Consider the following 57,071-nt stretch of genomic DNA (forward strand, 5'->3'; position numbering starts at 1 on the left):
CGGCGGGAGCAGCTTCTTGAGGATGGCTTCCCGGCGCTCGTCGGAGTACTTCATCGGAACCTCGTCACGCCCCACATCGTTCAGAGTCTAACAGCCGCTGACACTCCAACTAGCTTGACAGTGGGGGAAGGACTTCTGGGAGAAAGTCTGTTTAGTGACCAGCAAGGATCAAAACCTTACCAAAGCCCACGTCAAATATCTGGAAAGCCTGCTGATCCAGTCAGCAGGCGAGCTAGGGCGCTGCAAGCTAGCCAACGGCACCGCGCACGAATACATCAACTTGCCCGAATCCGACCGTGCTGATATGGCTTTTTTTATGGAGCAGATCCGTACGGTACTGCCGGTACTTGGGCTGGATTTTTTGCGTGGTCGGCCTATGCCATCTCACCCACCGTCGATATTAAAACCGTCGCCAGCTGCCTCTCCAAAGTTTGTAGCAGAAGTACCTCGTTACGGTATTAAAGCCTACGGGCAAGAACTGGACGGTGAGTTTTACGTGCTGGAAGGTTCTATCGCCAGAGGTACATGGACAGGTGTTGATGGTGGTTACCAAAGCCTCTATCAGCAGCTATGTGATGAAGGAGTGCTGGTTGAGGATGAGAACAAGGTGAGACGTTTCGCCAGCGATTACGCTTTTACTAGCCCGAGTGCCGCTGCTGCAGTGGTGTCAGGTCGAAGTGCCAATGGGCGAATACATTGGAAATTGGAAGGCACTGGCCAAACATATGGGGCTTGGCAAGACCAGCAGGTGAGTGCTGCGGCCACTCTAGGGAAATCAAGGGGTGAATTAGCGTGATTGATGGCATGGTGAAAACCAGCACTAATGGCTCTGATCAAACGTTGAAGCGAAAACGGCTGGGGCAGTTAGGGCTTCTTGAATCACATTTAGAGGATGTGATTTGCAGGAACCATGAGCTGCTGTGTCTTGAGAGGATAGGCCTGTTTGTAGACAGCATTCACTTAGTTAGGCAGGGCCGCGTTCAAGACTTAATGGGGCATCAAAAATACCCTGATCTAATGTTCCTGACTGATCGTGGTGATGTCGGAATTGTGGAAGTGAAGCGCTTTGGCAACAGGGAGCTTAGAGGTAGGTCTGTCATTTCACAGATTCTCGATTACGGTGCTGCACTTGGCAGCCTTGATGAACGCAGTCAAGTTGAACTGTTTTCTCAAGGTCTACCTGGCTGTACTCGTCTTGAACACGTCGCTTTGAAGCTAGTGGGAGATCCCGATCGGGCGCGTTGGGTAGCGCAAAGTTACAGAAATCGGCTGTCTCAAGGGCAGTTGCATTACATCATTGCTTGTGATGAAGCACCTGAAGGTTTATCAGAATGGATTCGTTCAGCCAGTAGGAACGATGCAACCGATTATCAGATTAGTGTTTTGGAAGTCTCCCCGTTTCAAAACGATGAGTATCCTGAAGACATTATATGGCTATCTCAGCCCATAGCTCGTACTGAGACCATACACCGAACCACTGTGGAAGTTATCCGGAATGATGACAGCGGACAGCTTTCGGTCAATATTTCTAGCGAATCACCCGATACCATTGAAGAGCGGGCTGAGTCTGATCAGCCGTTAGGCGCCTCTGGCCAGCGTAAGTTTAAAAATGGGATTGAGACCGTTGCCGAAGAAATTGGTCTGCCCAGCGAGATGATTCACACAGCTTTGAAGTCGGCCAATCAGCAAGGAGTTAGCGCTGACTGGGAGTGGGCTTACGATGCATTTGCCAACTCAGAGAGTGAAAGGATTGCTTTTCTAAGAGGAAAAAGAATTCTGGGGATGGTGGAAGGGCGCTATGGAGTTAACCTAGCCCAGCCGTGGAGACCCAGCGTTTTTGTTGGATATTACTTCTCTTCTCATGATCATAGTATCCAGCCTGTCGGCAAGGAGAGGGGCGGGGATTTCTCTATTATTCTAGATGTTACAAAGAGTTGGGGGGAGCGGAATAGTTTCTGGGAAACGCCTGAGTACCGCTCGCTATGCCATCGACTAACCCAGCAGTCTGGCGAGTGGGCGGTTTCGCAGGGAAATAACCTATGGCATCCGTTGATGATTCATCGCCCGATGGCCGACGTTATGAAAGGGGCAGTGGACGAATCTGACATGGTCAATCGCTGGTTCAGTGCTGCGAAAGAGGGACTTGATATGCTTTTGTCTGGTAGAGAGCTACAAGCACTTAGAGATAGGCTGGAGGACGAAGGCAAAGTATAACGAAAGCTGGCCATGGTGGGTTATCAAGAATGCTGGTTATCCACTGGCTTATGTATGATTAAAATAAAGTAAAGCAGCTATGTAGTTAACTACTAAGGATTTTCAATGGCGGACAGCAGGGAAGCCCAGTTCCAACAAGACATCATCGACGCCATGGCTGCTAGTGGTTGGGCAGTGGGTACTGCCAGCGGCTATGACCGCACCACAGCACTTTATACAGAGGATCTGCTGGGGTATGTGCAGGAGGCTTGGCCCGAGCGCTGGGAGAAGTTCTGCAAGGCTAACCCGCAATCCTCTGAAACGGTGTTTGTGCAGAAAGTGGTACGCGAACTGGAGCGGGCGGGCACGCTAGAAGTGCTGCGCCATGGCTTTAAAGTGCCGGGCGTGACATTTGATCTGTGCAGCTTTAAGCCCGACCATGCCATGAACCCTGAAGCACGTTCACGCTATCAAGCCAACCGTTTGCGCGTAGTGCCGGAAGTTGCCTACTCGCCCCATGCCCGAGACAAAGCCAATGGCGGCCAGAGCTATAACCCGCGTCTGGATCTGGTGCTTTTTGTTAATGGTATCCCTACCGCCACCTTAGAGCTAAAAAGTGAGTTTAAGCAGTCGGTAGAAAACGCCAAGCGACAGTACCGCCATGATCGCCCGCTAAAAGATCCTGTTACCCGCAAGGTTGAGCCGCTACTCGCCTTCAAGCGTGGCGCATTGGTGCATTTTGCGGTCAGCCAAGCAGAAGTGGCGATGACCACGAAACTGGCGGGCAAAGAAACGTTCTTTCTGCCGTTTAACCTGGGCACTGAAGGCGGCGGTGCTGGCAACCCGCCACCAGAAGATGGCAATAGCTACGCCACAAGCTACTTATGGGAGCGTGTGCTGTTGCCGGATGCATGGCTGAAGATTCTAGGACGCTTTTTGCACTTGGAGCAGAAAACCACCGAAGACTTTCACGGTCGACGCAAAACGAAAGAAACGCTGATTTTCCCGCGTTACCACCAATGGGAAGTGGTTAATCAGCTGATTGAGACCACCCAAGCTGAAGATGGCGGGCAGCGTTACCTAGTTCAACATAGCGCGGGGTCAGGTAAATCTAACTCCATTGCCTGGCTCGCCCATCAGTTGGCCAACCTGTATGACGAAAGCGGCCAGCAGAAGCGCTTTAACTCTGTGATTGTGGTGACTGACCGCACCGTGCTGGATAGCCAGCTGCAAAACACCATTTACCAGTTTGAACATGCCCATGGGGTGGTCTGCCCGATCACCCGCGATGTCGGCAACCAGAGCAAATCTGAACAGCTGGCGGAGGCGCTGGCGAGCAATACCCGCATCATCATCGTCACTATCCAGACCTTTCCTGCGCTGTTCGATGCGCTGGATAAACGTCCCACGCTTGCCGAGGGCCGCTATGCGGTCATTGCCGATGAAGCACACTCGTCACAGGCGGGCGATTCTGCGCGCAAGCTCAAGGCGCTGTTAGCCGCCGCTGAAGAGAGCGCGGAAGATGATGAGGAAATCAGTGCAGAAGCAATGCTGGATGCAGCCGTGTCCACTCGTCGCCCGAATGAGCGCATCAGCTACTACGCCTTTACCGCCACACCCAAGGCCAAGACACTAGAACTGTTTGGCCGTGTACCAGACTCCAGCTTGCCGCCAAGCGCGGACAACAAGCCTGAGTCATTTCATCTCTACTCAATGCGCCAAGCTATCGAGGAAGGCTTCATTCTGGATGTGCTGAGTAATTACGTCACCTACAGCACCGCCTGGAAACTGGCCCACTTGGAAGATGAAGAGAAAGAGGTAGACGCCAAGAAGGCCTCCCGTGTATTAGCTAAGTGGGTGCGCTTACATCCTTACAACATTGCCCAGCGCGTAGAGGTCATTGTTGAGCACTTCCGCGCCAATGTGCGTCATTTGCTAGATGGCCAGGCCAAGGCCATGGTGGTCACCGCTAGCCGCCAAGAGGCGGTGCGTTATCAGCTGGCGATGCGCCAGTATGTGGAAGCTCAAGGCTATAGTGACGTGCATCCCTTAGTGGCGTTTTCCGGCAGCGTACCGGCCGATGAGGTTATTCCTGAAGAAGTCAGCGAAACCAGCAAACTGTTGAACCCCGGCGTTCGTGGGCGTGATTTAGCGGGGGCGTTAGATACCGACGACTTCAACGTGATGATCGCCGCCAATAAATACCAGACAGGCTTTGACCAGCCCAAGCTATGCGCCATGTACGTGGATAAAAAACTGCAGGGCGTAGACTGCGTGCAGACGCTTTCGCGGCTGAACCGACTGTTTCCTGGCAAACAGACGTTTATCCTCGATTTCTTCAATGAACCACAAGAAATTTTAGAAGCGTTTGCGCCGTATTATCGGAAAGCGACGTTGGCAGATGTGTCCGATCCGCAGGTGGTGTATGACCTCAAACGCACATTGGATGCGGGCGGCATTTATCACTGGCCTGAGGTGGAAGCGTTTGCTATTGCTTTCTTTGACCCTAAAGCACCCGCTTCACGATTAAGTTACTACTGCCAGCCTGCTCAAGATCGTTTCAAAAAGCGTTATGAAGTCACCGTACAGCAGCAACAAACGTGGAAAGACGCCCGATATCAAGCTGAGCAGCAAGGCGATGATAAAGGCATAAAGCGTGCCGAGCAGGAGCTGGAAGACGCAGGCAAGACCCGCGATGAGCTGGACCTGTTCCGTAAAAACTTACAAAGCTTTGTACGCACCTATGAATTTCTCAGTCAGATCATCCACTTCGATGATGCTGAATTAGAGCAGCTGTGCGTGTATGCCAAGCACCTGCATCCCTTGCTACGTATTGACCGGTTATTAATTGGCGACCCTATTGATGTCAGCGAGCTTGAGCTGGACAGCTACCGGCTGACCAAGCGCGCTGAGCAGCGCCTCTCGCTTGAAGAGGAGAGTGGCGATTACGGCTTGAAACCAATCTCAGATGTTGGCTCCGGCAAACCCCATGACCCCGAAACTCAACGCCTTAATGAGATTATCGAGCGCCTGAATGACCTCTACGGCGCAGATATTAGCGATGGCGATAAGCTGCATTTCGCCAACGGTATTGCCGACCGCATTGAACGTGATGATGCTGTCATGGCCCAGATCAACCACCATGACGAAAACCAAGTGATGCATGGGCTATTTCCCAAGCGCGTGACCGACGCCGTGTTAGACGCGATGAACGACCATGAAAAACTGAGTATGCCGCTGCTAGAAAACGAAGAAACCGGTAGGCAGTTTGCGCTGCTGATCTTGAAGCTGCTTACAGGTCGGCAGCTTGATGGGCGAATCTAGCGTATGATGATGAATTCAAACGTGATGGATTCATCACGATACTGCATAGATTTTACTGCCTGCGTAAGGTGGGTGATTTACATCTCATGGGCTGGAGGACACGGTGAATGGCTAAAGTTGGCTACCTCACGCACCTAGAAATTAATGGTTTTCGCTCTATCGAGTCTACCTCACTAGAGCTCAAGCCACTGAACGTGCTAATTGGCCCCAATGGTGCGGGGAAGTCGAACTTCATCAATTTTTTTCGCTTCATGAATAAGCTGCTTCAAAAAGATTTGCAGCTATATGTAGCGGAACAGGGCGGGGCGGATGCGCTGCTTCATTTTGGCCGAAAACAGACTCCCACACTTTCAACGTACTTGCGCTTTGATCCAAACAGCTATGGGGCAACCTTGATTCCATCGCAAGATGGGCGGCTAGTCTTTAAAGAGGAGTTTTGCGAGTTTTTTGCTGACACCATAGGCTTTTCAGGTGGCGACAAAAAAAAAGGGCTAGCTAAGCCTGGTGCTGACGAATCAGCATTGCCTGCCCCACAGGGAGCGACTATTGCAGGTAATGTGGCTAAGCACATTTCTGACTGGAAGGTGTATCACTTCCACGATACGAGCAGCAGTGCGCCTATGAAGCAGGCGGGAGAGCTGTTGGACAGTGACCGATTACGCGAGCAGGGTGAAAACTTAGCGGCTTTCCTTTATGACATTCAGACGCACAACCCAGATGTCTATAAGCGAATTGTATCTACGATCCAGCGGGTTGCGCCGTTTTTTCACGATTTCATACTGGCACCTGAACGGCATAACGACAGCAAGATCCGGCTACGTTGGAAACATAAAGGCAGCGATGCTTACTTTGATGCCCATGCGCTTTCCGATGGAACCCTGCGTTTTATCTGCATGGCCACATTACTGCTACAACCTAATTTACCTTCTCTGATATTGCTGGACGAACCTGAATTGGGCCTGCACCCCTATGCCATACAGCTACTAGGCTCAATGCTCCGGCTGGTTAGCCAATCCACTCAGATCATTATTTCTACTCAATCCGTCTCGTTGGCCAATGAGTTCAGCGCTGACGATGTCGTCGTTGTCGAGCACCGGGAAAATCGCTCTACTTTTAAGCGGCTAGATACGGTCTCCTTAGAAGCATGGCTGGAGGACTATCGTTTGGGAGACTTATGGGAGAAAAATTTGCTGGGAGGTACCCCCGCGTGATTCGACTAGGCATTAGCGTTGAGGGAGCGACTGAGCGAGAGTTTGTAACACGTGTTTTGGCACCGGTATTAGCCCAAAATCAAGTGTTTGCTAGCCCCATTGATATGCGCGGACGTGTGTCACTTGAGCGCATCGATAAAGAGCTTAGTAAGTTGATGGCTATGTTTGATCATGTAACAACGTTTTATGACTTTTATGGTTTTCATAAACGCCCGCCGGGTGACGTTTACGCTCTAGAGGATGCTATCAATGGTCTTGTGCCCGAGGATAAACGTCACCGATTTACCCCCTATGTTCAGCAGTACGAATTTGAAGCCCTCGTGCTTGCAGTACCTGATCATGCGGAGGAAGTCATTGGCGTCGATGGGCTCAGCGCTAAGCTCCGTAGCATCGTTGGCCAAAGCGGAGGTGCCGAGCTAGTCAACGATGGATACGAAACCTGCCCATCTCGGCGTATAAAAGCTATTGCCCCTCATTACGATAAAAAATTCCATGGACCAGTGGCTTTAGAAGGTGCCTTAGATGAAGCAAGGGCAGGCTGCCCTAGATTTGATGCTTGGTTGACGTGTATTGCTCAGATCAGAAAGTAAAATTTAACTAAATTAAATTTTATTCAGGCCGATAGTAGTCATTGCAGCATTCAAAAGCTAAAAAAGGGATTGTAATGAAGTTAGCAACTGCTTTGGCGATATCATGCTCGATGGGCATATTAGCTCTACCTATCACAGTCTCGGCCTATTTTGACGAGCCTGGCACTTGGACCCCGTGCAGGCTGATGATCGACCGGCGGATCAGTTTGGCGTTGCGCCGCATACTGATTATGGCTGCGTGACGCTGCTCTACCAAGATGCCGTCGGTGGTTTACAAGTGCGCGAGCTGGGTAGCGAGCGCTGGGTTGATGCCCCCTTTATTGAGGGCTCGCTGGTAGTTAATGTCGGTGATCTGTTGGCGCGATGGTCAAATGACCGCTTTCGCTCTACGTTGCATCGTGTCATCAATACCAGTGGCCGGGAACGCTACTCCATAGCGACCTTTTATGACCCCGACTATACGGCTCGCGTTGACCCTGCCGACCTTGGTGTCTCAGCAGCAGAAGCTCAATATCCGCCGGTAGCCGCGGGTGACTACATCTTGGGTCGCATTGATGCCTCAATGAGCTACCGCAAGGCCGCCGCATCCTGATGAGGAGCAATCAATGAAGCTGCCTGAAACGTTACGCTATGCCGAGCTTGTGCCGGTCGCTTGGCAAAATGGCGGTGGAGTGACACGTGAAGTGGCGCGCCAGGAGGGTGATGGGGAATCGCCGGACTGGCGGGTTTCGGTGGCTGAACTTGACAGGGAAGGGCCATTCTCGATTATTACTGGGGTCAGGCGTCACTTTACGGTGATAGGCGAGCATCCGGTCACGCTTGTTTTGCCTGATCAGCGTGCTGTTTTGGCATCTCGGGAAAGCTTTATCTTCAAAGGTGAGGCAGTGGTGAATTGCTTGTTGCCCGAGGGGCCGAGCCAGGCGCTGAATATAATGTACAATCCAGCAAACTGGCAGGCTTCTGTTCGTTGGCTAACGCCTGGGGAGCCGCTAAAGCAAGCCCCAAACGCTGAGACACTTATCTTAGCCGTTGGTGGGCAGGCGTGGCGGGTCGGTGAGCCGTCGCTGCCACTTGGTAGTGGTGATGTTTGGCACTGGCCCAGGCTAAACGCTGATGACGAGCTAGCGACCGATAGCAGTAACACAATGACATTTGAGACGCTGCCTGCAACGCGCCTGATTAGGGTCGACCTGTCTCCGCGGGGTTGATGCTCCTTTTCAGAGTGCTAAGCGGGGTGGTGAAAGGGATTTGAGGAGAGCACGTGGGACGCCAACCGCCCCGGTATCAACAGATTAAGCAGTACTTGCTGGATAATATCCAAACGGGGCATTTTCCCGTCGATCACAAGATCCCGCCTGAGGAGCAGCTTGCGGTTACCTTTGGTGTCAGCAGGATGACTGCCAATAAGGCAATTCGCGACCTAGTGCAGGAAGGTTATCTGGTGCGTCAATCGGGGATCGGTACTTTTGTAACGGATCGCCGCTCTGAGTCGTCATTGGCCGAAATTAATAATATCGCTGATGAGGTACGCAGCCGTGGCCACGAATACGCTAATCGTGTGGTGAGTTGCGAAGCGTTGAATGCTGACGATGAGGTTGCCCTGCGGATGGGTGTGCGTATTGGGACTAGGTTATTTCATTCGATTCTCATTCACCTGGAAAATGGCCAGCCGATCCAGCTCGAAGAGCGCTTCGTCAATCCACGTTGGGTGCCTGGCTATCTGGAGGCAGACTTCAATCGCCAAACCCCCAACGAGGTGTTGGTTGCCGCTTGCCCGATTACCGATATGGAGCACGTGGTAGAGGCGGTGCTGCCTGAAGCGGGCGCGGCAGAGTGGCTGGAAATTGATGCTGCGCTACCCTGCCTTAGTGTTCGTCGGCGCACTTGGTCAGGCGACCGCCTAATTAGTTATGCTCACCTGCTGCATCCCGGTGACCGCTATAAATTGCGTACTATGGCGCGTTCAAATACCTAGCCCGCTACCCAAGCTGCAAAATAACCAGCGGGAATGGCCAGTGTCAGACTGAGCATCGTTCGGATCAACCAAATGATGACGATACGGCCAACGCTGAGTGGAATGGTCGTCGATAAAATGCACGGAATTGATGCCGAGAAGAACAGAATCGACGATACGGAGATCACACCGGCGGCGAAGCGTGCAGGCAAGGTCGCATCAGCCATCAGTAGTGCTGGCAGAAACATTTCGGCGAGTCCTGAGGCTGTTGCCTGGGCTAGTTGGCTGGCTTCTTCTATGCCGAACAGGGCGATTAACGGATAGAAAATTAGTCCCAGCCAGTCGAATACCGGGGTGTATTTGGCCAATAACAGGCCGAGCAATCCAACTGAAAGGATAAAGGGCAGGATGCTCATGGTCATTAGCATCCCTTCCTTAAAGTTGATTGCCACGCTGCGCAGGAGTCCAGGCGCGCTTTCAGCCGCGGTTAGACTCTCCTGCCAAGCCCTTGTCAGCCGCTGGCCGTTCGCTACTGGCGCCTCTTGGTGAGTTGTCTCATCGTCCATTCGCGAGAGTGGCGGCAGGCGTACGGTGATCGCGGTAACCGTGAAGGTGATCAGTAGCGTCAGCCAGAAGTACAGGTTCCACATTGACATCAGGTTGAGGGTTTTGGCGACGATAATCATGAAAGTGGCTGATACAGTAGAGAAGCCGGTGGCAATAATCGCCGCTTCGCGGGCCGAATATTGGCCCGATTGGTAAACGCGATTAGTAATAAGCAGGCCGATTGAGTAGCTGCCGACGAATGACGCGACAGCGTCAATGGCCGAACGGCCTGGGGTGCGCCACAAGGGACGCATAAGGGGCTGGCAGAGGACGCCGACGCCCTCAAGCAGGCCGTAATTGATGAGCAGTGCCAGAAAAACTGCGCCGATCGGTACGATCAAGCCCACCGAGATGACCATTTGTCGAACAGAAAGGGCAGCATATCTGGCGTATGCAGTGCCGACGGCCCTGCTCCGCTTAGCGCCATGATAGCGCACAAGACCCCCACCCACTTGAACACGGTGAATACACGCTCGGTGCGATTAGCCCGCCAATGACCGGTAATCACCGGATAGAGGGCGCCTGCGACAATCACCGCCATGGCGTAGTAGGCCACGGCGCCCCCTAATATGCTGCGCACGGCGCTTACCATATGATCGAGAAGAATCGTGGTCTTGCCGTCAAAAGGTAGTGGTACAAAGAACACCAGGATGCCTAGCAGGCTTGGCACCAGCAGCTTAAACAGAAGGGTTGGTGTGGCTTTGAGGGTGTAGTTATTGTCAGGCATAGGGGCTCCAGGGGCAGGTGGAGAGAGTTGACCAGTGGGGCGCTATTGGCTAGGCGATCTCACCAAACAGCTTGGTCAGTGCGGCATTGTTCGCTTCGTCAAGGGCGTGACGCCGCTGCTGGATAACCCAGCGGCCTGCGACCATGACATCGCGTATCTGTTGCTTGGAACCGCCAAACAGCCAACGCCCTAGCCGCGTTTCGTCTGAACTGGTGGCGAGGTAGGGGTCACTGCCATCAAGAACGACAATATCGGCCCGCTTGCCCGCTTCGAGCGCGCCGATGGGTTGGCCAGAGGCCTGGGCGCCTCCCGCTAATGCATGGCGGTAAAGCCAGTCGCCCACCGGGCGTATGTCGCTATTGTGCAGGCAGTTGCGCTGTTGGGTGGCAAGGCGCTGGCCGTACTCAAGCAGCCGTAGCTCTTCAACCACATCGAGTGATACATGGCTATCAGAGCCAATGCCCAGACGCCCACCCTGGGCGGCATACTCCACTGCGCGGAAGATGCCGTCGCCCAGATTGGCCTCGGTGGTCGGGCAGAGCCCCGCTACGGCGCCGCTAGTGGCGAGGTCATGTACTTCTGAGTCGTCTAGGTGAGTGGCATGGATCAAACACCAGCGCTCATCCACCTCAACGTTATCCAGTAGCCAGCGCACAGGGCGTTTGCCTGAATAGGCGAGGCTGTCTTCCACTTCGCGTTGCTGCTCGGCGACATGAATGTGGCGTGGCCCGACAGGGTTCGTCGCCAGCACCGCCTGGATCTCTTCCAATGTCACCGCGCGCAGGGAATGAAACGCCATGCCTAGTGCCTGTGTGGAGTGGTCGGCAAAGCTTGGCTTCAACGTCTCAAGCAATTTCAAAAAATCTGGTACGGCGTGGATAAAACGTCTTTGCCCATGATTGGGTGGCTGGCCGCCAAAGCCGCTGTGGGCGTAAAGCACCGGTAGCAAGGTAAGCGCAATGCCACTGCGATCGGCTGCTTGGCTAATCGCCCAGGCCATTTCAGCCGGATCGCTATGGGCTTGGCCCGATACATCGTGGTGCAAATAATGAAATTCGCTGACCTGCGTATAGCCGCCCTTGAGCATTTCGATGTAGAGCGCCTGGGCAATGGTGCCCACTTGATCCGGTGTCAGGCGGTCAACCAAGCCGTACATGCGGTCTCGCCAGCTCCAGAAGCTGTCTGGCTGGGGGCTACCGACTTCTGCTAGGCCCGCCATGACGCGCTGAAAAGCGTGTGAATGTAGGTTAGGCATACCGGGTAGCGCTGGCCCGGCTAAGCGCTGGGCGTTGCCGGGCGAGCTGTTGGGCAGTACCGATGTAAGCATGCCCGTGGCATCGACTTCGAACAGCACCTGAGAGGCCCATCCAGTCGGTAGTAGGGCATGATCAGCAAAATAGCAATGGGTCATTGGGGCTCCTTTTTGTTAACGAATAACGGATAATGTATATACATATAGCGAAGTCCGCTTCTTAGGTAAAGAAGAGAGTTGGAATTCCCTCGTAAAGTCCATTTTGGTGCGTAATTTCGCCCTATTTTTGGCGTTTGCACTATGTTGGCGAATATTTGGGACTGAGTTGTTTTTTTGCTAAAAAGGGCGATTTAGGTGATTGCGCAGAAGCGTTTGTTGCCATAATGTATATACAAGCTTTGACAACAAACAGGAGTTACCATGTCTCTTTCACGCTTTCGCGATACCGAAATTCGGGCACCTCATGGAGTCGAGCTCTCCTGCAAGAGCTGGCTGACTGAAGCACCGCTGCGCATGCTGATGAACAACCTAGATCCAGATGTCGCCGAGAATCCCAAAGAGCTGGTGGTCTATGGCGGGATTGGCCGCGCCGCCCGCAATTGGGAGTGTTTCGATACCATCGTTGAAACGCTCAGACGTTTAGAAGATAACCAGTCACTGCTGATTCAGTCTGGTAAGCCGGTGGGGGTATTTGAAACCCATAAAGACGCCCCGAGGGTGCTGATTGCCAATTCCAACCTAGTGCCAGCCTGGGCTAACTGGGAGCATTTCAATGAACTGGATAAGAAAGGCCTGATGATGTACGGCCAGATGACGGCTGGTTCATGGATCTACATCGGTTCTCAGGGCATTGTCCAGGGCACCTACGAGACCTTTGTTGAGGCTGGTCGGCAGCACTACGACGGCAAGCTGGCCGGGCGCTGGATTCTGACGGCCGGTCTTGGTGGTATGGGCGGGGCGCAGCCATTGGCGGCAACGCTAGCGGGTGCCTGCAGCCTGAATATTGAGTGTCAGCAGAGTCGTATTGATATGCGTCTGCGTACCCGCTATGTGGATGAGCAGGCGAGTGACCTCGACGATGCCCTGGCGCGCCTGGAGCGCTATACCTCAGAAGGTAAAGCCGTCTCGATTGCGCTGCATGGCAATGCCGCTGAAATATTGCCGGAACTGATTAAGCGTGGCATCAAGCCGGATATGGTAACCGACCAGACCAGCGCTCACGACCCACTGCATGGTTATCTGCCCGCAGGCTGGTCATGGGATGAGTATCTGACACGCGGGAAGACCGAGCCCGAGATGGTGGTTAAGGCGGCTAAGCGCTCCATGGCGGTGCATGTGCAGGCCATGCTCGACTTCCAGGCAATGGGTATACCTACCTTCGATTATGGCAATAACATTCGCCAGATGGCTCAGGAGGAGGGCGTTTCTAACGCTTTCGACTTCCCCGGCTTTGTGCCTGCCTACATTCGCCCACTGTTCTGCCAGGGAATTGGCCCATTCCGCTGGGTGGCGCTCTCCGGTGATCCAGAAGATATCTATAAAACCGATCAGAAAGTCAAAGAACTCATCCCAGATGATCCGCATCTGCATAACTGGCTGGATATGGCCAAGGAGCGTATCAGCTTCCAGGGCTTACCGGCGCGCATCTGCTGGGTTGGCTTAAAGGATCGTGCTCGCTTGGGGCAGGCGTTTAACGCCATGGTCGCCAGTGGCGAGCTCAAAGCACCTATTGTGATTGGTCGCGACCACCTGGACTCCGGCTCGGTGGCCAGCCCCAATCGCGAGACTGAATCAATGCAGGATGGCTCGGATGCCGTCTCCGACTGGCCGCTGCTCAATGCGCTGCTCAACACCGCCGGAGGCGCCACCTGGGTCTCCCTTCACCACGGCGGCGGGGTGGGCATGGGTTACTCCCAGCATTCGGGCGTGGTGATCGTCGCCGACGGTACCGATGATGCCCACGCACGACTTGGCCGCGTGCTGCGGAATGATCCGGCTACTGGCGTTATGCGCCACGCTGATGCCAGCTATGAGATCGCCAAGAACTGTGCCCGTGAAAACGACCTTGATCTGCCGATGGTCAAGTGAACGGCCTGACTCCAACAAACAAGAGGACATGACATGAAATATATGCCGAACAGTGAGAAGTGCCCGCTGCCTTACTCACCCTTCAAAAGCTGTACCGTTCCGCGCCCGATCGGCTGGCTCTCTTCTATCAGCCCGGATGGGGTCGAGAACCTGGCACCTTACAGTCAATGGCAGAACCTGACGTTTGATCCGCCGATGGTGATGTTTGCTGCCAACCAGTATCCCGATGGCCGGCGCAAAGATACGGTCATCAACGCAGAGAAGACCGGCTGGTTCGTCTGGAACATGGTGACCTTTGATCTCAAGGACGCCATGAACACGTCCGCCATGGCGGTGCCGTATGGTGAAAGTGAAATCAGTCTCGCTGGATTGAAGACGGTCAAGGCTGACCTGTCCAATGTGCCGATGGTGGCAGATAGCCCCTGTCATTTCGAGTGCAAGTACATCTCGACGCACCGTCTCAAAGGCAACTCGAACGTGGGTACGATCGATATTGTCTTTGCAGAAGTCGTGAAGATTCACGTCAAGGATGAGTTCATTACCGAAGAAGGTAAGATCGACATCATGAAAGCGCGTCCTATCGCGCGCATGGGCTATCACGATTATACGGTGGTAGATAACCGTTTCGAGATGAAGATCCCGAAAGCTTCTGAAGATGAAGCAGATGGCCTCGAAGGTCGCCCTTGATAACTGGCCGATGGGGGAGACCTTCTCCCCTGTCGTCATCCTAAGCTAAGAGGATGCGGGAAATGGACAATAGCGCTGTTGACAACAATGCCAAGAGAAAACATTCACTTGCCGAAATCTTGAGGGTGGCGATTCCGAGCTTCCTTGGAATCATGGTCTTCTTCGTTCCGATAACAATAGCCGAGAAGAACACCATTCTTCTCGACCATTTGGTGATCTGGTGTGAGAACCTGCTGGGTGAAAACAGCCAATGGTACGCGCTGCTGCTTATCATTGGTGGCTCGGTATTACCCATCATGCAGAAGTTCTGGCGACAGGGCTTTGGCAGTATCGTGTTCACCCTCTTCAAGTTCATCGGCCTGGTCCTGGCAGGCATGGTCATCTTCAAGGCCGGCCCGGCAGCGCTTTACGAGCCCTTCATGCTGGAGTTTCTCTGGAAGGCGCTGGTCATTCCGGTTGGTATCCTGGTGCCGATTGGCGCCATCTTTATGCCGCTTCTGGTCAACTATGGCCTGGTGGAGCTGGTCGGGACTTTGACCCAGCCCTTCATGCGCCTGGCGTTCAAGGTGCCCGGACGGTCTGCTATTGACGCGGTGGCGTCATTCATCACCAGTTTTGCCGTTGGGCTCTTGATTACCAACAAGGCTTACCTCAGTGGGGAGTACTCCGCGAAGGAGGCTGCCATTATTGCTACGGGGTTCTCCACGGTATCCGTCGCTTTCATGGTAATCGTGGCCAGAACACTGGGGCTGATGGATATCTGGGTAGTGTTCTTCCTGGCAACGTTGTTCACTACGGTTGTGGTAACGGCTATCAGTGCACGCATTCCTCCCATCTCCAGCATGGACGATCACGCCTCGAATCGAGAAGCGACACCGGACAAGGGAGATCGCGTGGCAACGGCAGTGGCGGAAGCCATTGGGGTCGCCAACAGCCCGAAGAGTTTCCTCAACCTGGTCAAGGATAACCTCAAGGATGGCATCGTGATGACGATGACCATCCTTCCAACCATTCTCTCGGTCGGCACGATCAGCCTGTTGATTGAGAAGTACACGCCAGCCTTTGACTACATCGGGTATATCTTCTACCCCATCACGCTACTCTTTGGCATGGAGAATGGGCTGGAACTCTCTTCAGCAGTGTCTACGAGCTACTCAGAGATGTTCCTTCCCGCGTTGATCATGGCAGAGGCTGATGTTGTCTCGAAGCTGGTGGCGGGGATTACGGCCATCTCTTCTATTCTCTTCGTATCTGCCTCAATTCCTTGCATCATGGCGACCAATATCCCGATTTCATTCTATGGACTGACGGTCGTCTGGGTGGTCAGAACAGCCCTGACGATGGTGGTAGCCATTCCGCTGTCTATGGGTATTGCTTCATTCATAATGTAGTGTTTATTTCAGATGGAAGAGAAGAAACTCCGCTCTGCTACTGATAACCCGTTAGTGGTTCCAGTTGAAGATGACAACCAGACTGTGACCCAGGCTAATCCTCACGGCGCCTCGGTGGCGATGGCCTGCGATCTGTTGGCCATCGCGGCCTGTGAGTGGAGTTCGATCTCAGAGCGGCGCGCCTACCGTTTAGTGACCCCCCAGGCGAATCAGCTGCCACCTTTCTTGACCACTGAAAGCGGCGTCAAGTCCGGCATGATGATCGCCCACTACTCGGCAGCTTCCCTGGTGGCGGATAACAAACGTCTGGCGCAGCCCGCAGTAACCGACAATTTTATCACCTCGGGCCTCCAGGAAGACCATCTAAACTTTGGCGAAAGTGCTGCCCTGAAACTGGACAAGACCCTCGAAAATGCTTTCTACGTTCTTGCTATCGAATATCTACTCGCCTCTCAGGCCCTTGATTTAATTGGCAGCGATGAGTTTGCCAAGGGCACGTCGCTGGCTTGGAAATCACTGCGAGACGTCTTGCCTGCTTACCAGGAAGAGCATGCGCTGCACCTGGATATTGAGGCGACTTACCAGCGCCTAAAGGAGACTCAAGTGATCGATAAGCTCCTGTCTATTGCCCCGAACTTACTGCCGAGTCGGCAGCCTAGCGATTAGGAGGAAGCATGAAACAGCTATGGCACCACTGCCATGCGGTGACCCTGGCGGGTGGCCGCTACGGAATTGTGCGCGATGCGGCGCTGATTATAGACGCGGGACGCATCGCCTGGATTGGCACTGAGGCGCAACTTGACCGCGATGCTGCATTCGATGAAGTGCGTGACCTGGGTGGGCGCTGGCTAACGCCAGGGTTGATCGACTGCCACACGCATCTGGTGTTTGGCGGTGACCGCAGTAATGAGTTTGAGCAGCGCCTGGAGGGCGTGAGCTATAGCGAGATAGCTAAACAGGGCGGTGGGATCGTTAGCAGCGTGCGGGCCACTCGCGAGGCCAGCTTTGACGAATTACTGGCCAGCGCTGAGAAGCGCGCCAAAGTACTGCTGCGCGAAGGCGTCACCACGCTAGAGGTCAAGTCGGGGTATGGGCTTGATCTGGAGAGCGAGCGCAAAATGCTCAAGGTGGCCCGGGCGCTGGGGGAACGGCTACCTGTCGAAGTGCTTACGACGTGCCTTGCGGCCCACGCGCTGCCGCCCGAATACCGCGAACGTAGCGATGAGTATATAGATCTAGTCTGCGAGGAAATTCTGCCGACACTGGCGAAGGAAGGCCTTGTCGACGCCGTCGATGGCTTCTGTGAAGGTATCGCCTTCTCTGTGGAACAGATGCGGCGCGTATTTGAAACCGCCAAGCAACTGGGCCTGCCGCTCAAGCTACATGCTGAGCAACTGTCGCACCTTGGCGGTTGCCAACTGGCTGCAGAGTTTGGTGCGTTTTCCGCTGACCATGTTGAGTACGCCGATGAAGTCGATGCGCGTGCGATGGCACAAAGCAGCACTGCCGCGGTGTTACTGCCGGGGGCCTTCTTGACGCTACGTGAAACCCAGCTGCCGCCGATTGCAGCCTTTCGTGAGCAGGGCGTCACCATGGCGCTGGCCAGCGACCTTAATCCCGGTACGTCGCCGGTGCTGTCGTTACGCTTGATGATGAATCTTGGCTGCACGCTGTTCCGCCTTACCCCTGAAGAAGCGCTGGCAGGCGTGACCATCAATGCCGCTAAAGCGCTGGGTATTGAGGCCACTCACGGTTCGCTAGAAGTAGGTAAATGGGCAGACGCGGTCGTATGGGATATTACCGGTCCAGCGGAGCTTAGCTACTGGCTGGGCGGGCAATTGCCGGTCACGGTATTCAAAGCAGGTAAGGAGATAGAGGCATGATCGAAAGTTACCAACTCACCCAGGGCGATACGCCGCTATTGATTTCAATGCCTCACGCAGGCACCGCGCTAACGCCGGAGGTAGAGGCGGGGCTTAATAAAGCTGCGCTCAGCCTTGCCGACACCGACTGGCATATTCCCAAGCTTTACAACTTCGCCGCCGAGCTTGGGGCGAGCCGTATTGAGGCGCGCTATTCGCGCTACGTTATCGACCTTAATCGGCCGGAGAGTGATACGCCACTCTATACTGGCGCGACGACCGGGCTGTTCCCCAGCACCGACTTCGACGGTGAGCCGTTGTATGAAGAGGGGAAGGAACCCACTAAGGCTCAGCGCGACTGGGCCAAAGAGCATGTTTGGCGCCCCTATCACAACGCTCTGGCAGGCGAATTGGCGCGGCTAAAGGCGCGCTTCGGCTATGCGCTGCTATTTGACGCGCACTCTATCCGTTCAAAGATACCGCGGCTTTTCGACGACCAACTGCCTGATATTAATCTGGGTACCTTTGAGGAGCAGAGCTGTAATCCGGAGCTTAGTCAGCGGTTACTAAAAGTGTGTGCCGCCCAATCTCGCTTTAGTCATGTGATTAATGGTCGTTTCAAGGGGGGGCATATTACCCGTAGCTATGGAGACCCAACTAACCATATTCACGCCGTACAGCTCGAACTTTCCCAGCGTACCTATATGAACGAACCATGCGACGAACAACCAATCTTTGCCTATCGTGAAGACCGTGCCGCTGAAGTGCGCCCACTGCTACGAGAACTACTTGAGGCCATGCAGCGGTGGGGAGAGGTTAGGGGCTGTTGAAGTTTCAGGGCAGGGATATTGGCAAAACAAGAGCAAACCCGCAGAGTAGAGCTTCCGAAGCCATCACTCTGCGAGCCTGCAATGCCCCGACTGATGCTCAATAATGAACATTGGCGAAGCTAAAAACCATCCTGCTTCAACAAAGGATTTATCTCAGCCGATCTACGAATGACGGTGGAAAGCATTCTTTATCGAATGCGCTCCGGCTGCCCATGGCGTGATTTACCCGAGGTCTTTGGCCGCTGGAACACGGTCTATCAGCGCTTCAATGCCTGGTTGGCAGCTGGCAAGTTGATGGCTATCTTCGGCGCTTTGTTGGACGATCCCAATGTCGAATGGCTCTCCACTGATGGCACCTATACCAAGGCACATCAGCACAGCGCAGGCGCGGCCAGTGATAATACTGAGGCTATCGGCAAAAGCCGCGGGGGTAATACCAGTAAGATTCATTTGGTAGTGGCTTACGGACTCCCTATTGCCTTCAGGCTTATGTATGGGAGGCGAGGTGCATGACAGCAAGGAAGCCCCGGCGCTGATTGCTGAGTTATCTTCCAGCGAGGCGCTAGTGGCTGATAAATGCTAAGACAGTGACACTATTCACCAGCTGATAAATGCACAAAAGACGCGTCCGGTGATTCCGCGTAAGCGCTACTCGATAAATGAAAAGCCAGCTTGTACAGTGGGTTAAATCGATATCGATACTTGGTCGAGAATGCGTTTGCACGGATGAAGCATTACCGGGCTAGCGCGACATGCTACGATAAACTCAAGCGAAACTATGAGAACATGGTTGCTTTAGCCTGTGGCTTCCTTTGGTTACCGATGTGAAACGTCAACAGCCCCTAGACATGATTGCAATTTATCTGCAAGCAAGAAATTACAAATACTAAGAATAACAAACTTCGAAACTGTCGCTGGTTAGGTATAAAACTATTGGCAAAAAAGGGTTTTCGATGTTCTACGGCACTCCAATACGATATGTCAGAATGAGTCTGAAACGCCTAACCACACTGCCGATCACATCAAAAGAGTCTTTCGGCAATTCCATTGATCGCAGCTCGGTCACCCTGCAACTGCTTGAAAGAATAAAAACGGCTTTAATTCGCGGAGAGCTTCTCCCCGGCGATTATTTACCATTTGAGGCCGAGCTGACTCAGACGTTAGGGATCGGTAAGTCGAGCGTTCGCGAGGCAATTAAGATGCTTCAGGCGATCGGCATCGTTGAAGTTAAGCGCGGGCAGGGCACGATGATCTGCCTCGAGCCGGGCGTTACTCTAGTAGATTCAATTAGTAGATCCAATGGCTTTCGGCATGATCCTTGCCCGAGGCATGACCCGCGATGTGCTTGAGTTTCGCAAGATGTTCGAACCTGCTTACACATTGCAAGCCATGCACAATGCCAAACCGCACGACCATGTCCTAATTCAACAAACCATTGATGCCATGGCCTCAGCGATCATCAACGGAGAGCAGACAGCGCTTCATGATGTCGCCTTTCACCGGGCGATCCTGCAAGCGACTCATAATCCGATGACCATTCGGGTGGGTGAAACCTTGATCCAACTGATAGAGGCAGCACTGGAAACTTCTATGCAGACATTGCCGGAGGTCGCCCTGAAGGACCATCAAGCGATCTATGCCGCCTTGAGGGCGGGCGATGAAGCAGCGTTGAGGGCGGCTATCGAAATCAGTAGCGAGAGCTGGGAGACTAACTTGGCATACATCGACTGATCCGCTGGACTGGGGGGGGTAACCTATGGAACGGCGCTGACTCGCCCTCGGCCACAGCGCGGTAGGTGTATAGGGAGAGGGAGTGTCAGGTACAAAACCCAAGTTAAACTTCTTTCCAAAGTAGCCAGCAGACCCGGTACTAAGGCGTCTGCCAAAGTAGTAATCCTAAGTATATGCTCAAGGGCTGGGTCTGCAGAACATGAAATCAGTTTGCCTTCTTCAAGCAAGGCATGGTGTATTTGTGCCGCCAGTTCGGGGCGCGGTAGACGCAAACAAACAAAATTAGTGGCACTCGGCGATATATCAGCGCCTAACTTCAATAGGTGTGCTGTAAGTTTTTCACGCCGTTGGCGAACCGCCTTGATATAAGTCTGCACCTCGTTTGGATGGTCGAGCACAACTTCTGCTGCGGCCTGGGTCAGTGTTGATACTGCATAGTGAATACGCACCTTCATCATCACTGCCAATGCTTCTGGCTAGGCAATGGCAAAGCCTACTCGCAGGCCCGCCAGCCCGTGTGCTTTGGACAGAGTGCGAACCCACACCACGCCAGGCAGTACGCGGCGGCCAAACTCACTGTCGGCATCCTCGCGAAAATCATGATAGGCCTCGTCCTGCAGCAGTCAGCAATCTTTGGGTAATGACTGGCGGAAGGCTAATACATCCTTATCATTATGAACATGGCCGCTGGGGTTGTCCGGGTTGGCCAGATACACTAGTTTAGCTCCTTCGCGATGAGCGGCTTCTGGCAGCGCATCGAGATTCGGTGCCAACAGGCCTGGACCTTCCTGGTAGGCCAGCTCTACCAGGCGGCAGCAATGGCCTCTAGCAAAATAAGCGAACGTCGGATAAGTACCCGCTGTGCTGATCACGCATCCCTCGTTTGAGTTAGTGCTCGAAGGGAGAGAGCGAGCAGACTATCAGCACCAGCATCCACTAGCATGGCTTCGAGAGGAATCTGCTTCTGTTCAGCCAATCGTGAGCGTATTCCCAGAGCTTCACTGTCGCCATAGCTGTACACTTGGGCGGTCATAGCATAACCAAAGTACTGACGCAGGGCGTGGTGGGGCATATCTAGACCTTCGTTCGATCCCAGTTGATAGGGAATCTCGCGGTTCAGGCGGCGCTCTAGCACCCGTACCCAGGGGAAGGGTTGGTTGGGCTGCCTAGCCGTGGCTCTGCATAAGCCCTTCCTAGTGTTAATGAGCCTGACATGGGGTGTAAGACAGCCTTTTACTCATTTTAAAAATGTGATTAAAGCTGTCTGAAACAGTTCCCTATATGGCTGTTTAGTGGACATGTATGAAATCTGCCCACTCATGCATCATTGCTCTGCGTTTTTCAAAAAGGTCGCCACGTCGATAGGCGGCCTCCACTTTGTTTTCTATGGCATGTGCTAGAGCCATTTCCGCCACGTCACGTGGGTAGCTGGTAACCTCGCCAGTCCAATCTCTAAAGCTTGAGCGGAAACCGTGGGGTACATAATTGCCTTTTTCTCCACTAGGGCCGTAGCCAAGCCCGCGCATAAATTGTAGGAGTGACATATTAGATAGTGGTCGACCAGCTTTCATTCCTGGGAAAATATGATTATTACCCTTCACTCGCGGCAGGCTCAGCAATAGATTCATTGCCTGGTTAGATAACGGCACCCGGTGCTCTCGGTTAGCTTTCATGCGTTCGGCTGGAATTTGCCATGTAGCTTTTCCAATGTCGATTTCATGCCATTCAGCGTTGAGCACCTCTGATGTACGTGTGGCAGTCAGTATCAAAAACTGCAGCGCTTTTGATGACATGCTGTTGTAGGCATCAATCTTGCTAATAAATGCAGCTACTTGGTAATAAGGCATAGCAGGGTGGTGATTCACCTTTTGTATCCGTGATGGCTTAGCCAGCAGCTTGTCGAGATGGCCACGCCAGCGGGCAGGGTTAACCGGGTCGCGATATTCATGTGCTGCTGCGAAGTCTAATACGTTTTCAATACGCCCTTGTACACGCTTAGCGGTCTCGTTTTTGGCCGTCCAGATAGGCGTTAAAATCTTCAATATATCCTGCGTGGTGACCTCCTCTACTGGGAGGTTGCCTATTACCGGGCGCACGTATGTTTTTAGCGTACTTATCCACTGGCGCGCATGCTTTGCGTTTCGCCAACTGCGACGGTGAGACTGAATGTAGCGCGCTGCACAATGAGTGAACGTTACAGGCCCCGCTTCTGTATCAGCTTTCTGTTCACGTGCTGACAGCGGGTCGATGCCTTGCTTGACGAGCTTACGTTGCTCAGAAGCTAAATCCCTTGCCTCTGATAGCGATATGTCGACGTAACTACCAAGCCCCATGTCACGTAACTTGCTATTCCAGCGAAAGCGATAAATCCAGCTTGCACCACCACCTTTACCAATTTTGAGGTACAACCCATCCCCATCATTGGTCATGCCAGGGTTTGACTCCCTGACCAGTTTTTGAACGCCTTTTGTCGTCAGTTTGCCCATAGCCGCTATCCCCGAAGTAGGTTTTTAGCGTACCATATCTCAGCCCATACACCAGCCCATACTTGAGCTCTGTTTTACGTTGTATGTGAGTGGATGGGGTTGGACTATATTGACTATTTTTTTATTTTAAATCAGTGGTTTGCTGGATTGTGGTAGATGTTGTGGGATGTGTAGTATACGGACTGTCCCTCCGCCACTTATCTCGAAAAGCCCCTGATTCGTCAGGGGCTTTTGCGTTTCTAGGCCCCGCGCTTCCTTCCTACCTACAAGCCCTTTATAAAAGGCACCGGTCTTTCAGTGCGTCATCTAGTACGAATCGCTGTACTCCATGCAGTAACTAACAGTGCTCTTTTGAGATCATGGGAATTCAACTGGAGATTGCGTTGTCTCTAACGCATAATGAACCCAAGCTTTAGGGTAAGGGCAGCTGTAGATGCGGGCGGGAAATAGGAGCTAATCACATGAAATTACGCATCAAACCACATCGCAAGGCTCGTGCGGCTGGCTCTGTTATGCAGATTTGGCCAACGGGTAACTACATTGAGTTCATGCCAAAAGGTACACCTCAGCAACGTGTGGGTCAGTATTGGCAGAGTGTAGGAGTACAGCTCAACAAATCCATCAAGGCTTATGAGCAGCTTGGCCATGAAGGATAAGAATGTCGAAACGCAAGACAGGACTGATAACGAAGGATCTGAAAACTATGATCAGGGTTCTATCGGTGAGTACCTGGATCCAGAGGTAGATACCGATGCTCTTGTTCAAGGACTTAAGCGTGGACAGCTAACACCCAATCAACAAGAGGCGCTAGCTGGCTTGCTTGTTGAAGATGAGCCTCATCAGCATGTTATGGCCGTTAGGCAGCAAACGACCATGTATAGAGGTGCATTACCTCATCCTGATCATTTCAATGCCTACGATGATAAGACTCGTGAAACCATCCTCCAGATGGCTGTGGATGAGCAAAAGCATACGCATGATATGCAAAAGACGGGCCTGACTGGGGCTATTGATAAAGATAAGCGTGGACAGCGTTATGGTCTTTCTATTGCGATTGGCGGTTTCATTACCGCTGCGGTGATCGCGCCGTTTAGCACTGTCGTTGCAGGTATTATCGGGGCTCTGGATCTGTTTGGTATGGTCGCTCTTTTTGTTGCGCCTCGCGTTTTGGAGGGGCGAGCTGCCAAACAACAGAAAGGTGATGACACTAACGAGCCTTCCGAAAAAGATAGCTAATCAGACTGACCCCGCCGTGCGAATTTTTCTGGGCGATTGGGAACACCTCCAGGCTGCTATGCAATCAGCCCTCATTATCCAGCGGACCAATGGCCCGCAATCAATAGCCAACTTCGGCAAGATTGGGAAAATTAAGTGCCCACTATGCCGATCACTTTGTCGCCTTAAAACGCTCGGTGGAGCGTTTTCAAGACACATTCCCTGTCGGCTACCCTCACGGGGTGTCTCGTGGTTAAGAGATATGTTCAAGGCTGGCCATTTGGCTTATGTTGATACCTCAACCAACAGGACGGTGCGTTTATGAAACGGGTATTAGCTCTAGCGATAGCGTTGGCCATGTCAGGCATTGCTCATGCAGAACCGACCATTGACGGCTCAAACCCGCGCTATTTCGACAGGTCACTTCAAGAAATTCGCGCCTCGTTAGATGAATCAGAGGCAGAGCGCTTTAACGAAGCCGTCGAAGCTCTGTTGATGCGTCGATCTCAGCAAGGGATGACGATTGTCGAGATCAGCGAGCTAAGTGATGATGAACTTGAAGACATGGCCACAGAGGCTCGTCGCAGTTTGCACGGCCTTAGCGGCCCTGAGGTGCTCGAGCTCGCGGGAGAGCTCCCCGAGAAAAGCAAAGAGGCTGACGATCTTGACATTCCCATTGCGCAAGAGATGCTGGACCGCTTCGTTATCGAAAGCGCCGAGTACAAGCTAATTGATGATGACTCGTTGAATGCTGATCCCGTAATAACGTTGCGCGTGACCAACAACACTGGCGAGCCAGTCGCGAGGGCGCACTTCCGAGGTGTATTGCAAAGCCCAGGTCGTTCGGTGCCTTGGGTCGACGAGACGTTCTACTACACCATTTCTGGCGGTATCGAGCCGGGCGAAACGTTGGAATGGAATTTAGCGCCCGATAGCACTGGCCCATGGGGCAACCCATCGATTGGTGATGACGCCAGTCTAAGTATTGAGGTGCTTCGCCTGGACGATCCCTCAGGGAGCATGCTTTGGGAAAGACCTTGACGTAAATGGTGCCTAAAAACCCGCTTCGGCGGGTTTTTTTGATGCCAATTAAGCTGTCCACGATTCCTAGCCAAACTTAGCGAATTGCGTTACGTTCACTTCTGGCTCAATCCAGCAGCGATTCCCCCGTGCGTGTTAACAGCGCTTTCAAGCTAGGCGACTCGAACCGGCGCTGGATGGTAATGGCGTAGAACTCTTCCCAGACGCCGGGGAGCGCGCCGTAATCTTTGAGCGTTCCGTTATTGAGCTCGTCACGCACGACGACCGGTGGCATGACGGCGATGTGCTGGGTATCCCGCGCCAGCAGACGCATCATGGCCATGTCGTCCACCTCGGCGGCGATTTTGGGCGTGAGACGATGATGGCCGCAAAGCTGATCGAACGCGTGGCGCGTAGCGTTTTCCACGCCGGGTAAGATGAAAGCATGCCCGTTTAGCGCGCTAGGAAATATGGGCGGGGGGGAAAGATGAGGCGTGGCGATCAGGCTCACAGGCTGGCGCGCCAGTCGCTGAGAGTGCCAGGGGTGTTCGCTATCGCCGCGAACGGGCTGGTTCGAGAGCACCACGTCGAGCTTATGGGCAGAAAGCCGTCTGAGCAGGTCGTCGAGCCCACCGCTTTGCAAAATCAAATCCAAATCGTCTCGACCTAGAAGCGGCCTTACGAACCCCTCCTGAAAGTTACGCGACAGCGTGGCGACCGCCCCCACGCGAACGACCTCGCGGTGGGCGTGGCCACCCTCGGCGAACAGCGCGCTGAGCTCTTCTCCCTGGGTAAAAATGGCCTCGGCGTAATCGAAGGCGAGCCTCCCGGCCTCGGAGAGGTGCAGCTGGCGTCCTTCACGAATGAAGAGCGCTTGGCCCAGGCGCTCCTCTAACTGACGAATCTGCTGCGAGAGGGAAGACTGAGAGACATGCAGCGCCTCGGCCGTGCGGGTGAGATGGCCTAATTTTGCCACTTGCCAAAAGTAGTAAAGATGGTGGTAGTTGAGTTTCATGGCAGGAGATCTCAGCGAGGGCGGGTTATTCGTTCTGTTTTAGCGAACGTTTTATCAGATATAAACTATTTTTTATATGGTGACGAGGGCGGCATAGTCATTGGCATACGACCAAGGGAGAACGGCTATGCCTCAATTCATCGACTTCGCGGTGCTGGCACTGCTCGCGTTATGGCTACTGATTCCGGTATCGCTACTGGTAGTGGCAGGCGCGAGCGCCCGCGCTGGCTCCTCCAAATCGCTAGGCCGTGCATGGAAAGCGGGCCGTCTGCTGACCCTAAGTGCGCTGGTAGCGAGCCTTGCCGTGGGCGCGCTGCTTTTGATGGATGCCTGGGGGTTACCGACCGGCCTGCCTGAAACCGCCCAGCCTTTAGGATTGTACCCCGACGGTTTGGCGGTGTGGATGGCGCTGCTCATCAGCCTGCTGGGTACCGTATTGCTGCGCTTTGCCGAGGGCTACTTGAAAGGTGACCGGGGAGAGCGTCGCTTTTTGCCGTGGTGTCTGGTCGTCCTCGCCAGCGTGATGCTGTTGGTGTTTACCCATCACTTGGTCGTGATGTTGATTGCCTGGGTCGGCGTCAGTGTTGCCTTGCACCATCTCTTGACACTCTATCCCGAGCGTGTGGAGGCGCAGCGGGCGGCCTGGCAGAAATTCGTCGTCAGCCGTATCGGCGATATTGCGCTGATCGCAGCGGTAGCGCTGCTCTATGCGCGTTTTGGCACGTTCGAACTGCCAGAACTGTTTGCCGCGGCTGCCGCTGGCTCAGGTGGCTGGCAGGTAGAGGCGGCCTCCGTTGCCCTGGCGGTGGCGGCACTGTGTAAGTGTGCCCAGGTGCCCATGCACGGCTGGCTAATCAAAGTCATGGAAGCACCCACGCCCGTGTCGGCGCTGCTGCATGCAGGGGTGATCAACTTGGGGGGCTTCGTGTGGCTACGTCTATTTCCAGTCTTCGATGGCTTGACGCTGGGGCACTATCTGCTCATCGCCGTGGGTGGTTTCACGGCTCTGGTGGCCGTCATGACGATGCTGACCCAAACGTCTGTCAAGCACGCGCTGGCCTGGTCGACCTGTGCGCAGATGGGCTTCATGCTGTTCGAAATCGGCGTCGGTGCCTACACCCTGGCGTTGGCGCATCTGCTGGCGCACTCGCTCTACAAAGCTCACTCGTTCTTGGCGTCTGGCCGTACCGTCCGTGCGGCTCGCTGTGAGCGCTTGCCGCTGGCCCCGATCCGTCAGCGACTGGCCCTTGCGCTGCCTGCGGCTGCGCTTGCCGCAGTGGTATTGGCCGTGTTCCCCACGCTGGTAAGCCACAACCCGCTACTCGGGGCACTGCTGAGCTTGGCCGTGGGTAGCACGCTATTGGGCATGCCCGTGGGCACGGCAAAGCGCAAGCGTTTAGCGCTATTCGTCATGGCGCTGGGGCTGGTGCCACTGTATGCCTTGCTTCACAGCATGCTCGCGCCTGCGCTACCCAGTGCGTATGCCCCCTTGACGCTGATGGCGGGCTTGCTGGGCACGCTGATGCTGGCGAGTTTGGTGCTGGCCGCCGGAGCGGTCACGCTCTTTCCGCAGGCGGCGTGTGTGGCGCGCTGGCGGGTTCACTTTAGCCAAGGCCTCTACTTGGCGCTGCCGTTCCAGCACGCCGTCGATGCCATTGCCCCCATTCATGATTGGTCACGTCCTGTACCGCTGGCCCACGGTTTGAAAGGAGAGTGGTCATGACGTCGTCGTACCTTGATGCTTTGAAGCGTGCCACCGACGCCATTGCCCCGGTATGGCCTTTGGATCAGTGGATTGCGGTCAACCCATGGTGGGGGCTCAAACATCAGCCCATCGAGCAGGTGAGCCAAGCGTTGAGCCGCCGTGCTGGGCAGCCAATGACCATGCCCGCCGAGTTTTATCGCCATGCATGGGAGGCGGGGCGCATCACATCTCAGGATGTGCAGCAAGCGCTGCGTCAGGGCGGCTATGCTTACAGTGAGCAGAGCCTAGTCGGCTACTTGGCATCCCCTCCCAAAGCCGCCACGCCGCTGCGCAGTGCCTGGGAGGTGCTGGAAGGGCACGATGGGTTCGATGCGCTTGCAGAGAGCTGCGCCAGCTACTTCGACCAGCATCAGCAGCGTTGGTCGAATCCTGCTGGGGAGTCGCTGTATCCCTTCTGGAAACATACGGTGCAGCACGATTTACGCTGGTCTAAAACGCTTCGCCAGTCGCTACGGGCGCTGCCCGATGAGCCCATGGCCGCGGTCGAGCAGGTTGCGGCGGATTGGGCGCTGACATCAGAGGCCTTCGAGGCGTTGACCCATACGCTTCTATTGAGAGTCAACGGATGGGCTTCCTGGTGTCAGGGGATTGGGTGGCACTCGGCTGATCAACAGCCGAGTGCAGGCATACACCAGCTGGCGGCCATGACGCTGGTTTGGGAGTGGCTCGCAGTCGATCAGCTCACCACTGTTCAGCGAAGTGAATGGCTTTCCCAGTGGCAAACCGGGCAGACCGCGCTTGCCCAGCACGAGGCGCTGTGGTGCTGGCAGCACGCCTATGAGCTGGGGTATCAGCGGAGGCTTGCGTCGGTGCTAGCGGCACCGAGTGAGCCGCTGCCCCACTTACCCAAGGTGCAAGCTGCGTTTTGTATCGACGTACGTTCGGAGCGCTTTCGTCGCCACTTGGAGAACGCCGACGCCTCGGTGGGCACGCTTGGGGTAGCCGGGTTTTTCGGCATGCCGGTCGCCGATGCGGACACCGGCCCCGACCGGGCTCAACCCCGCGTGCCGGGGCTGCTGAAGCCCGCCTACCGGATCGGCACGCCTGAACCTCATGCACAAGGCATGCAGCGCTATCAGCAAGAGAGCCAGCGTCAAAGCGTACGCCATGCCAAATACGCGCCGCTCTCGACGTTCACGCTCGTCGAGACCACCGGGATTGCTTGGGGCTGTAAGCTGATCAAAGACAGTCTGCGCAAGCAGGCACCGGTGCCGCAGTGCGAGGCGCCCGCAGGATTGTTTCATACTCACGACGGCGAGCCGATTGCACGCCATGACAAGGTGGCATTGGCGAAAAATTTGCTCACGCTTTTGGGTCACCCAAGCGCTTCGCTGTTGGTGCTGATGGGGCACGATTCGCAAAGTGACAACAATCCCCACCATGCCGGGCTGACCTGCGGTGCCTGTGGCGGCCAGGGTGGCGGCATGAATGCCCGGGTCGCCGCTGCGCTACTGAATGACACGGAGGTTCAGCAGGCGTTGCCACAGATGGGTATCGTGCTGCCTTCGCCATTTTTCGCGCTAGCGGCGACGCACTGTACGCTGACCGACCGGGTGTACGTCTATCACGACGAGCAGATGCCCGAGACGTTGGAAAGCGCACTGAGGGCTTTCGAAGATGCTGCCCAGCGTGCTGGTGCGGCCACCCGCTTGGAGCGTGCTCCCGCTCTGGGTGTTGAGAAAGAGGGCGCGATCGAACGTTTGAAAAGCATGGCCATGCGTGGCGCCGATTGGTCGCAGCCGCGCCCGGAGTGGGGGCTGGTCAATAACGCCACGTTGATTCTCGCGCCCAGGGCACGCACCCAAGGTAAAGCGTTGGATGGCCGCGCTTTTCTGCACGAGTACTACCCCGAGCAAGACCCGGAAGGCAGCGTACTGGAAGGATTGATGATGGCGCCAATGCTGGTCGCTAGTTGGATCAATCTGCAGTACTACGCGTCGACCGTGGTACCCGGCCTGTACGGAGGGGGCAACAAGCTATTGCATTCGGTGGTGGGCGGTCACGTGGGCGTGATCGAAGGGAACTCTCCCCAGCTACGTATCGGTTTGCCAGAGCAGTCGCTGCGCGATGGCGATACGCTGCACCACGAACCGCTGCGTCTTACGGTGGTCGTGGATGCGCCCAAGGCGCGTATCGAGGCCATCATCGAGCGCCAGCCGGTCGTTGCCGAGTTGATTCACCACCGCTGGCTGTGGCTAACGCGATTGGGCGAAAATGGCCTGGAGCGCTACTCACCCCAAGGCTGGCAGCCCATCCCGGGCGAGCGTGAGTGAATACGGCTCATTTGCTCGTTGCGTAGCCGGTCATTTCTAGATAGCCGACTCCTAGCGCCTCTTGCGTGATGGTGTCTCGCACCGTCACATCCCCTTCCCAATAGGGCACGGTGGTCGGCATCCAGCGATTGGGATGGCGGGCCTCGATCGTGAGATCCAACCCGGCGTTGGGCATTTCCAATTGCCAGGTCGTCGGTATATCGCGCTGCGCGACGCGCTCGGTCGTAAGCGGGGCCAGGGTAATCTCCTGGGAGCCTATCTGCTCGGTGTGGCCATTCGCGTCGAACAGATGGGCAAACGCGTAGTCGCCGCCGTTCTCTCCGCCGCCCCGTAGCCGATAGGCCATTAGCTTGCGCCCATCGTTCAAGTGCAGGGAAAACCAATCCCAACCGGTCTGCTCCGCGGTGAGTAGTTGGCTACTCCACTCGCGGTCCAGCCAGCCCCTGCCGGTCACGCTCGTTTGTTCGCCATTGAGTGTGACGCTTCCTTCGATCTGTAGATAGGGCTGGCTGTAGTAATGCGACCCCTGGCCTTGCACGGTTTTGGCATTGAATCCGTTGTCGCCGTGCCACACCAGCGGGCCTTTTGCCGACAGCGTTAGCGCGTAGCCAAAGCGCTCATTGCCCTCACCGCTGTAGGCGCTAAGGGTGAAGTGCTCGAAGTTCGCGGAGGCGGGACTTTGAAAGCGCCAATCGTCTATCCAAGCTTGAAACGGCGACGCCGTGACGCCCGCCTGACCCTGGGACTGTTCACTGTGGCTGCGAGCAAAGCGTTCCGCCGCCAAATGCGTGCCCCCTTTAGATAATCCCATGTGAGCCATCCAGACTTGGTCACTGGCCCACTCAATAGGCGCTGGACGCTCATCGGGGGACATCAGTGCTTGGCGAAAGAGCGTCCATTGAAGGCCTAGCGGCTGGCCGACGCTATCCTCCAAATTGGCAGTAAGATACCACCACTCGATACGGTAGTCGGGATGGGGACCGTGGTCGTCGGGGAAAACGAGCGGCGTCTCGGCGCTAGCCTGGGCGTAACCTTCTGCCTCCGCTCCCAGTCCGGCAAAGCCGGCTTGGGGGGACGACATGTCACTTGGCTCACTGCAGCCCACCAGTAGGGTGGCCATGCCGATCATCCACGCGGTCAGCAACGCTTGCTGGGTGCGTTTGTTCATGTGACTCCTTCGTTGAGCAACGTGCTAGGCGCGCTGCGCCAGAGCTTCCAGCAGGGAAGGATGGCCGCAAGCAGTGCCACTCCGACCGCCGTCAACAACATCGTCATGATGTCGCTGGGAAACAGTTGAAGCGGTAATCGCCAGCCAAACGCCGCGACGTTGATGACAGCCACCAACAGCCAAGTGATCGCAATGCCCAGCGGTAGGGCTAATAGCCCGGTGAGAAGCGAGAGTCCGCCTAACTGCATCAACGGTAGCACCACCAACGTCCTGCGTGGCACTCCCAGCGCCCATAGCGCGGCGAGATGACGCTGGCGCTGATGCGCCTGGGCCAGCAGTGTGGCCAGCAGTGCCAAGGCGGCCACGCCGAGGGTAAGTGCATTGAGCGCGCGGGTAATAGTAAAGGTGCGCTCGAAAATTTGCCTCGCCGTTCGCTTGATCTCCTGCTGGTCCACCAGCGCCTCACCTGACAGGCCGAACGTATCCATGAGGTCGCGACGAAACCGCGCTTCGTCTGCGTCGGTTCGCAGAGCCACCCCCACGGTAGCCAGCTCACCCGCAAAGCGTTGGGTTAGCGCGTCGACGGTCATGACGATCTGCGACTGCGGGTTGCCATAATCAGGGTAGATCGCAGCGATGGTCGCTTCCTGGCTGCCCTGTCGAGTGGCGAGTGTCAGAGTGTCCCCGGGGACAAAGCCATAGGTAAACGCCATTTGCTCGTTGATGAATACGTCGTCTTCGCGCAGTGCTTGCCAAGCTGCAGAGATGCCTCGCTCGGTGGCTAGCAGGGGCCAGTAGTCGGTCAGTCTGGGTATGGGATGGATCCCGAAGAGCGAAACAGCGCCTGCTGGAGGGGCTTGATGCGCGGACGCCGTGCGCACGTCGAGCAACTGCGCCGTGCCTCTGGCGGTGGGAAGAGTGTCCAACACGCTCGCTTGTTCGTGCAGCCACACGTTGAGGGGCGCTAGGGTCGAGGGAGCGGCGTTAATGTATAGGGGAGCCGTGAGACGCTGGTCCAGCCACTCTAAAAAGGTCAGCCGAAAGCCGCCGACCATACTGCTCACCCCTAAATTCGTAGCCAGGGCGATGAGAAGTGCCATCATGGCCAGCGATAGTCGGGGAAGCTGCCGCTGCATATCGGCCACGGACCATTGCAGCAGGGCGGCGCGACGAAAGATGCGCTGCAAGCAGCGTAGTAAGATGTCAAGAAGCGGCGGTAAGCAGAGCGCACAGGTCAGTAGCAGAGCCGCGACGAGTCCAAAACTCAGCAGTAAGCCGCTGCCGGTAGGAAGTCTGCTCAACCAGAGTGCCACCCCCAGTGTCGTGAGTGCTGCAGCGCCCCCCGCAATGGTGAGGCGGCGTAGCTGGCGCTGATAGCTGCTTCGCCAAGCGTGGTCATGGCCCAAGGCAAGCACATTGAGCGTGGCGGCACGCCATAGCGTACCGCTACCGGCAAGCAACAAGCCACCCAGTGTGATGGCGAGGCTTCCAAGCCAGTAATGCCAAGGCAGGCTCAAGGCGCTCTGCACCTCGGTGCTATAGAGTGTGTTTAGCGTACTAGCGACATCAGGCAGGAGTTTACCTGCCAGCAACAGCCCGCTGACCAATCCGGCGGCGGCACCAATGCCACCTAACACTAAAAGTTCCAACAATGTGGCGGCAGTAAGTGTAGCGGCCGGTACTCCCAGTGCCCGTAGCGTGCGCATCGTCGCCAGCCGCTGCTCCATGGCCAAGCCAAGCGTGGCTTGGACGATAAATAGTCCAACGATCAGGGAAAGAAAAGCCAGTGCCGTCAGGTTGAGATGGAAGCTATCGGTCAACTGGCCCGGTGAGGCCACGCTGGCCGCCCGGGTCATTCGGTAGCCGCTAGGGGGTTGCCTAATGGCGTCTGGTTCGGCGACCAAGCTAAGCGTTGCCCGCTCGCCAAGCAGCGCAGATAGCGCGCCAATGTCCATGACCAGTGTGCCGGGAGGGAGATCATTACGCAGCGTTAAGGGCGGTAAGTGGTATCCGCCAAGGAGGGGTGTTGCGCCTGGCGCGTCCGCGCGGTTCAGCCCAATGGAGGGTAGGGAGTCCGCTGCGAGCTGTGTCTGCCAAGGAGGTGTCATGAACGCTGTGAGCGAGCTAGTGCCGTCACCGGAGGGGAGCGTGAAGGGGTCGATACCCAGTAGCGTTAGGGTGGTGCCCTGGTGGAGGATCGTGGCTTCGAGCAGCGGTGAAACAGGCAGTCCCGCCCGGCGTAGCGCTAGGTAGTCGTCCATACTCAGCGGTGCGCCGTCCAAGCGGTCGAGCTGATCGCTGCTTGCAGTGAACAGTGCGCTAGCGCGGGCATAGCTCTCTTTTGCAGTGGTGTTAATCGCCTGCACGCTGCTCCATAGCGCGCTGGCGACCCATAAACCTATTAGTAGCATCGCCAACTGCGTCGGGTGGCGCTTATAGTGGCTGAGCAGTGTCCTCAGTACGTGTCCCATCATGCGACAGCGTCCTGAAGTTGGCCCCGATGTAAACGCAGGGAGCGGTCCAGTGGCGCAGCAACGCGGCCGCTGTGCGTCACCATCAACATCGCGCAGCGGGTCTCCTTGACCAGTTCAAGCAGCAGCTCCAGCACGCGCCCTGCCGTTTGCTCGTCTAAATTGCCGGTGGGCTCATCGGCCAGCAGTAGCGACGGGCGCACGGCGAGCGCTCGCCCAATGGCAAGCCGCTGCTGCTGGCCCCCGGAAAGCTGTTCGGGGTAGTGCGCTTCACGCCCGGCAAGCCCTAACCGCTCTATTAAATGACGGCTCCATCCAGGATCTTCTTTGTTTGCTAGCCTTGCCTGCAAGCTTAGGTTGTCGGCTACGTTCAGGCTCGGCACGAGGTAAAATTGCTGAAACACCAGCCCTAACTGCTGACGGCGGAGAAGGGCACACTGGGTTTCATTGAGCTCGGAGAGTGACTGGCCATCGATAACGACTTGACCGCTATCGGGTGTATCCAGGCCAGCGGCAAGATGGAGCAGGGTGGACTTGCCACTACCGGACTCGCCCATCAGCGCGAGGCTTTCGCCGCGGGCTAGATGGAGGTCGACCCCATCCAGTACCTGGAGTTTGCCCTGAGGCGTGCTGAAGGTTTTACGAAGCCGTTGCAGAGCAAGCATAGGTGTCTCCTAGGAGAGAGGAAGCCTGACTATAGCAAAGCACAGGGAATCCTCTCGGGCGTTACGGGTCTATCGTTGCGTGCATGACCCTATCGAAAAGTTTCAAAGTCACAAGGAGCGCATATGGAAAGGATTTACGCGTGGGATCATCGACATGAGCAGGTGGTGTATCGCATTCCTGGCCATACCCATAAAGACGGTCGTGAAGATAGTGATCTATCACCGGTTTGGCTGCCTGCATCACCAGAGGAGTTGCCAAGCGGGGTGGCCGTCGATGATTTACGTAAAGTCGATGTCGACGATTAGAACTGAGAAGAGCGCTCAACCGCCGTTTTTTATCGAAAATTTGCTAAGCTGATCGACGATTTTCTCGGCGGGTACTCATGGCATGCGCTCTTCCCCTTTCACTTTTCGTCCAACGCGTTGGCTACCCGGCGGGCATCTGCAAACGCTGTATAGCCCTCTTTTTCGAGCCACGCCTCGGCTCCAGCGTCATCGAGAGCGTATCACACTGGAGGACGGCGATTTCATCGATCTGGACTGGTACGGGCTACGAGGGGAAGCGACGCGCTGCGCTATTCTACTCCATGGCCTCACCGGGAGCTCGTCATCGCTGTACATTCTAGGCCAGCAGCAGGCGCTGGCCCAGCAGGGTTGGCAAAGTGTGGCGGTCAATTGGCGCGGCTGCTCCGGCGAACCCAATCATCGAGCCCGTGGTTATCATTCCGGTGCCAGCGAAGACCTTGCCGATATCGTCACGCAGTTAGCCGCACGCTATCCGAATAAGCCGCTCGTGGCCGTGGGCTACTCCCTAGGCGGCAACGTGCTGTTGAAATATCTCGGTGAGACAGGCAGCCAAAGCATGCTCCGAGCCGCCGTGGCGGTATCGGTACCGTTTCGGCTGGACCACTGTGCCGAACGAATTCGCCATGGCTTCTCGAGGGTTTACCAGGCGCGATTTCTACGCGGTTTGCGTCATTATGTGGAATCCAAACAGAGAGCTTTCCGTACGCAGGGCCGAGAGCAAGAGCTTGAGCGTTTGACGTCTCTGGAAACGTTGGACGGAATGGAAACGTTTTGGGATTTCGACGGTCGCGTCACGGCCCCTTTGCACGGCTTTGCCAGCGCTGAGGAGTATTACCGACGCTGCAGTAGCGCCTTCTTCGTATCAGCCATTCAAGTGCCGACGCTGATCGTGCACGCCCAAGACGATCCCTTCATTTACCCGCACAGCGTACCCGAGGCCGATATGATACCAGAGTGTGTGACGCTGGAACTCTGGGCCAGTGGCGGCCATGTTGGTTTCATCGAGGGCGCCCCTTGGCGGCCGCGATATTATCTCGAACACCGCTTGCCGGATTGGCTGGGGACACAGGTGCCTGTTTGTGCAATCTTGCAGTCCAGGCAGACGATAGCGTCGTGATCTTTCTATTGATGGTCTGCCTATTGAGTGAGGAGTGGTATGTCAGCGTTTTATGATCGTTTGAAAGAAGTGGCCTCGCCGCGTATTGGGCTTGGCTGTATGAATTTATCCCATGGCTATGGGCAACACGTGCCCGAGCAAGCGGGCATACGAGCACTTAACGAGGCCTTCGAAATGGGATATCGCCATTTTGATACGGCCACGCTATATGGTGCGACGGCTAACGAGCGCTTGCTGGGTAAGGCGCTCGCGTCCAAACGGCAAGGATTCTTCTTGGCTAGCAAGTGCGGCATGGCCATGAACCCAGAGAGCGGCAAAAGAGTGATCGACGGGCGGCCCGAGACGCTGCGCCGCCAATGTGAAGAGAGCCTGGCGCGCTTGCAAACCGATCATCTGGATCTTTATTACCTTCATCGTATGGATCGCCAAGTGCCCATCGAGGAGAGTGTGGGCGCACTGGGGCGGCTGGTCGAGGAGGGTAAAATCAGGGCCGTCGGTCTTTCAGAAATTTCGGCCGACACGCTGCGTAAGGCGCACGCCGAGTATCCCATTGCGGCGGTGCAGTCCGAATACTCGCTATGGACGCGTAATCCCGAGATCGCCTTGAGCCAGACGTGCCAAATCCTAGGGACGGCGCTGGTGGCGTTTAGCCCTTTGGGTCGAGGGTTTCTCTCCGGCGCCATCGATGCCGATACCGTCTTTGCCGAAGGCGACGTGCGCGCCGGAATGCCGCGTTTCAATGGCGATAATCGTCACCATAACCTCACGCTGCTGGCGCAGTTCACGGCCGTGGCAATCCGCTTGGAGATCACTCCCGCCCAGTTGGCGTTGGCGTGGGTAAAAGCGCAGGGAAGGCATGTCGTGCCGATTCCCGGAACACGCTCTGTCACCCATATGCGGGAAAATCTACGAGCTGAACAGCTGGTGTTGAGCGAGCCAGACCTTGCGCTGCTCAACGAAATGATGCGTCCCAACGACGTCGCTGGCGCGCGCTACAACGAAGCACAGCAGGCGGATATCGACACCGAAGAATTCGCCTAGTAGACGCGCCATTTATTTTGAGCGCCGCGTTGCTTTCTATTGGCCCTGCGCTACTATTCTCATCATTCAGACGAGCGTTTCGTCTGGCAAAGGGCCACGACCATGTTAAAAGGCTTAATCGTTTGTTTTGCGGTGTTGTTAGCACAGTTAAGCGTGCTGAGTATTATCGATGCGCGTCTTTATAACGCTCAAGATGCTCGCCAAGTCACGTCGACGGTCGTCACACCGCAAAAAGAAGAAGATGGCGACGATCACGAGCCGCCGCTGCTGTAAGCATTTCATGGCATACAAGCCGAGCCTTCGGGCATCGAACAAGGGTAGCATCGGCTACCCTTTTTTATTCGGTGACCTTCTACCGTGTGTCTACAGCATCTCCTCTAGCCACTGATTGAACGTTGCCCAGGACTGCTCATCGGCACGTGGGTGGTAACGATCGCTGCCGAAGACACTGAACGCGTGCGGTGCACCCGAATAGATGCCGACTTCATACGTCACTCCCGCGGCTTCCAGTTCCTCCGCTAGAGTTGCCACATCGTCTAGGCTCACTGCCTCATCAGCACCGCCATGAGCAATGAAAATCGGCGGCGTGTCACTTGAATAGGCTTGCCCATCGGGTGTGTCTAGTCCGCCATGGAAACTCGTGTAAGCAGCAATATCGTTGGCTTCGCCCGAGCGAGCGATCTCTAGGGCGACTGCACCACCAAAGCAATACCCCATGATGACCGCCTGTGTGGCGGCGCCTGATGCTCGTGCTTGATCGAGCCCTGCTAGTGTCAGCGTTCGCATGCGTTCGCGGTCTTGATAAAGGGCTTGTGTGGCTGCCTGCTTGTCTTCAGTGGCCTGGGGACGATTGCCTGCCCCAAATAGGTCGACGGCAAACGCATCGTATCCTTGCTCTGCAAGCATATCGGCGCGCTGTCGTTCGTAATCATCTATACCGTCCCAATCGTGGACGATGATGACGCTCCCCTTGGCGTTGTCGCCCCCTGAGATGAAATAGCCTTCGAAACGTTCGCCGTTTACATCGTAGCTAACGTCCTCTCCACTGGGCGTATACGCATTAGCCGTCGTGGCGAACGACAGCGACGCGAGTGTCAAAAGGCCGAAGCAAGTAAATGAAGTAGGAATTTTATGGCGCATGGATCTGTCCAAGTGGGTGTAGGAGTTAAAGCATAGTCAACCCAATCGAAAGGAGAGACACAAACGCGGATGTTTAGCGTGGAAGACTAAGACTTGCGTCTGGAACTAGCTAACGGCATCCTTGTCCGTTGATAGTATGACCACTAGGGAGCATAGATACATGGCTTTTAACGATTCGAACACGGCGAGAACGCAACCCCAGAGTGTGGTGAGCGGCGCTAGTGCCAACAAGGTGTTACGCAACACTTACGCTCTTTTGGCGATGACACTGCTGTTTTCGGCTGTCACGGCGGGCGCTTCTGTGGCCATGGGTATCCAGCAGATGAACATTTTCGTGTTCTTCATTGGGGCTTATGGCTTGATGTTCTTGGTTCACAAGACCGCCAACTCCGCAGCAGGTCTGCTGGCAACCTTTGCGTTTACGGGTTTCATGGGGTTCACCCTAGGGCCGATTATTTCTGCCTATTTGACGCTGCCTAACGGTGGCGCGTTGATCATGAACGCTCTGGCCATGACCGGCCTGACGTTCATTGGCCTGTCTGCTGTGGCGCTGACGACCAAAAAAGACTTCAGCTTCTTGAGTAACTTCCTGATGGCGGGTGCCATCGTGCTGATCCTCGCCATGGTGGCGGGTATCTTCTTCAACATCCCCGCGCTGTCGCTAATGGTGTCTGCAGGTTTCGTGCTATTTGCGTCTGCCGCGATCCTCTATCAAACGAGTGAAATCGTGCACCGCGCTGGTGAAACGAACTACATCCTCGCCACGGTGACGCTCTACGTCTCTATCTACAATCTGTTCGTCAGCCTGCTCTCTATTCTGGGTATCATGAGCAACGACTGATCGTTAGCATGCAGGCTGTCACTTGACGCGGCATCCCCAACAGACCCTACTAGGTAGGGTCTGTTTTTTTCACGGGTTCAGTAAGAGACGATACAATGGAGTACGGCTTATTGGTCATGGGCGCGCCTTACGCCAGTGCAGCACCGCACTCGGCACTTCGCTTTGCCAAGGCGCTCATTGATACAGGTCACCGAGTGGCGGGAATTTTCTTCTATCAAGAGGGAGTTCATAACGCTTCACAGTTAATGACTCCGCCACAAGACGAACTCAACATGCGTGATGCGTGGATTGCGTTGCACCACGAGCATGGCGTTGCACTGGAAGTATGCATTGCTGCCGCGCTGCGCCGGGGGATAATGAGCGAGACCGAGGCCAAGCGCCATGGCCAAACGCACTTCAACCTACAAGCGCCGTTCGAATTGACCGGCCTGGGGCAATTGCTCGCCCTTCAACAGCGTTGCGATCGTGTGATCACCTTTGCGTAGGGAGCAGTATGATGAGTCATGAAAACGAGCGGCTGGTGATCATTCGTCATGCGCCGTATAGCTCCAATGCCCTGCGAGAGGGGCTGGACGTGGCTTTGGTAGCGGCCGCGTTTGGCCAAACTGTCAGTCTACTGTTTCTTGGGCAGGGCGTACTGGCCCTGCTAAAAGAGCAAAAAACGGGTGCGCCAGGGCAGAAAGCGACGCTACCGACCATCGATATGCTGGAGATGTACGACATCGATCAACTGTTAGTGCCACAAAGCGCGCTGGATGCGCTGCACTTGCAAGTCGACCAGCTAGTAGAGGGGGCGACTGTAGTGGCCGACGCGGGGTTGCCCGAGTTGTTACATCGCCACTCTCAAGTGATGAATTTTTGAATGGGCAGCGCCATGTTACATATTTTGAACAAGCCCACGCATAGCGAGCCCGCAGAACAGATGCTCCTCACCGTTGCCGAGGGCGATAGTATTTTGCTCATCGAAGATGCCGTTCAAGCGTTACTGCACGTTAATTGGCGGGGCTGGCACCTGGAAAATGATATCCACGTGTTCATATTGGAGGAAGACGCAATATCTCGGGGTGTATATCCAGCTTCCCCCGTTCCTCAAGATCGATGGCTGGATATGAGAGGGTTTGTTGCGTTGACCGAGCAGCATACGAAGATTTTATCGTGGTACTGACTAATGAACGATACAAGTTTATACCGTTATCTTGATGCAACCCAAAAAGTTAAAATAGACCCTGAGGGCTATTTAGTTAAGCAAAGCGACTGGGACCATAGCGTTGCCGCGTTATTAGCTGCGGATGAAGGGCTAGCACTGACGGAGGAGCATTGGGAGCTCATTCGTGTGGTTCGGGATTTTTATACGCGCTACGAAATGGCGCCGGCGATGCGCCCATTGGTCAAAGCCACCAAGCAAGCCCTAGGCGAGGAAAAAGGGCGCTCGGTCTATTTGATGCGTTTATTCCCCGGCAGCCCGCCAAAACGTTTGGCTCGTATTGCTGGGTTACCTAAGCCAACGAACTGTCTATAGCCGACTGAACAGGGTTATACCAGATCGCCGCGGGTGCATACTGATAGCACGACCGCATCTTCTTGGCTGGTAGAGACTAGGGCGTGGCCCATGTCACTGTCGAAGTAGATGCTGTCTCCTTCCGCTAGCACTAACGGAGCATAGAATTCCGTATAAAGCATGATGTCGCCGTGCAGTACCATCAAAAACTCTTCGCCATCGTGCCGTACCCACTGATGATATTCGTCAAAGCTGCGTGCTCGAACGATCGTTTTAAATGGGATCATGCGCTTTTGCGCGAGCTGATGGCCCAGCAGTTCATGTTCGTAGGTTGGGGTAGGGTGCAGTTGGCCTTTTCCTTTACGCGTCAGATCGCGACGTCCCATGGTGTAGCGCTCGCGCTTGGGAGGCGTAAAAAGCTGCGGTAGATCGATATCGAGACCGCTCATTAGCTTCTGTACTACGCTGAACGTTGGCGAGACTTGGTCGTTCTCGATTTTAGAAAGCGTAGAACGAGCAATACCGGTGCGCTGGCTCACGTCCTCCAGCGTCCATTGATTAGCTAGTCGAATCTGTTTGAGCCGTTCGCCCAACCGTAGTGGTTCGACGAACGGCTTTCGCCCTGACGCGATGCGCAGCGCTGCGTGCTCTTCAGAAGTGGCGGTCATAACGGTCACGTGAGGTAGAGGGCAACATGAACGCCGCATGGTACCACAGCTCTTGCGCTCAGGGCGCCACTAGGGAGCATCGGTGAAGGGGAGTCCCAAAAGCGCTTTGATATGCGCCTCGGCGCTGCTGGCAAGGGAGGTTGGGTTGTAACCTCCCTCTAGTACGGACACGACGCGATTGTCGGCATAAAGCGCCGCAATTTCCATGGCCAGGTGCGTTACCCAATAGAAGTCTTCATCTTCTAAGCAAATATCGCCCATTGGGTCCTCTTTATGAGCATCGAACCCTGCCGATAACATTACCAGGTCGGGTTTGAAGGCATGCAGTGCGGGGAGCCAATGACGTTCGATGACCCGTCGATACTCTTCACTGCCGGTACCGACTTCCAGCGGGGTATTCACCACGTTTTGCCATTCGCTGCGCAAGTAACGCCAAGGATAAAACGGGTATTGAAAGCTGGTGCAAATGAGCACGTCTGGATCGTTCTTAAAAATGTCGATGGTGCCGTTGCACTGGTGAACATCGAAATCGAGAATGGCGATCCGTCGAGCACCATAGGTTGCTTTTGCATGAGCGGCCCCCACGGCAATGTTGTTGTAAAAGCAGAAGCCCATGGCATCGGCTGCTTCGGCATGGTGGCCGGGGGGGCGCACGGCGCAAAAGACGTTATCCGCTTGCCGTTTGAACACCTGATCCACGCCCCGAATGACGGCACCTGCGGCTACACGCGCTGCTTTCAAGCTATCCGGGTTCATCATGGTGTCGCTATCCAGCGTCACGATTCCTTCGCTAGGCAGGCATTTCTCCAAGGCATGAAGGTGGCGCAAAGGATGAACTCTGGCTAACGCCTCGTCACTCGCCTCTTTGGCATCACCCTGCATGGTTTGCTGTAACAGTCCAGAAAGTGACAGGCGCGCCCGAATCGCCTCTAGCCGCAAGGGACTTTCAGGGTGCTCTGGCCCCATATGATGCAATACGCAGTCGGGGTGGGTAAGGTAGGCAGTGATCATTCGAGCGCTCCGGTAACGTTAGCATCACCTTAATCGCCTCGAGGGCTTGCGCGACAGTGTCAATAAGTCGTACACATTAGTCATTCATGTCAGAGGGAGACGCATCGTGAGCACACGCTTTCTGCATCATTTTTTCGAACCTCGCTCGGTGGCGGTGTTCGGTGCCTCTGAAAAGCCAGAATCTTTGGGTGGTTTGGTGTTGGGCAACCTGCAAGATGGCCAATTCAGAGGCAAGCTCTGGGCCGTTAACCTGAAAGGTTATGAAAAGGTGTTTGGCGTAGATTGCGTACGTACAGTGGAGGAACTGCCCGACATTCCTGATCTCGCCGTCGTGTGTTCGCCCATTGAGGGCGTTCCCAGACTGATTAAAAAGTTGGGTAAGTACGGTGTGAAGGCGGCTTTGGTGCTTTCCGGGGGTGCGTACCTAGACCGTGAGGAGGGCAGCAAGGGGTCGATACGCCAGCGCATGCTGCAGGCTGCCCGTGAATCCGGCATCCGCGTTCTAGGCCCGGAGTGTATGGGGCTAATCGTACCGGGAAAAAAACTCAATGCTTCGTATGCCAGCCAGCCGATCAAGGCGGGGCGCGTGGCATATCTAGGCCAATCAGGAATGCTGGCCAATGCGATGATCGACTGGGCAGCGGGCCGAGATGTGGGCTTCTCTCACCTCATTACCGTTGGCGATAGTGTCGATGTGTTATTGCCGGATCTCATCGACTACGTCAATCAGTATTCGCCTGCGCAAGCGATTCTTCTCCATCTCGAGCGGGTGACGGATGCCCAGCACTTTATGACGTCTGTCCGGGATGCCTCACGCAACCGACTCGTGGTAGCGATCAAAAGTGGTCGCACCGCTCAGTCGGACATATCTGGTATGCCGCCCACGCCGGGCATTGCCAATCGCGATGTCGTGTTCGATGCCGCCTTTGCACGTGCCGGCGTGGTGCGTGTCAACGATTCGGATGAAATGCTCGATGCCCTAGAAACGCTGTCACGTATGAAACCGCTACGCGGTGATCGCTTGGCAATCGTCTCCAATGGACTTGGGCCTGCCATGCTGGCCATCGATAAGTTAATTAGCGCGGGTGGCAAGCTGGCTGAATTCAGCCCCGAAACCCAAGCGGCGTTACATAAAAGTCAAGTCGATATGAGCAAGCCCGGCGAAAACCCGGTGGACTTGGGCGGAAACGCGACTCCGGAGCGGTTTGTTGAGGCGCTGCAAATCGTCACCGCTGACCCGAACGTCGATGCCGTCCTGGTCGTTCATGCACCTACACGTTTAGCGCCTTCCCAAGTCACGGCCCAAGCGCTCATCGATCACCGTCGCTCTTTTAAACGTAATTTACTCACGAGTTGGATGGGTTTGAAAGAGGCGCTCAATGCGCGACATGTCTGCAACCTCGCGGGTATTCCTACCTATACGTCACCTGAAAAAGCGGTGAAGGCCTTTATGCATATGGTGGATTACCAGCGCGTTCAGGCGTTGCTGCATGAAATACCGCCCAGCCTGCCGTTTTCCACGAGCCCAGAGATTCGCGCCGAGTGTCGTGCGCTGATCAAGCAAGCAAAAGAACAAGGTCGCCAAACTCTCGCTCACTCTGAAACCGCCCAAGTATTGGAAGCTTATGGTATACCCACCGCCCCCAGCGCCTACGTGAACTCACCAGAAGAAGCCTTGGTGGTCGCCGAACGCTTTCCAGGACCAAAGGCGCTGAAAGTAGTTCACGAAGGAAACTGTCGGCCGTATCGCTACCGCAAGCATCCGCATAAGATTTCCGCTGGGTTACTGCAAGATTTAGAGACGCCCGAACAAGTCGCCGACGGGGTGAGGCAATTAGGCGATAAAGTGCAGGAGAAATTTCCCGAGCATGCCATTCGCGAATACTGTTTGCAGCCGATGCAGCGGGGCAAACATTCGATGCAGATTTGTGCAGGCATCACCCGGGACCCGGTATTTGGGCCGCTGATCGTGTTTGGTATTGGGGGGTATAAGGTCAACGTGTTGGCTGACCGGCAGGTGGCGTTGCCCCCGCTCAATATGAGCCTCGCCTCCGACGTCGTGGGGCGCACCCACGCGGCCTCTTTGATCCGCGAGCACTCCGCCGACCCCGAGCGGGATATCCAGCATCTATGCCAGTTGCTAGTCAAACTTTCCCAAATGGCGTCGGATTTGACCGATTTACGTGGCCTGGAGCTCAATCCATTGCTGTTGAACCGCGACGGTATGTTGGCAGTGGATTTTGCCATGGATCTGGGGCACCCCGCGCGTTTTGCGATCATGCCGTACCCGGAAGAGCTTCGTCAGTGGGTGACGTTGAAAAATGGCTGGCAGGTAGAAGTGCGACCCATCCGCGCAGAGGATGCACCACTGATCACCACCTTTCACCGGCAGCTCTCAGAGGAGAGCATCCGTTTCCGCTACTTCCATAACAAGTCGAACCTTACCCAGCGCGACTTGTCGATTTTGTCGCATATCAACTATGACCGTCAGATGGCATTCATCGCCGAGCATCAGCACGATGATGGCAGTAAGGAGATGTTGGGGGTGGTTCGGGTATGGAACGACCCTGACAATATCCGCACCGAGTTCTCCGTGATCATTCGGGATGATCTTCAGGGACTGGGCATTGGCAGTCTACTGATGAAGAAAATGATCGACTACTGCACCAGTTTCGGCACGCTCGAAATGATCGGTAAGATCATGGTGGATAATCACCCCATGCGAGCGTTGATGAAACATCTTGGTTTTCGTTGCCGTTACAATATGGAAGAGCAGGTGATCGATGCCGTACTGCGCCTGAATGAACCCGACAGCGAGTGGCAGCGCCATCGTTTGGAGAGTCAACCGGATTGACCCTTCCAATGAACGGTCTGTGGCTTGTCACCCGCAGACCGTTTGAGTGTTACGTCTTGCGCCTGGGCATCAGGGCGCTAAACGGAAGCGGCTCCACTCACCGCCGTCGCGCCGTTCGTAGCGCAGTCGGTCGTGCAAGCGGCTGGGCTGCCCCTGCCAAAACTCGATCATTTCCGGGTTTACCCGATAGCCTCCCCAGTGAATAGGACGGGGAATATCCTGGCCTTCATAAGCTTGTTCGAAGCGCTTTTGACGCTCTTCGATCCAGTTCCTGTCAGGAATCACCACGCTTTGGGTGGCAATCCAAGCACCGAGCTGACTACCGCGTGGGCGACTGGCGAAGTATTCATCCGACTCTTCGGCGGAAACTTGCTCCACCGGGCCCTCTATCCGCACTTGACGTGATAGAGACGGCCACCAAAAGGTGAGAGCGGCATAGGGCACATTGCTCAGCTCGCTACCTTTATGGCTATGATAGTTGGTGAAAAACACCATGCCTCGCTCGTCGAACCCTTTCAGCAGCACAACGCGTGCATGAGGACGACCCTGACTGTCGACCGTAGAGAGCGTCATGGCATTGCCATCTTTACCTTCGCTGTCAAGGGCCAGACTGAACCACTCATCGAACGTCACGAATGGGTCGTCGGAGGTGTGCGTTTCGTCCAAACGCCCGCCCTCGTAGTCACGCCTGACGTCGGCAATGTTACGTGTCATCGGTGAAGCTCCCCTGAGGTGATAAATTACAATGAGGTCATGTTCGCTGGTCTAACGCTAAAGCTCAAGTGTTGTTCGTTCAGGATGGCCCAGTGACACAGCGTTGGAGAGCTCGCGGAATCCTTCTATGAGAATATTGCCATAAATGCGAAAATATACTCGTACGAAGATTGAGGATAGCGCGATGCAGAGCCGCACGACACGCATAGCCGTATGGGATGCGTTCATTCGCTTGTTTCATTGGTCCCTGCTGGCAGCGGTGATTATTTCTTTCTACACCACTAAAACCATGGGTCAGCCCTTTCTATTTCCGCTGGAAGTACATGCTCAGGCGGGCTATTTGATCATTGGGTTACTCGTGTTTCGCTTGATCTGGGGCTGGGTAGGCACCCCTTATGCTCGCTTTAGCACGTTCGTATATGGCCCGAGGACTACCGCACGCTATACCAAAGCGCTAATGACACGGCGCGCATCTCCCTACGCCAGCCATAATCCGCTCGGCGGGTGGATGGTCGTACTGTTGCTAGTGTCGCTTGGATTTCAAGCGATGAGTGGGCTGTTCTTGAGCGATGATATTTTCTTTCAGGCACCGCTTTACGGAGTGTTAGACGCTAACATGGGCGATCTGCTCGCTCAGTTACACTCACTCAATAGCGATCTACTGTTAGTGTTGATTGGTTTGCATGTCGCAGGGCTACTTTGGCACACGCTACAAGGCGAGCGGCTCATTCCCGCCATGTTGACGGGAGTGAAAAGATTTCATAGCCCGCCCGTCGACGCAAAACCCGCCTCGTCGCGCAGGCAAACTTGCTACGCCGTTGGGGCGCTGCTGATCGCAGCAGGTGTCAGTGGCTGGCTATGGTTTTATTGATATCGTTTAACCGTTAAGACGGAGTTGTCGGCTTCGAAAGCGTGCGTAGCCCATGCAGCCCGTAAAGAGCGCCAGCGATACAAGCGCTTCTAATACGCCTCTCATTCCCTGTTCTGGCAAGGTCGCCAACATCACACCCTGGGTGAAGTAGAGCAAGCTGACGAAGGCAAGCCAAGCGTGCCCACGGGCACGTTGACCAATGATCGATGGCAAGAACAGCACCAAAGGCAAAATGAACGCCACCACGGGTCGCCAATTGAACGTTTCGCCCTGTACGAAGAAGCCACGATAAATCACCAGCAGAAGCAGCACGCCAAAACTGACGAGCACTAACAGTCGTGCTTGTCTTGTCAACGTGTCGAGTCCGTGTTTCTCTTCCAGCGTCTCTAACCACTGTCTCATGATGACGACGTCTCCTGGCGCATTTTATGTAAGGCTAACGCGAGTTTGGCGAGCCGTCTTCCTTGTGCTTGGCACAACGCTCGTTCGTGCTCGTCAACCGGTCGGTCACTGCGTGTGCCAGCCACATGGCTGGCCCCGTAAGGCGTGCCGCCATGCTGAGTGCTCAGTAATTCCGTCTCGCTATAGGGGATGCCCGCATAGACCATACCGTGATGCAAAAGTGGCACCAGCATGGTCAGCAACGTGCTTTCTTGGCCGCCATGCAAGCTAGACGTCGAGGTAAACGCACTGGCGGGCTTGTCGATTAGCGCGCCGTTCATCCAAAGACTGCTAGTGGTGTCGAGAAAAAACTTGAGTGGCGCGGCCATATTGCCAAAGCGCGTAGGGCTACCCAACGCCAGTGCGCTGCAGTGGCGTAAATCGTTCAGGTCGGCGTAGACTGCCCCTTCAGCGGGAATCTCGGGGTCGACGGCTTCACAGGTGGGGGAAACCGAAGGTACCGTGCGCAGTCGCGCTTCTATACCGGGAATGCTCTCGACGCCCGCTGCTAGTTGGCGGGCCATGTCTGCCGTAGCTCCTGAACGGGAGTAATACAGAATCAAGACAAAAGGCGTGGCTTCACTCATGACGTATCCTAATTGGTGGGCAGAGCGACCAGGCGTTGAGCGGTCACTGGCAACGCCTCATATGGTAACAGAGCTATCCCATAGGCAGGAGCGCTATCCATCAGGCTGACTTCCGGAAGCCGAACATAAACCCATGCTGTAGTGCCATCGGCCAGTGTCTGCTCTATGCGCTCATAGCGAATGCCGAGCCGTTCATAACGATCGAGGCGCTCGAGCGCGCGTGGTGACACGGTCAACAATAGACCATCGACATGGCTATGATCACTCGGCGAAAGATCCAATCCATGACGCTCGAACCCTTCCAGGCGTGCCGGCTCTGGCGAGCCTGAGTCTCCCATGACAATCCAACGAACCGGCCAATAACGTAGCGTGCCGTAAACGAATACTTGGTGGGTGCGCTGTTCGATCGTGGGCAGCTCATCAGGCCGTTCATAGAACCATGGGCTGAGCATGGTCAGCCAGAGCCAAGCGGTCACGCCTACCGCGCCAGCCAGCAACCCGACGCTTAATCGCTTTCCCCAGCTCATATCTCTTTCCTTGGTGATAGGTAGATGTATAGGGTGCAGAACGGCCTGTGATAAGACAAGTCTTAAGCAGTGTCGGTGATTTTGCTAAGATACATTACGCTGTCTAGGCCTAGACCCTATCGGAGGAGCCTGTTATGAGCCAGTCACTTCGTGATGAAATGGACTTCCGCGCGTTAGTGGGTGATGTGAAGCCACTGCCAAAGCGCAATCGTGCAGATACAGGTCCCCAACGTCAGCGGCCATCGGAAGCACAGTTGGCCAGACGCGAAAGCGCCGAAGAGCGTTTGGATGAGCGTAACTTTCTCTCGGACGATTTCGTCGATTTACTGCCACCTTTCGATCCTATCGAGTTTCGCCGTGAAGGTATTCAACAAGGGGTGGTCGACAAATTGAAGCATGGCGGATACAGCGTGCAAGCCCAGCTTCATCTGCTTCGCCGACCGCTAGCAGAGTGTCGACGCATGCTCTTTCCCTTTATTCAGGAGGCCTATGCCCACGACCTCCGCTCGGTAATGGTCGTTCATGGGCGAGGGCGGGAGGTGGACAGCCCGGCCAACGTGTTGCGCTCCTATATCGCCAAGTGGCTCGCTCAGTTCGATGAGGTGCAGGCTTACGTGTCGGCCCAGCCCTCTGAAGGCGGGCTCGGCGCTACCTGGATCATGCTACGCAAAAGCGACCGTGCTAAAGCCAATAATCGCGAGCGCCAGCAGAAACGGCGCGGCTAAACAAAAAACGCCGACAAAGGCATGCCCTTGTCGGCGTTAGCGATGCAGCTTGTCTTTAGTGGGTAGTGGCTAAACGCTTTTCGAAGAGCGCCTGGCGTACTTCTACGTCGGTCTGGTACCGGACGCTAAACGCATTGAGGGCGCGCAGAGCATCTTCTGGGTGCTGATCATCTCGTAATGCCATGGTCGAAAAACCGCAGCGACGCATGTAATCCAACTGATCGACCAGAACGTCACCTACCGCACGTATCTCTCCCGTAAACCCGTAACGTTCTCTGAGTAGGCGGGCAATGGTGTACCCACGCCCGTCGGTGAAAGCGGGGAAGTCGACGGCGACGGCGGGTGCTGCCTTTAGTTCACTAGCCAGCTCAGCGTTGAGCTCTGTGTCGCTCGCTAGCAGCGGTGCCAGTTCTGTATCAGCCTGGTTGTTCTGCCATAGCGCAAGGGGGACGAAGGCAGGGCGCTGCTCGGGCAGTGTTTGCGCATCGTAGGAGACGCACCAAGCATTTTCCGCGGCCAGTTCGCCGTTGTCGATCAAGTGATCGACGTGGACCGGGGTCTGTTCCATTGCCTCGACTTGGGTATCATTGCTGGGCATAAACACGCTCCTTGAAGGGTTTTAGGCCAATACGGCGATACGTATCCAGAAAGCGCTCATCTTCGTGACGTTCGGCTACGTAAACTTCGAGCACCTTCTCGACCACGCCCGGCACGTCCTCACGGAAGAAAGAGGGGCCCAGAATTTTACCCAGTGAGGCGTCATCCGTTGAATTACCGCCAATCGAGACTTGGTAATACTCTTCGCCTTTTTTATCCACGCCAAGAATGCCGATATGGCCAACGTGGTGGTGTCCGCAGGCATTCATGCAGCCTGAGATGTTGAGATCCAGGGGCCCCAGGTCGTACAGGAAATCCAAATCTTCGAAGCGCTCTTGTAACGCCTGAGCAATGGGAATGGAGACCGCATTGGCAAGACTGCAGTAGTCGCCACCAGGGCAGCAGATGATGTCGTTCAGCGTGCCTACAGTGGGGTTGGCCATTCCCAGGGCATCCAGTTCTTTCCAAAGCGCTTCGAGCTCGTCGACTGGCACGTCGGATAGCACCAAATTCTGTTCGTGAGTCACCCGCACTTCGCCAAAGCTGTAGCGGTCGGCGAGGTCGGCCACGGCGTCCATCTGGTCGGCAGTCACGTCACCTGGAGCATGCTCGCGGCGCTTCAGCGACAGTGTGACCGCTTTATACCCCGGCACTTTGTGGTCGGTCACATTATTGGTGACGAAACGCGCAAAGCTGCGATTGTCACGACGCAGTTGATCGAACGCTTCCACCGAGCTGTCGGCCACCGAGCGGCGCTCAGGCTCGGGGAAGTGCGCTTTGGCCGCGTCGACGGCGGCTTGATTCAGTGTCTGGGGGCCATCTTTCAAATGCGCCCACTCTTCGTCGACACGTCGGCGGAACTCTTCGATACCGAGTGCCTTCACCAATATTTTGATACGCGCCTTGAACTTGTTGTCACGGCGACCGAACTGGTTATAAACCCGCACGCACGCTTCGAGATAGGTCAGCAGGTGCTGCCAGGGCAGGTCCTCACGCACCACGTCGCCAATCATCGGCGTGCGGCCTAAACCGCCACCCGCCAATACTTTGACGCGAAGCTCGCCGTCAGCGTTGCGCCACAAGCGCAGGCCAATGTCATGAACCTGAATCGCTGCCCGATCTTGGGCGGCGCCGCTGACGGCAATTTTGAATTTGCGCGGCAGGTAAGCAAACTCGGGGTGTAAGGTAGACCACTGGCGGATCAGCTCGCACCAAGGGCGCGGGTCTTCGACTTCGTCGTTGGCAATCCCCGCAAACTGGTCGCTGGTGGTATTGCGGATACAGTTACCGCTGGTTTGGATGGCGTGCATCTGCACTTTGGCCAGCTCGGCCAAGATATCCGGCACGTCTTCCAGTGCAGGCCAGTTGAGCTGCAGGTTTTGTCGCGTGGTGAAGTGGCCGTAGCCGCGGTCGTAGCGGCGAGTGATCTCGGCCAAAGCACGCAGCTGATGGCCCGCCAGCATACCGTAAGGTATAGCAATACGCAGCATCGGCGCATGCCTTTGAATGTACAGGCCGTTTTGCAGCCGCAGCGGGCGAAACTCTTCTTCTCCCAAACGACCGGCTTGGTAGCGCTCCATCTGATCGCGGAACTGCGCTACGCGCTCGTCAACCAGCGTTTGGTCGTGAATATCATAACGGTACATGTGGCACGATCCTGCTAAAAGCGAAATGGTCACGTCGAGACGGACGGTAATATACCGTCACTCTAACGCGGGCGTCATATTCTACAAAAGAATATATAATTATCTTTTTATCGTTAAATGCTATTTAAACTGCGAGTGAGTGTCATGGACTAACCAGCGGCGGCGCTGCCACACCCATAAAAAGCCAGTGGAGTTGAGCAGCCGGTAAAAGAGCTGTGTCAACCAGACCCCGACTAACCCGTAACCGAGCCAAATACCGACCCACCACGCCAGAGGTAAAAAGAGTAGCCACTGCATCCCTAGCGTGAGCAGCATGACGGTACGCTGAGCACCAGCGCCCATCAACGCCTGCGCCAGTACTAGCGCGGCGGCGTCGAACACGATCATCAGGCCAGTAATTTGCAGGGGCAGTCTCCCTAACTGAACCAACGCTTCATTGGTAAAGAAAATGCCTAGAATCGTGTCGGGTATCACCAGCATTGGTAACGCTAAAACAGTCAGCAGCATACCGGCAACGCTCAAGGCGTCAATGCCCCAGCGGTGTGCCGCCTGCCGATCGTCACGGCCCAGCGCCTCGCCGACAAGACTCATGGCCGCCACTCCAACGCCCACGCCTGGTAGAATCAGCAGAAGAGATATATTCACTAAGACATGACCGACCGCAACGCTCGGCGTGCCGAGTTTACCCAGTAGCCAAAAGAGCACGACATAACCAGCGGCAAACCAAAGCTGCTGTAGCGAATGGGGAAACGCTAGCGTCAGCGTCGACAAAATGCTCTGCCAGGAGGGTATCGAAAGCGCGTTCGGCTGACGCTGTCGCCACGTGATGACTCCCCAGATCCCCAGTCCCAAGAGCAGTGACAAGGTCGTACCGATGGCGGCTCCGTTCACCCCTAAGCCTGGCAGTCCAGCGACCCCATAAATGAGAGCCGCGCTCAGTGCAACGTTAGTTGTGTGGACGACGACGATGATACGAAGGTAGAGGTGCGTTTGCTGTCGCCCGTTCCAGTAGCCGCGCAGGCATAGCGTCAGCGCGATGGCGGTCAGTGCGACGATCCGCAAGCGAAAGTAGTCGACGGCAATGTGCGTGACCGCTTGCGAGGGAGCAATCCATCGGATTAGCTCCGGCGCCTGCCACCAAGCGATGCAAGAGATGGGTAAACCGACAGCCACACCAATGACCAACCCGGACCCTAGGGGACGTGTAAGACAACTTTGATTGGCACCTACTGCCTGGGCGGTTTGCGACTGGACGCTGGAAGAGAGACCGAACACCAGCGCTGTCATCATGAACATGGCATAGCCGCCGAGTCCGACCCCTGCCAACGCTTCTTGTCCCAGATGACTCACTAGGGCAGCATCGATCAAGTTGAGCACGCTCTGAGAAAGCATGCCCAACATGATCGGAAGGGCCAAACGCATGACCTTACCTTGACGGCGCACTACCGGCGTCATGGATGAGTCGATCAACTAGGGTCGTAAGAGAGCACCGGCGAGAGCCAACGCTCCATTTCGGTCAGCGGCATCTGCTTGCGCTCGGCCAGCACCTCGACCTGATCTCGGGTGATTTTGCCGGTGGAGAAGTACTTCGACTGGGGGTGCGCAAAGTACCAGCCCGACACGGCGGCCGCTGGCCACATAGCAAAGTTTTCCGTGAGCGTCAGGCCAGTATTCTCCGTGGCGTTTAACAGGCGGAACAGCGTCGCTTTTTCAGTATGGTCAGGGCACGCAGGATAGCCAGGGGCAGGGCGAATACCCTGATATTTCTCGGCAATCAGCGCATCGTTATCCAGCGCCTCTTCAGGCACGTAGCCCCAAAACTCTTTACGCACCCGCTCGTGCATGCGTTCGGCAAAGGCTTCGGCTAGCCGATCGGTCAGCGCCTGTACCATGATGGCGTTGTAATCGTCACCGGCGGCCTCGTAGGCTTTGGAGAGTTCATCCACGCCATGTCCGGTGGTCACCGCAAAGCCCCCAATCCAGTCGGGTTTGCCGCTCTCTTTCGGGGCGATGAAATCAGCCAGGCTGTAGCAGATACCGTCACGGCCCTTAGTGGTTTGCTGACGGATGTGGTGCAAACGCTCGATAACCTTGGTGCGACTCTCATCGGCGTAGACCTCGATCACGTCGTCATCCACGCTGTTGGCGGGCCATAAACCAATGACCCCGCGGGCATGCACGCGCTGTTCATCGATCAATTTGCGTAGCATCACTTGCGCATCGGCAAACAGGCTCTGGGCGGCTTCGCCCACCACTTCGTCATTGAGGATTTTTGGGTACTTCCCGGCAAGTTGCCAACTCATGAAGAAGGGCGTCCAGTCGATACGCTCGACCAGCTCTTCCAGATCATATTCGTCGAAGGTCATCAGCCCCAGGGTATTCGGCTTGGCGGGCGTGTGATTTACCCAATCGGTGCGAAAGCGTCGTTTACGCGCCTGGGTATAGTCCAGGTCTGCCGCTTTGGGGCGGCGTTTGGCGTTGCGCTCGCGGACTTTCTCGTACTCTTCACGGATCTCGGCCACGTAGGCCGACTTCAAATTGGGGGCTAGCAGTCTGCCTGCCACGCCCACGGCGCGAGATGCGTCGGTGACATAAATCACGGGGTGCTCATACTGCGGTTCGATTTTTACCGCCGTGTGTGCTTTTGAGGTGGTGGCGCCGCCAATCAGCAGCGGCAGGTTCATACCGCGGCGCTGCATCTCTTTGGCAACGTGTACCATCTCGTCCAGCGACGGGGTAATCAGACCGGAGAGGCCGATGATATCGGCATCGTTGTCGATGGCGGCCTGGAGAATTTTCTCGGTCGGTACCATGACGCCCAGGTCGATGACTTCGTAGTTGTTACACTGCAGTACCACGCCGACGATGTTCTTGCCGATGTCGTGGACGTCACCCTTGACCGTGGCCATCACGATTTTGCCCTTGGCCTGAGTGTCCTCACTTTTTTCCGCTTCGATGAAGGGAATCAGATACGCCACCGCCTGCTTCATGACACGGGCGGACTTGACCACCTGGGGCAAAAACATCTTACCCGCCCCAAACAGGTCGCCGACCACGTTCATGCCATCCATCAACGGACCTTCGATCACCTCGATAGGACGGGCCGCCTGGGCTCGGGCTTCTTCGGTATCCTCTTCGATGTATGCGGTGACCCCTTTCACCAGCGCATGCTCGATACGCTTGTTGACCGGCCAACTGCGCCACTCGAGATCCTCTTTCTTGGCGGCGCCGCTGCCGTCGCCCTTGTACTGATCGGCGATCTCCAGCAATCGCTCGGTACCGTCGCTGCGGCGATTGAGCACGACGTCTTCGACGGCTTCACGCAGCTCGGTGGGCAGGTCGTCATAGACTGCGAGCTGACCCGCGTTGACGATGCCCATGGTGAGGCCCGCACGAATGGCGTGGTAGAGAAAGACCGAGTGAATCGCCTCCCGCACGGGGTTGTTGCCTCGAAACGAGAAAGACACGTTGGACACGCCCCCAGAGACCATGGCGTGGGGTAGGTGTTCACGAATCCATTGGGTGGCTTCGATGAAATCGACGGCGTAGTTGTTGTGCTCTTCAATACCCGTGGCGATGGCGAAGATGTTGGGGTCGAAAATGATGTCTTCCGGCGGGAAGCCAATCTCGTCGACGAGCAGCCGGTAGGCGCGCTCGCAGATCTCGGTCTTGCGCGCAAACGTATCGGCCTGGCCCTCTTCGTCGAACGCCATGACGACAATGGCGGCGCCAAAACGACGGCACTTGGTGGCCTGTTCGCGGAAGGCGGCTTCCCCCTCCTTGAGCGAGATCGAGTTGACCACTGCCTTGCCCTGAACGCACTTCAGGCCCGCTTCGATGATGTCCCACTTTGAGGAGTCGATCATGATGGGCACGCGGGCGATGTCCGGCTCGCCTGCGATCAGGTTCAAAAAGCGCACCATGGCTTCTTGCGACTCCAACATCCCCTCATCCATGTTGATGTCGATGATCTGCGCGCCGTTTTCGACCTGCTCTAAAGCCACTTCTAGAGCCGTGGTGAAATCTTCCTCTACGATCAAGCGCTTGAAGCGAGCAGAGCCGGTGACGTTGGTGCGCTCGCCTACGTTGACGAACAGCGAGTCGGCTTCGATGTTGAACGGCTCGAGACCCGACAGCCGGCACGCTTTGCTGCGCTCAGGCACTTGACGGGGCGCCATAGAATGCACGGCTTCGGCAATGGCGCGGATATGGTCAGGCGTCGAGCCGCAGCAGCCGCCAATGATGTTGACCAAGCCGCTCTGGGCAAACTCACCAACGATCGCCGCCATCTCTTCTGGAGTTTGGTCGTACTCGCCAAACTCATTCGGCAAACCCGCGTTAGGGTGGGCAGAGACGAACGTATCGGCTTTGGTGGCGAGTTCTTCCAGATAGGGGCGCAGCTCCTCGGCCCCCAGGGCGCAGTTCAAGCCCACCGACAGCGGGTTAGCATGACGCACGGAGTTCCAAAAGGCCTCTGTCGTTTGGCCGGACAGCGTGCGGCCCGAGGCATCGGTGATCGTGCCGGAGATCATCACCGGCAAACGACGACCGAGATCATCGAATAACTCCTCGAGGGCGTAAATGGCGGCTTTGGCGTTGAGCGTGTCGAAAATCGTTTCGATCATGATCAAATCGGCACCGCCTTCGATCAGAGCACTGGCCGCTTCGTAATAGTTGTCACGCAACTCGTCGAAGGTGACGTTACGTTTGGCGGGGTCGTTGACGTCGGGCGAAAGCGACGCCGTGCGCGACGTTGGCCCCAGCACCCCGGCCACATAACGCGGGACATCGGTCTCCGCCGCCACGGCGTCGCACACCTCGCGCGCCAGGCGAGCCGACTCGCGGTTGAGTTCCGGCACCAGGTCTTCCATGCCGTAATCGGCTTGAGAGAGCCGAGTACTGTTGAACGTGTTCGTTTCCAGGATGTCTGCGCCCGCTTCGAGATAGTCGCGGTGGATACGGGCGACCACATCGGGGCAGGTCAACGCAAGTAGATCGTTATTACCTTTCAGATCCGATGGCCAAGCGCGGAAGCGTTCTCCGCGGAAATCTTCCTCGCTGAGTTGGGCATTCTGCAGCATGGTGCCCATACCGCCATCCAGAATGAGAATGCGTTGGGAAAGGCGATGGGTGAGGGAAGCAGTCAAATCACTAGCAGCCATGGCAGGGGACATTCTCCAGCGTCGCAGTCGGAAAGGATGTTTTTTATAGTCGTCGATAGGTGAGCGGGGCTTATCATACCAAAGGGTACCCTGTAGGGCAGCAAACATGGGCGTGAAGTTATTGCAGTCTCTCTATTAAGCTTTCTCATGCACACCGCAATAGCCGACTAAAATACTCGGGATTGTGTCGGCAGGCGGTTTTGCTTACCATAGTGGCAAATGACATGTGATGTGGCGTTGCCACTACCACGGGAGGACAGTGTCCCATATGACCACGACTATCGAAGCGCCTGGTATCGACATTACCGACAGCGCACAAACATATCTCGCCGAACTGCTCGAAAAACAGAACGTCGAGGGAATAGCCGTCCGCATTTTTATCACTCAACCCGGCACTCCCTACGCAGAAACTTGCTTGGCGTACTGCCGTCCTGGTGAAGAAGAGCCCACTGACGTCAAACTCGAACTCGAGAAAATCAACGTTTTTCTCGACAAAAACAGCCTTGCCTTTTTGGAAGAAGCGGTGGTCGATTTCAACGCCGACCGCATGGGTGGTCAACTGACCATCAAGGCCCCCAATGCCAAAATGCCCAAGGTCAATGCCGACAGTCCGCTCGAAGATCGCATCAATTACACGCTCTACAGCGAAATCAATCCTGGACTGGCGGCTCATGGCGGTGAAATCAAACTCGTCGAACTGACCGACGACAAAGTGGCCATCCTGGCCTTTGGCGGGGGGTGCCAGGGGTGTGCCGCAGTGGATCTTACGCTCAAGGACGGTGTCGAGAAGACACTGATGGA

At 55.6% G+C, this 57,071-nt stretch carries 54 protein-coding genes and 2 pseudogenes (1 of these 56 running past the window's edge); 35 read left to right on the top strand and 21 right to left on the bottom strand.

Annotated features, from left to right (window positions below; translation table 11 throughout):
- The first annotated feature begins 154 nt into the window (after positions 1 to 154).
- From MHM85_RS00005 to hutC, 8 genes are all read left to right on the top strand, one after another.
- Positions 155 to 796, top strand: coding sequence for a DUF4357 domain-containing protein (locus MHM85_RS00005; protein WP_239286359.1), 642 nt, complete (start codon positions 155 to 157; stop codon positions 794 to 796).
- Complete coding sequence (locus tag MHM85_RS00010; RefSeq protein WP_239286360.1) at positions 793 to 2,214, top strand: hypothetical protein; 1,422 nt, start codon at positions 793 to 795, stop codon at positions 2,212 to 2,214. The genes MHM85_RS00005 and MHM85_RS00010 overlap by 4 nt, the downstream gene beginning before the upstream one ends.
- Before the next feature lie 105 nt (positions 2,215 to 2,319).
- Positions 2,320 to 5,517, top strand: a complete 3,198-nt coding sequence (locus MHM85_RS00015; RefSeq protein WP_239286361.1) for a DEAD/DEAH box helicase family protein — start codon at positions 2,320 to 2,322, stop codon at positions 5,515 to 5,517.
- A gap of 107 nt (positions 5,518 to 5,624) precedes the next feature.
- Positions 5,625 to 6,728, top strand: coding sequence for an AAA family ATPase (locus MHM85_RS00020; protein ID WP_239286362.1), 1,104 nt, complete (start codon positions 5,625 to 5,627; stop codon positions 6,726 to 6,728).
- Positions 6,725 to 7,318, top strand: coding sequence for a DUF4276 family protein (locus tag MHM85_RS00025; protein ID WP_239286363.1), 594 nt, complete (start codon positions 6,725 to 6,727; stop codon positions 7,316 to 7,318). Before MHM85_RS00020 ends, MHM85_RS00025 begins: the two co-directional genes overlap by 4 nt.
- A gap of 175 nt (positions 7,319 to 7,493) precedes the next feature.
- The gene (locus tag MHM85_RS00030; protein WP_239286385.1) at positions 7,494 to 7,910 is read left to right on the top strand and encodes a 2OG-Fe(II) oxygenase family protein; all 417 of its coding nucleotides are present in this window, start codon (positions 7,494 to 7,496) and stop codon (positions 7,908 to 7,910) included.
- A 13-nt stretch (positions 7,911 to 7,923) separates the two neighbouring features.
- Complete coding sequence (locus MHM85_RS00035; RefSeq protein ID WP_054645286.1) at positions 7,924 to 8,526, top strand: HutD family protein; 603 nt, start codon at positions 7,924 to 7,926, stop codon at positions 8,524 to 8,526.
- A gap of 53 nt (positions 8,527 to 8,579) precedes the next feature.
- Positions 8,580 to 9,293, top strand: a complete 714-nt coding sequence (gene hutC, locus MHM85_RS00040; protein ID WP_054645287.1) for a histidine utilization repressor — start codon at positions 8,580 to 8,582, stop codon at positions 9,291 to 9,293.
- On the opposite strand, the gene MHM85_RS00045 is transcribed toward hutC, so the two are convergent.
- From MHM85_RS00045 to MHM85_RS00055, 3 genes are read right to left on the bottom strand one after another with little or no spacing between them, the layout of a single operon-like run.
- Positions 9,290 to 10,225, bottom strand: coding sequence for a YjiH family protein (locus MHM85_RS00045; RefSeq protein ID WP_239286364.1), 936 nt, complete (start codon positions 10,223 to 10,225; stop codon positions 9,290 to 9,292). The genes hutC and MHM85_RS00045 overlap by 4 nt on opposite strands.
- Positions 10,216 to 10,605: a hypothetical protein gene (locus tag MHM85_RS00050; protein WP_239286365.1), complete on the bottom strand. Its 390-nt coding sequence runs from the start codon at positions 10,603 to 10,605 to the stop codon at positions 10,216 to 10,218. Before MHM85_RS00050 ends, MHM85_RS00045 begins: the two co-directional genes overlap by 10 nt.
- Positions 10,606 to 10,654: 49 nt before the next feature.
- On the bottom strand, positions 10,655 to 12,016 hold the full coding sequence (locus MHM85_RS00055) for a formimidoylglutamate deiminase (protein ID WP_054645288.1): 1,362 nt from the start codon (positions 12,014 to 12,016) through the stop codon (positions 10,655 to 10,657).
- Between the two features lie 261 nt (positions 12,017 to 12,277).
- Between MHM85_RS00055 and hutU the strand changes: the two genes are divergently transcribed.
- From hutU to MHM85_RS00100, 9 genes and pseudogenes are all read left to right on the top strand, one after another.
- A complete protein-coding gene (gene hutU, locus MHM85_RS00060; RefSeq protein WP_239286366.1) occupies positions 12,278 to 13,945 on the top strand; it encodes a urocanate hydratase in 1,668 nt (555 codons plus the stop codon).
- Positions 13,946 to 13,978: 33 nt separating this feature from the next.
- Entirely contained in the window at positions 13,979 to 14,632 is a 654-nt protein-coding gene (locus tag MHM85_RS00065; protein ID WP_054645290.1) for a flavin reductase family protein, read from the top strand.
- A 62-nt stretch (positions 14,633 to 14,694) separates the two neighbouring features.
- Positions 14,695 to 16,023 carry a YjiH family protein gene (locus tag MHM85_RS00070; protein WP_137095030.1) on the top strand — a complete coding sequence of 443 codons (1,329 nt, stop codon included), beginning with the start codon at positions 14,695 to 14,697 and terminating at the stop codon, positions 16,021 to 16,023.
- A 12-nt stretch (positions 16,024 to 16,035) separates the two neighbouring features.
- Positions 16,036 to 16,689, top strand: coding sequence for an aromatic amino acid lyase (locus MHM85_RS00075; RefSeq protein ID WP_239286367.1), 654 nt, complete (start codon positions 16,036 to 16,038; stop codon positions 16,687 to 16,689).
- Positions 16,690 to 16,697: 8 nt separating this feature from the next.
- Entirely contained in the window at positions 16,698 to 17,906 is a 1,209-nt protein-coding gene (gene hutI, locus MHM85_RS00080; protein WP_137095034.1) for an imidazolonepropionase, read from the top strand.
- Positions 17,903 to 18,715, top strand: coding sequence for an N-formylglutamate deformylase (gene hutG / locus MHM85_RS00085; protein WP_239286368.1), 813 nt, complete (start codon positions 17,903 to 17,905; stop codon positions 18,713 to 18,715). Before hutI ends, hutG begins: the two co-directional genes overlap by 4 nt.
- A 150-nt stretch (positions 18,716 to 18,865) precedes the next feature.
- A pseudogene (locus MHM85_RS00090) lies at positions 18,866 to 19,543 on the top strand (IS5 family transposase).
- A gap of 158 nt (positions 19,544 to 19,701) precedes the next feature.
- Positions 19,702 to 20,064: a GntR family transcriptional regulator gene (locus MHM85_RS00095; protein ID WP_239286369.1), complete on the top strand. Its 363-nt coding sequence runs from the start codon at positions 19,702 to 19,704 to the stop codon at positions 20,062 to 20,064.
- Positions 20,027 to 20,446, top strand: a complete 420-nt coding sequence (locus MHM85_RS00100) for an FCD domain-containing protein (RefSeq protein ID WP_239286370.1) — start codon at positions 20,027 to 20,029, stop codon at positions 20,444 to 20,446. Before MHM85_RS00095 ends, MHM85_RS00100 begins: the two co-directional genes overlap by 38 nt.
- 23 nt (positions 20,447 to 20,469) lie before the next feature.
- On the opposite strand, the pseudogene MHM85_RS18470 reads toward MHM85_RS00100, so the two are convergent.
- From MHM85_RS18470 to MHM85_RS00110, 3 genes and pseudogenes are all read right to left on the bottom strand, one after another.
- A pseudogene (locus tag MHM85_RS18470) lies at positions 20,470 to 21,069 on the bottom strand (aminotransferase class I/II-fold pyridoxal phosphate-dependent enzyme).
- Complete coding sequence (locus MHM85_RS18475; protein ID WP_343218319.1) at positions 21,070 to 21,318, bottom strand: hypothetical protein; 249 nt, start codon at positions 21,316 to 21,318, stop codon at positions 21,070 to 21,072.
- Between the two features lie 417 nt (positions 21,319 to 21,735).
- Entirely contained in the window at positions 21,736 to 22,932 is a 1,197-nt protein-coding gene (locus tag MHM85_RS00110) for an integrase arm-type DNA-binding domain-containing protein (RefSeq protein WP_239286371.1), read from the bottom strand.
- 461 nt (positions 22,933 to 23,393) lie between these two features.
- On the opposite strand from MHM85_RS00110, the gene MHM85_RS00115 reads away from it, so the two are divergent.
- From MHM85_RS00115 to MHM85_RS00125, 3 genes are all read left to right on the top strand, one after another.
- A complete protein-coding gene (locus MHM85_RS00115; RefSeq protein ID WP_213261981.1) occupies positions 23,394 to 23,588 on the top strand; it encodes a hypothetical protein in 195 nt (64 codons plus the stop codon).
- On the top strand, positions 23,578 to 24,168 hold the full coding sequence (locus MHM85_RS00120) for a DUF2335 domain-containing protein (protein WP_219863702.1): 591 nt from the start codon (positions 23,578 to 23,580) through the stop codon (positions 24,166 to 24,168). The genes MHM85_RS00115 and MHM85_RS00120 overlap by 11 nt, the downstream gene beginning before the upstream one ends.
- A gap of 300 nt (positions 24,169 to 24,468) precedes the next feature.
- A complete protein-coding gene (locus MHM85_RS00125) occupies positions 24,469 to 25,188 on the top strand; it encodes a DUF6694 family lipoprotein (RefSeq protein ID WP_343218320.1) in 720 nt (239 codons plus the stop codon).
- A 106-nt stretch (positions 25,189 to 25,294) separates the two neighbouring features.
- On the opposite strand, the gene MHM85_RS00130 is transcribed toward MHM85_RS00125, so the two are convergent.
- A complete protein-coding gene (locus MHM85_RS00130) occupies positions 25,295 to 26,182 on the bottom strand; it encodes a LysR substrate-binding domain-containing protein (RefSeq protein ID WP_139527762.1) in 888 nt (295 codons plus the stop codon).
- A gap of 127 nt (positions 26,183 to 26,309) precedes the next feature.
- On the opposite strand from MHM85_RS00130, the gene MHM85_RS00135 reads away from it, so the two are divergent.
- Positions 26,310 to 27,905, top strand: coding sequence for an NADH-quinone oxidoreductase subunit L (locus MHM85_RS00135; protein WP_219863706.1), 1,596 nt, complete (start codon positions 26,310 to 26,312; stop codon positions 27,903 to 27,905).
- On the top strand, positions 27,902 to 30,220 hold the full coding sequence (locus MHM85_RS00140; RefSeq protein WP_239286373.1) for a putative inorganic carbon transporter subunit DabA: 2,319 nt from the start codon (positions 27,902 to 27,904) through the stop codon (positions 30,218 to 30,220). The genes MHM85_RS00135 and MHM85_RS00140 overlap by 4 nt, the downstream gene beginning before the upstream one ends.
- Before the next feature lie 7 nt (positions 30,221 to 30,227).
- Here MHM85_RS00140 and MHM85_RS00145 read toward each other — a convergent pair whose 3' ends face one another.
- Genes MHM85_RS00145 through MHM85_RS00155 form a run of 3 tightly spaced genes read right to left on the bottom strand, consistent with a single transcriptional unit; the run spans position 30,228 to position 34,524 of the window.
- Positions 30,228 to 31,388: a lipocalin-like domain-containing protein gene (locus tag MHM85_RS00145; RefSeq protein ID WP_219863710.1), complete on the bottom strand. Its 1,161-nt coding sequence runs from the start codon at positions 31,386 to 31,388 to the stop codon at positions 30,228 to 30,230.
- Positions 31,385 to 33,862 (bottom strand): ABC transporter permease, encoded by a 2,478-nt coding sequence (locus MHM85_RS00150; RefSeq protein ID WP_239286374.1) that lies wholly within the window; start codon positions 33,860 to 33,862, stop codon positions 31,385 to 31,387. The genes MHM85_RS00145 and MHM85_RS00150 overlap by 4 nt, the downstream gene beginning before the upstream one ends.
- Positions 33,859 to 34,524 (bottom strand): ABC transporter ATP-binding protein, encoded by a 666-nt coding sequence (locus MHM85_RS00155; RefSeq protein WP_219863715.1) that lies wholly within the window; start codon positions 34,522 to 34,524, stop codon positions 33,859 to 33,861. Before MHM85_RS00155 ends, MHM85_RS00150 begins: the two co-directional genes overlap by 4 nt.
- A gap of 123 nt (positions 34,525 to 34,647) precedes the next feature.
- On the opposite strand from MHM85_RS00155, the gene MHM85_RS00160 reads away from it, so the two are divergent.
- The 4 genes from MHM85_RS00160 (at position 34,648) to MHM85_RS00175 (ending at position 37,261) form a co-directional block, all read left to right on the top strand.
- Entirely contained in the window at positions 34,648 to 34,830 is a 183-nt protein-coding gene (locus tag MHM85_RS00160; RefSeq protein ID WP_139527652.1) for a hypothetical protein, read from the top strand.
- A gap of 82 nt (positions 34,831 to 34,912) precedes the next feature.
- Positions 34,913 to 35,947 (top strand): hydrolase, encoded by a 1,035-nt coding sequence (locus tag MHM85_RS00165; protein ID WP_219863717.1) that lies wholly within the window; start codon positions 34,913 to 34,915, stop codon positions 35,945 to 35,947.
- Between the two features lie 39 nt (positions 35,948 to 35,986).
- Positions 35,987 to 36,988, top strand: a complete 1,002-nt coding sequence (locus MHM85_RS00170) for an aldo/keto reductase (protein WP_239286375.1) — start codon at positions 35,987 to 35,989, stop codon at positions 36,986 to 36,988.
- A 102-nt stretch (positions 36,989 to 37,090) separates the two neighbouring features.
- On the top strand, positions 37,091 to 37,261 hold the full coding sequence (locus MHM85_RS00175) for a hypothetical protein (RefSeq protein WP_168444447.1): 171 nt from the start codon (positions 37,091 to 37,093) through the stop codon (positions 37,259 to 37,261).
- Between the two features lie 90 nt (positions 37,262 to 37,351).
- On the opposite strand, the gene MHM85_RS00180 is transcribed toward MHM85_RS00175, so the two are convergent.
- Entirely contained in the window at positions 37,352 to 38,128 is a 777-nt protein-coding gene (locus tag MHM85_RS00180) for a dienelactone hydrolase family protein (protein WP_139527647.1), read from the bottom strand.
- A 160-nt stretch (positions 38,129 to 38,288) separates the two neighbouring features.
- On the opposite strand from MHM85_RS00180, the gene MHM85_RS00185 reads away from it, so the two are divergent.
- The 5 genes from MHM85_RS00185 to MHM85_RS00205 all read left to right on the top strand — a co-directional run bounded on the left by MHM85_RS00185 (position 38,289) and on the right by MHM85_RS00205 (position 40,488).
- Positions 38,289 to 38,969, top strand: coding sequence for a Bax inhibitor-1/YccA family protein (locus tag MHM85_RS00185; RefSeq protein WP_139527645.1), 681 nt, complete (start codon positions 38,289 to 38,291; stop codon positions 38,967 to 38,969).
- A gap of 95 nt (positions 38,970 to 39,064) precedes the next feature.
- A complete protein-coding gene (tusD, locus tag MHM85_RS00190) occupies positions 39,065 to 39,454 on the top strand; it encodes a sulfurtransferase complex subunit TusD (RefSeq protein ID WP_139527643.1) in 390 nt (129 codons plus the stop codon).
- Between the two features lie 11 nt (positions 39,455 to 39,465).
- Positions 39,466 to 39,831, top strand: a complete 366-nt coding sequence (tusC, locus tag MHM85_RS00195; RefSeq protein ID WP_219863842.1) for a sulfurtransferase complex subunit TusC — start codon at positions 39,466 to 39,468, stop codon at positions 39,829 to 39,831.
- On the top strand, positions 39,832 to 40,134 hold the full coding sequence (gene tusB, locus MHM85_RS00200; protein ID WP_239286376.1) for a sulfurtransferase complex subunit TusB: 303 nt from the start codon (positions 39,832 to 39,834) through the stop codon (positions 40,132 to 40,134).
- Positions 40,135 to 40,137: 3 nt separating this feature from the next.
- Entirely contained in the window at positions 40,138 to 40,488 is a 351-nt protein-coding gene (locus MHM85_RS00205; RefSeq protein WP_139527636.1) for a TusE/DsrC/DsvC family sulfur relay protein, read from the top strand.
- Between the two features lie 14 nt (positions 40,489 to 40,502).
- Here MHM85_RS00205 and MHM85_RS00210 read toward each other — a convergent pair whose 3' ends face one another.
- Together MHM85_RS00210 and MHM85_RS00215 are read right to left on the bottom strand one after the other, a co-directional pair.
- A complete protein-coding gene (locus MHM85_RS00210) occupies positions 40,503 to 41,135 on the bottom strand; it encodes an XRE family transcriptional regulator (protein ID WP_139527634.1) in 633 nt (210 codons plus the stop codon).
- A 69-nt stretch (positions 41,136 to 41,204) separates the two neighbouring features.
- Positions 41,205 to 42,146, bottom strand: a complete 942-nt coding sequence (locus tag MHM85_RS00215) for a histone deacetylase family protein (RefSeq protein ID WP_139527633.1) — start codon at positions 42,144 to 42,146, stop codon at positions 41,205 to 41,207.
- Between the two features lie 106 nt (positions 42,147 to 42,252).
- Here MHM85_RS00215 and MHM85_RS00220 point away from each other — a divergent pair, with 106 nt between their 5' ends.
- Positions 42,253 to 45,000 (top strand): bifunctional acetate--CoA ligase family protein/GNAT family N-acetyltransferase, encoded by a 2,748-nt coding sequence (locus MHM85_RS00220; protein ID WP_219863719.1) that lies wholly within the window; start codon positions 42,253 to 42,255, stop codon positions 44,998 to 45,000.
- Positions 45,001 to 45,069: 69 nt separating this feature from the next.
- Here the strand turns inward: MHM85_RS00220 and pdxH are convergent, their stop codons facing one another.
- Positions 45,070 to 45,714, bottom strand: a complete 645-nt coding sequence (pdxH, locus tag MHM85_RS00225) for a pyridoxamine 5'-phosphate oxidase (protein ID WP_139527629.1) — start codon at positions 45,712 to 45,714, stop codon at positions 45,070 to 45,072.
- A gap of 184 nt (positions 45,715 to 45,898) precedes the next feature.
- Between pdxH and MHM85_RS00230 the strand changes: the two genes are divergently transcribed.
- Positions 45,899 to 46,585, top strand: a complete 687-nt coding sequence (locus MHM85_RS00230; RefSeq protein WP_219863721.1) for a cytochrome b/b6 domain-containing protein — start codon at positions 45,899 to 45,901, stop codon at positions 46,583 to 46,585.
- A gap of 6 nt (positions 46,586 to 46,591) precedes the next feature.
- Here MHM85_RS00230 and MHM85_RS00235 read toward each other — a convergent pair whose 3' ends face one another.
- From MHM85_RS00235 to MHM85_RS00245, 3 genes are read right to left on the bottom strand one after another with little or no spacing between them, the layout of a single operon-like run.
- On the bottom strand, positions 46,592 to 46,987 hold the full coding sequence (locus MHM85_RS00235; RefSeq protein WP_219863723.1) for a DUF2069 domain-containing protein: 396 nt from the start codon (positions 46,985 to 46,987) through the stop codon (positions 46,592 to 46,594).
- Positions 46,984 to 47,613, bottom strand: coding sequence for an NAD(P)H:quinone oxidoreductase (wrbA, locus tag MHM85_RS00240; protein WP_239286377.1), 630 nt, complete (start codon positions 47,611 to 47,613; stop codon positions 46,984 to 46,986). The genes MHM85_RS00235 and wrbA overlap by 4 nt, the downstream gene beginning before the upstream one ends.
- Before the next feature lie 8 nt (positions 47,614 to 47,621).
- Complete coding sequence (locus MHM85_RS00245) at positions 47,622 to 48,140, bottom strand: gamma-glutamylcyclotransferase family protein (RefSeq protein ID WP_153843326.1); 519 nt, start codon at positions 48,138 to 48,140, stop codon at positions 47,622 to 47,624.
- A 134-nt stretch (positions 48,141 to 48,274) separates the two neighbouring features.
- Here MHM85_RS00245 and smrA point away from each other — a divergent pair, with 134 nt between their 5' ends.
- Positions 48,275 to 48,865, top strand: coding sequence for a DNA endonuclease SmrA (gene smrA, locus MHM85_RS00250; protein ID WP_139527620.1), 591 nt, complete (start codon positions 48,275 to 48,277; stop codon positions 48,863 to 48,865).
- Positions 48,866 to 48,920: 55 nt separating this feature from the next.
- Here smrA and MHM85_RS00255 read toward each other — a convergent pair whose 3' ends face one another.
- The 4 genes from MHM85_RS00255 to metH form a co-directional block, all read right to left on the bottom strand.
- Complete coding sequence (locus tag MHM85_RS00255) at positions 48,921 to 49,463, bottom strand: DUF934 domain-containing protein (RefSeq protein WP_139527618.1); 543 nt, start codon at positions 49,461 to 49,463, stop codon at positions 48,921 to 48,923.
- Positions 49,450 to 51,108, bottom strand: coding sequence for a nitrite/sulfite reductase (locus tag MHM85_RS00260; protein ID WP_219863727.1), 1,659 nt, complete (start codon positions 51,106 to 51,108; stop codon positions 49,450 to 49,452). The genes MHM85_RS00255 and MHM85_RS00260 overlap by 14 nt, the downstream gene beginning before the upstream one ends.
- A 120-nt stretch (positions 51,109 to 51,228) precedes the next feature.
- On the bottom strand, positions 51,229 to 52,563 hold the full coding sequence (locus MHM85_RS00265) for an MATE family efflux transporter (protein WP_219863729.1): 1,335 nt from the start codon (positions 52,561 to 52,563) through the stop codon (positions 51,229 to 51,231).
- 11 nt (positions 52,564 to 52,574) lie between these two features.
- Positions 52,575 to 56,270 carry a methionine synthase gene (metH, locus tag MHM85_RS00270; RefSeq protein WP_219863731.1) on the bottom strand — a complete coding sequence of 1,232 codons (3,696 nt, stop codon included), beginning with the start codon at positions 56,268 to 56,270 and terminating at the stop codon, positions 52,575 to 52,577.
- Positions 56,271 to 56,538: 268 nt separating this feature from the next.
- On the opposite strand from metH, the gene nfuA reads away from it, so the two are divergent.
- Positions 56,539 to 57,071: the 5' portion of a Fe-S biogenesis protein NfuA gene (nfuA, locus tag MHM85_RS00275; RefSeq protein WP_139527610.1), read on the top strand. It continues 73 nt past the right edge of the window; only the first 533 of its 606 coding nucleotides appear in the window; its start codon is at positions 56,539 to 56,541; the stop codon falls past the right edge of the window.

Source organism: Halomonas sp. McD50-4 (assembly GCF_022348135.1).
Taxonomy (GTDB): domain Bacteria; phylum Pseudomonadota; class Gammaproteobacteria; order Pseudomonadales; family Halomonadaceae; genus Vreelandella; species Vreelandella piezotolerans.

Bases quoted from the DNA above. Each gene is read 5' to 3' on its own strand.
- MHM85_RS00155 (WP_219863715.1), bottom strand. From the start codon at position 34,524: ATGCTTGCTCTGCAACGGCTTCGTAAAACCTTCAGCACGCCTCAGGGC.
- MHM85_RS00170 (WP_239286375.1), top strand. From the start codon at position 35,987: ATGTCAGCGTTTTATGATCGTTTGAAAGAAGTGGCCTCGCCGCGTATT.
- hutU (WP_239286366.1), top strand. From the start codon at position 12,278: ATGTCTCTTTCACGCTTTCGCGATACCGAAATTCGGGCACCTCATGGA.
- MHM85_RS00035 (WP_054645286.1), top strand. From the start codon at position 7,924: ATGAAGCTGCCTGAAACGTTACGCTATGCCGAGCTTGTGCCGGTCGCT.
- MHM85_RS00215 (WP_139527633.1), bottom strand. From the start codon at position 42,146: ATGATCACTGCCTACCTTACCCACCCCGACTGCGTATTGCATCATATG.
- MHM85_RS00100 (WP_239286370.1), top strand. From the start codon at position 20,027: ATGATCCTTGCCCGAGGCATGACCCGCGATGTGCTTGAGTTTCGCAAG.
- MHM85_RS00265 (WP_219863729.1), bottom strand. From the start codon at position 52,563: ATGACGCCGGTAGTGCGCCGTCAAGGTAAGGTCATGCGTTTGGCCCTT.
- MHM85_RS00175 (WP_168444447.1), top strand. From the start codon at position 37,091: ATGTTAAAAGGCTTAATCGTTTGTTTTGCGGTGTTGTTAGCACAGTTA.
- MHM85_RS00065 (WP_054645290.1), top strand. From the start codon at position 13,979: ATGAAATATATGCCGAACAGTGAGAAGTGCCCGCTGCCTTACTCACCC.
- metH (WP_219863731.1), bottom strand. From the start codon at position 56,270: ATGGCTGCTAGTGATTTGACTGCTTCCCTCACCCATCGCCTTTCCCAA.
- MHM85_RS00180 (WP_139527647.1), bottom strand. From the start codon at position 38,128: ATGCGCCATAAAATTCCTACTTCATTTACTTGCTTCGGCCTTTTGACA.
- MHM85_RS00140 (WP_239286373.1), top strand. From the start codon at position 27,902: ATGACGTCGTCGTACCTTGATGCTTTGAAGCGTGCCACCGACGCCATT.
- MHM85_RS00015 (WP_239286361.1), top strand. From the start codon at position 2,320: ATGGCGGACAGCAGGGAAGCCCAGTTCCAACAAGACATCATCGACGCC.
- tusB (WP_239286376.1), top strand. From the start codon at position 39,832: ATGGGCAGCGCCATGTTACATATTTTGAACAAGCCCACGCATAGCGAG.
- MHM85_RS00150 (WP_239286374.1), bottom strand. From the start codon at position 33,862: ATGATGGGACACGTACTGAGGACACTGCTCAGCCACTATAAGCGCCAC.
- MHM85_RS00050 (WP_239286365.1), bottom strand. From the start codon at position 10,605: ATGCCTGACAATAACTACACCCTCAAAGCCACACCAACCCTTCTGTTT.
- MHM85_RS00245 (WP_153843326.1), bottom strand. From the start codon at position 48,140: ATGAGCTGGGGAAAGCGATTAAGCGTCGGGTTGCTGGCTGGCGCGGTA.
- MHM85_RS00185 (WP_139527645.1), top strand. From the start codon at position 38,289: ATGGCTTTTAACGATTCGAACACGGCGAGAACGCAACCCCAGAGTGTG.
- MHM85_RS00135 (WP_219863706.1), top strand. From the start codon at position 26,310: ATGCCTCAATTCATCGACTTCGCGGTGCTGGCACTGCTCGCGTTATGG.
- MHM85_RS00095 (WP_239286369.1), top strand. From the start codon at position 19,702: ATGAGTCTGAAACGCCTAACCACACTGCCGATCACATCAAAAGAGTCT.
- MHM85_RS00145 (WP_219863710.1), bottom strand. From the start codon at position 31,388: ATGAACAAACGCACCCAGCAAGCGTTGCTGACCGCGTGGATGATCGGC.
- hutI (WP_137095034.1), top strand. From the start codon at position 16,698: ATGAAACAGCTATGGCACCACTGCCATGCGGTGACCCTGGCGGGTGGC.
- MHM85_RS00255 (WP_139527618.1), bottom strand. From the start codon at position 49,463: ATGCCCAGCAATGATACCCAAGTCGAGGCAATGGAACAGACCCCGGTC.
- hutG (WP_239286368.1), top strand. From the start codon at position 17,903: ATGATCGAAAGTTACCAACTCACCCAGGGCGATACGCCGCTATTGATT.
- MHM85_RS00075 (WP_239286367.1), top strand. From the start codon at position 16,036: ATGGAAGAGAAGAAACTCCGCTCTGCTACTGATAACCCGTTAGTGGTT.
- MHM85_RS00160 (WP_139527652.1), top strand. From the start codon at position 34,648: ATGGAAAGGATTTACGCGTGGGATCATCGACATGAGCAGGTGGTGTAT.
- pdxH (WP_139527629.1), bottom strand. From the start codon at position 45,714: ATGACACGTAACATTGCCGACGTCAGGCGTGACTACGAGGGCGGGCGT.
- MHM85_RS00260 (WP_219863727.1), bottom strand. From the start codon at position 51,108: ATGTACCGTTATGATATTCACGACCAAACGCTGGTTGACGAGCGCGTA.
- tusD (WP_139527643.1), top strand. From the start codon at position 39,065: ATGGAGTACGGCTTATTGGTCATGGGCGCGCCTTACGCCAGTGCAGCA.
- MHM85_RS00055 (WP_054645288.1), bottom strand. From the start codon at position 12,016: ATGACCCATTGCTATTTTGCTGATCATGCCCTACTACCGACTGGATGG.
- MHM85_RS00130 (WP_139527762.1), bottom strand. From the start codon at position 26,182: ATGAAACTCAACTACCACCATCTTTACTACTTTTGGCAAGTGGCAAAA.
- MHM85_RS00115 (WP_213261981.1), top strand. From the start codon at position 23,394: ATGAAATTACGCATCAAACCACATCGCAAGGCTCGTGCGGCTGGCTCT.
- MHM85_RS00120 (WP_219863702.1), top strand. From the start codon at position 23,578: ATGAAGGATAAGAATGTCGAAACGCAAGACAGGACTGATAACGAAGGA.
- MHM85_RS00230 (WP_219863721.1), top strand. From the start codon at position 45,899: ATGCAGAGCCGCACGACACGCATAGCCGTATGGGATGCGTTCATTCGC.
- MHM85_RS00210 (WP_139527634.1), bottom strand. From the start codon at position 41,135: ATGACCGCCACTTCTGAAGAGCACGCAGCGCTGCGCATCGCGTCAGGG.
- tusC (WP_219863842.1), top strand. From the start codon at position 39,466: ATGAGTCATGAAAACGAGCGGCTGGTGATCATTCGTCATGCGCCGTAT.
- MHM85_RS00165 (WP_219863717.1), top strand. From the start codon at position 34,913: ATGCGCTCTTCCCCTTTCACTTTTCGTCCAACGCGTTGGCTACCCGGC.
- MHM85_RS00205 (WP_139527636.1), top strand. From the start codon at position 40,138: ATGAACGATACAAGTTTATACCGTTATCTTGATGCAACCCAAAAAGTT.
- MHM85_RS00125 (WP_343218320.1), top strand. From the start codon at position 24,469: ATGAAACGGGTATTAGCTCTAGCGATAGCGTTGGCCATGTCAGGCATT.
- wrbA (WP_239286377.1), bottom strand. From the start codon at position 47,613: ATGAGTGAAGCCACGCCTTTTGTCTTGATTCTGTATTACTCCCGTTCA.
- smrA (WP_139527620.1), top strand. From the start codon at position 48,275: ATGAGCCAGTCACTTCGTGATGAAATGGACTTCCGCGCGTTAGTGGGT.
- MHM85_RS00070 (WP_137095030.1), top strand. From the start codon at position 14,695: ATGGACAATAGCGCTGTTGACAACAATGCCAAGAGAAAACATTCACTT.
- MHM85_RS00235 (WP_219863723.1), bottom strand. From the start codon at position 46,987: ATGAGACAGTGGTTAGAGACGCTGGAAGAGAAACACGGACTCGACACG.
- MHM85_RS00110 (WP_239286371.1), bottom strand. From the start codon at position 22,932: ATGGGCAAACTGACGACAAAAGGCGTTCAAAAACTGGTCAGGGAGTCA.
- MHM85_RS00020 (WP_239286362.1), top strand. From the start codon at position 5,625: ATGGCTAAAGTTGGCTACCTCACGCACCTAGAAATTAATGGTTTTCGC.